The sequence below is a fragment of the Lysinibacillus sp. NPDC093190 genome, from assembly GCF_050280425.1.
Lineage (GTDB): Bacteria > Bacillota > Bacilli > Bacillales_A > Planococcaceae > Lysinibacillus.
Genome location: NZ_JBNNVG010000009.1, coordinates 1 through 57,671, shown reverse-complemented (window position 1 = coordinate 57,671; position 57,671 = coordinate 1). Strand labels below are relative to the sequence as shown.

At 35.9% G+C, this 57,671-nt stretch carries 55 protein-coding genes and 3 pseudogenes; 29 read left to right on the top strand and 29 right to left on the bottom strand.

What is annotated here, in order from left to right; genetic code table 11:
* Positions 1–248 precede the first annotated feature (248 nt).
* From ACQKOF_RS09505 to ACQKOF_RS09475, 7 genes are all read left to right on the top strand, one after another.
* A complete protein-coding gene (locus tag ACQKOF_RS09505; RefSeq protein ID WP_427555905.1) occupies positions 249–632 on the top strand; it encodes a sodium:proton antiporter in 384 nt (127 codons plus the stop codon).
* A 567-nt stretch (positions 633–1,199) separates the two neighbouring features.
* A complete protein-coding gene (gene proB, locus ACQKOF_RS09500) occupies positions 1,200–2,294 on the top strand; it encodes a glutamate 5-kinase (RefSeq protein WP_427555902.1) in 1,095 nt (364 codons plus the stop codon).
* 12 nt (positions 2,295–2,306) lie between these two features.
* Positions 2,307–3,557, top strand: a complete 1,251-nt coding sequence (locus ACQKOF_RS09495; RefSeq protein WP_427555899.1) for a glutamate-5-semialdehyde dehydrogenase — start codon at positions 2,307–2,309, stop codon at positions 3,555–3,557.
* A gap of 271 nt (positions 3,558–3,828) precedes the next feature.
* Complete coding sequence (locus tag ACQKOF_RS09490; RefSeq protein ID WP_427555896.1) at positions 3,829–4,707, top strand: DMT family transporter; 879 nt, start codon at positions 3,829–3,831, stop codon at positions 4,705–4,707.
* 512 nt (positions 4,708–5,219) lie between these two features.
* Complete coding sequence (locus ACQKOF_RS09485) at positions 5,220–6,194, top strand: carbohydrate kinase family protein (RefSeq protein ID WP_427555893.1); 975 nt, start codon at positions 5,220–5,222, stop codon at positions 6,192–6,194.
* A 20-nt stretch (positions 6,195–6,214) separates the two neighbouring features.
* Positions 6,215–6,604, top strand: a complete 390-nt coding sequence (locus ACQKOF_RS09480) for an RDD family protein (protein WP_427555890.1) — start codon at positions 6,215–6,217, stop codon at positions 6,602–6,604.
* 62 nt (positions 6,605–6,666) lie between these two features.
* On the top strand, positions 6,667–7,431 hold the full coding sequence (locus tag ACQKOF_RS09475) for a nucleotidyltransferase domain-containing protein (RefSeq protein ID WP_427555887.1): 765 nt from the start codon (positions 6,667–6,669) through the stop codon (positions 7,429–7,431).
* Positions 7,432–7,466: 35 nt separating this feature from the next.
* Here the strand turns inward: ACQKOF_RS09475 and ACQKOF_RS09470 are convergent, their stop codons facing one another.
* Positions 7,467–8,171 (bottom strand): hypothetical protein, encoded by a 705-nt coding sequence (locus ACQKOF_RS09470; RefSeq protein ID WP_427555884.1) that lies wholly within the window; start codon positions 8,169–8,171, stop codon positions 7,467–7,469.
* 158 nt (positions 8,172–8,329) lie between these two features.
* Entirely contained in the window at positions 8,330–8,755 is a 426-nt protein-coding gene (locus tag ACQKOF_RS09465) for a GNAT family N-acetyltransferase (RefSeq protein WP_427555881.1), read from the bottom strand.
* 215 nt (positions 8,756–8,970) lie between these two features.
* Between ACQKOF_RS09465 and ACQKOF_RS09460 the strand changes: the two genes are divergently transcribed.
* Together ACQKOF_RS09460 and ACQKOF_RS09455 are read left to right on the top strand one after the other, a co-directional pair.
* Complete coding sequence (locus tag ACQKOF_RS09460) at positions 8,971–9,423, top strand: MarR family winged helix-turn-helix transcriptional regulator (protein ID WP_427555878.1); 453 nt, start codon at positions 8,971–8,973, stop codon at positions 9,421–9,423.
* Positions 9,424–9,728: 305 nt separating this feature from the next.
* Positions 9,729–11,366 carry a PucR family transcriptional regulator gene (locus ACQKOF_RS09455; RefSeq protein ID WP_427555875.1) on the top strand — a complete coding sequence of 546 codons (1,638 nt, stop codon included), beginning with the start codon at positions 9,729–9,731 and terminating at the stop codon, positions 11,364–11,366.
* On the opposite strand, the gene ACQKOF_RS09450 is transcribed toward ACQKOF_RS09455, so the two are convergent.
* The 4 genes and pseudogenes from ACQKOF_RS09450 to ACQKOF_RS09435 form a co-directional block, all read right to left on the bottom strand.
* Positions 11,355–12,182 carry an ABC transporter permease gene (locus tag ACQKOF_RS09450; protein ID WP_427555872.1) on the bottom strand — a complete coding sequence of 276 codons (828 nt, stop codon included), beginning with the start codon at positions 12,180–12,182 and terminating at the stop codon, positions 11,355–11,357. The genes ACQKOF_RS09455 and ACQKOF_RS09450 overlap by 12 nt on opposite strands.
* 14 nt (positions 12,183–12,196) lie before the next feature.
* Positions 12,197–12,586, bottom strand: a pseudogene (locus tag ACQKOF_RS09445) (ABC transporter permease); the annotation flags it as partial.
* Between the two features lie 604 nt (positions 12,587–13,190).
* Complete coding sequence (locus tag ACQKOF_RS09440) at positions 13,191–14,315, bottom strand: conserved virulence factor C family protein (RefSeq protein ID WP_427555869.1); 1,125 nt, start codon at positions 14,313–14,315, stop codon at positions 13,191–13,193.
* 12 nt (positions 14,316–14,327) lie between these two features.
* Entirely contained in the window at positions 14,328–16,214 is a 1,887-nt protein-coding gene (locus tag ACQKOF_RS09435) for an ABC-F family ATP-binding cassette domain-containing protein (RefSeq protein ID WP_427555865.1), read from the bottom strand.
* Between the two features lie 488 nt (positions 16,215–16,702).
* On the opposite strand from ACQKOF_RS09435, the gene ACQKOF_RS09430 reads away from it, so the two are divergent.
* Together ACQKOF_RS09430 and ACQKOF_RS09425 are read left to right on the top strand one after the other, a co-directional pair.
* Positions 16,703–16,825 carry a hypothetical protein gene (locus tag ACQKOF_RS09430; RefSeq protein ID WP_427555862.1) on the top strand — a complete coding sequence of 41 codons (123 nt, stop codon included), beginning with the start codon at positions 16,703–16,705 and terminating at the stop codon, positions 16,823–16,825.
* Between the two features lie 159 nt (positions 16,826–16,984).
* A pseudogene (locus ACQKOF_RS09425) lies at positions 16,985–17,086 on the top strand (IS3 family transposase); the annotation flags it as partial.
* Between the two features lie 86 nt (positions 17,087–17,172).
* On the opposite strand, the gene ACQKOF_RS09420 reads toward ACQKOF_RS09425, so the two are convergent.
* Complete coding sequence (locus tag ACQKOF_RS09420; RefSeq protein WP_427555859.1) at positions 17,173–18,597, bottom strand: anion permease; 1,425 nt, start codon at positions 18,595–18,597, stop codon at positions 17,173–17,175.
* A gap of 830 nt (positions 18,598–19,427) precedes the next feature.
* On the opposite strand from ACQKOF_RS09420, the gene ACQKOF_RS09415 reads away from it, so the two are divergent.
* Positions 19,428–19,763 (top strand): 2Fe-2S iron-sulfur cluster-binding protein, encoded by a 336-nt coding sequence (locus ACQKOF_RS09415; protein WP_427555856.1) that lies wholly within the window; start codon positions 19,428–19,430, stop codon positions 19,761–19,763.
* A 632-nt stretch (positions 19,764–20,395) separates the two neighbouring features.
* On the opposite strand, the gene ACQKOF_RS09410 is transcribed toward ACQKOF_RS09415, so the two are convergent.
* From ACQKOF_RS09410 to ACQKOF_RS09385, 6 genes are all read right to left on the bottom strand, one after another.
* The gene (locus ACQKOF_RS09410; protein WP_427555853.1) at positions 20,396–21,034 is read right to left on the bottom strand and encodes an HD domain-containing protein; all 639 of its coding nucleotides are present in this window, start codon (positions 21,032–21,034) and stop codon (positions 20,396–20,398) included.
* Positions 21,035–21,812: 778 nt separating this feature from the next.
* A complete protein-coding gene (locus ACQKOF_RS09405) occupies positions 21,813–22,856 on the bottom strand; it encodes a DUF917 family protein (RefSeq protein WP_427555850.1) in 1,044 nt (347 codons plus the stop codon).
* A gap of 16 nt (positions 22,857–22,872) precedes the next feature.
* A complete protein-coding gene (locus ACQKOF_RS09400; RefSeq protein ID WP_427555848.1) occupies positions 22,873–24,447 on the bottom strand; it encodes an OPT/YSL family transporter in 1,575 nt (524 codons plus the stop codon).
* A gap of 91 nt (positions 24,448–24,538) precedes the next feature.
* A complete protein-coding gene (locus ACQKOF_RS09395; protein WP_427555845.1) occupies positions 24,539–26,218 on the bottom strand; it encodes a hydantoinase B/oxoprolinase family protein in 1,680 nt (559 codons plus the stop codon).
* Between the two features lie 3 nt (positions 26,219–26,221).
* Positions 26,222–28,258 (bottom strand): hydantoinase/oxoprolinase family protein, encoded by a 2,037-nt coding sequence (locus ACQKOF_RS09390; protein ID WP_427555842.1) that lies wholly within the window; start codon positions 28,256–28,258, stop codon positions 26,222–26,224.
* Between the two features lie 518 nt (positions 28,259–28,776).
* Positions 28,777–30,456 carry a formate--tetrahydrofolate ligase gene (locus tag ACQKOF_RS09385; protein WP_427555840.1) on the bottom strand — a complete coding sequence of 560 codons (1,680 nt, stop codon included), beginning with the start codon at positions 30,454–30,456 and terminating at the stop codon, positions 28,777–28,779.
* A 213-nt stretch (positions 30,457–30,669) separates the two neighbouring features.
* Here ACQKOF_RS09385 and ACQKOF_RS09380 point away from each other — a divergent pair, with 213 nt between their 5' ends.
* Complete coding sequence (locus tag ACQKOF_RS09380; protein WP_079560081.1) at positions 30,670–30,870, top strand: cold-shock protein; 201 nt, start codon at positions 30,670–30,672, stop codon at positions 30,868–30,870.
* A 92-nt stretch (positions 30,871–30,962) separates the two neighbouring features.
* Here the strand turns inward: ACQKOF_RS09380 and ACQKOF_RS09375 are convergent, their stop codons facing one another.
* A complete protein-coding gene (locus ACQKOF_RS09375; protein ID WP_427555837.1) occupies positions 30,963–31,748 on the bottom strand; it encodes a VOC family protein in 786 nt (261 codons plus the stop codon).
* Positions 31,749–31,953: 205 nt separating this feature from the next.
* Between ACQKOF_RS09375 and ACQKOF_RS09370 the strand changes: the two genes are divergently transcribed.
* Positions 31,954–32,442: a flavin reductase family protein gene (locus ACQKOF_RS09370; protein WP_427555834.1), complete on the top strand. Its 489-nt coding sequence runs from the start codon at positions 31,954–31,956 to the stop codon at positions 32,440–32,442.
* Positions 32,443–32,695: 253 nt separating this feature from the next.
* On the opposite strand, the gene ACQKOF_RS09365 is transcribed toward ACQKOF_RS09370, so the two are convergent.
* From ACQKOF_RS09365 to ACQKOF_RS09355, 3 genes are all read right to left on the bottom strand, one after another.
* Positions 32,696–32,851 (bottom strand): YezD family protein, encoded by a 156-nt coding sequence (locus ACQKOF_RS09365; protein WP_370077414.1) that lies wholly within the window; start codon positions 32,849–32,851, stop codon positions 32,696–32,698.
* A gap of 366 nt (positions 32,852–33,217) precedes the next feature.
* Positions 33,218–33,892, bottom strand: a complete 675-nt coding sequence (locus ACQKOF_RS09360) for a phosphopantothenoylcysteine decarboxylase (RefSeq protein ID WP_427555831.1) — start codon at positions 33,890–33,892, stop codon at positions 33,218–33,220.
* A 202-nt stretch (positions 33,893–34,094) separates the two neighbouring features.
* A complete protein-coding gene (locus ACQKOF_RS09355; protein WP_427555828.1) occupies positions 34,095–34,970 on the bottom strand; it encodes a LysR family transcriptional regulator in 876 nt (291 codons plus the stop codon).
* A 134-nt stretch (positions 34,971–35,104) separates the two neighbouring features.
* Between ACQKOF_RS09355 and ACQKOF_RS09350 the strand changes: the two genes are divergently transcribed.
* Positions 35,105–36,004, top strand: a complete 900-nt coding sequence (locus ACQKOF_RS09350; protein WP_427555825.1) for a DMT family transporter — start codon at positions 35,105–35,107, stop codon at positions 36,002–36,004.
* A gap of 141 nt (positions 36,005–36,145) precedes the next feature.
* On the opposite strand, the gene ACQKOF_RS09345 is transcribed toward ACQKOF_RS09350, so the two are convergent.
* The 5 genes from ACQKOF_RS09345 to ACQKOF_RS09325 all read right to left on the bottom strand — a co-directional run bounded on the left by ACQKOF_RS09345 (position 36,146) and on the right by ACQKOF_RS09325 (position 38,703).
* On the bottom strand, positions 36,146–36,493 hold the full coding sequence (locus tag ACQKOF_RS09345; protein WP_427555822.1) for a general stress protein: 348 nt from the start codon (positions 36,491–36,493) through the stop codon (positions 36,146–36,148).
* A 218-nt stretch (positions 36,494–36,711) separates the two neighbouring features.
* Positions 36,712–37,155, bottom strand: coding sequence for a Dps family protein (locus tag ACQKOF_RS09340; RefSeq protein WP_427555819.1), 444 nt, complete (start codon positions 37,153–37,155; stop codon positions 36,712–36,714).
* Between the two features lie 321 nt (positions 37,156–37,476).
* Positions 37,477–37,644 carry a hypothetical protein gene (locus tag ACQKOF_RS09335; RefSeq protein WP_427555817.1) on the bottom strand — a complete coding sequence of 56 codons (168 nt, stop codon included), beginning with the start codon at positions 37,642–37,644 and terminating at the stop codon, positions 37,477–37,479.
* A 104-nt stretch (positions 37,645–37,748) separates the two neighbouring features.
* Entirely contained in the window at positions 37,749–38,144 is a 396-nt protein-coding gene (locus ACQKOF_RS09330; protein WP_427555814.1) for a hypothetical protein, read from the bottom strand.
* Positions 38,145–38,175: 31 nt separating this feature from the next.
* Entirely contained in the window at positions 38,176–38,703 is a 528-nt protein-coding gene (locus ACQKOF_RS09325; RefSeq protein ID WP_427555812.1) for a hypothetical protein, read from the bottom strand.
* 169 nt (positions 38,704–38,872) lie between these two features.
* On the opposite strand from ACQKOF_RS09325, the gene pepF reads away from it, so the two are divergent.
* Both pepF and ACQKOF_RS09315 read left to right on the top strand, forming a co-directional pair.
* Positions 38,873–40,687 (top strand): oligoendopeptidase F, encoded by a 1,815-nt coding sequence (pepF, locus tag ACQKOF_RS09320; protein WP_427555809.1) that lies wholly within the window; start codon positions 38,873–38,875, stop codon positions 40,685–40,687.
* 228 nt (positions 40,688–40,915) lie between these two features.
* Complete coding sequence (locus ACQKOF_RS09315; RefSeq protein ID WP_427555807.1) at positions 40,916–41,899, top strand: SEC-C domain-containing protein; 984 nt, start codon at positions 40,916–40,918, stop codon at positions 41,897–41,899.
* A 299-nt stretch (positions 41,900–42,198) separates the two neighbouring features.
* On the opposite strand, the gene ACQKOF_RS09310 is transcribed toward ACQKOF_RS09315, so the two are convergent.
* Positions 42,199–42,390, bottom strand: a complete 192-nt coding sequence (locus ACQKOF_RS09310; RefSeq protein WP_427555804.1) for a zinc-finger domain-containing protein — start codon at positions 42,388–42,390, stop codon at positions 42,199–42,201.
* 168 nt (positions 42,391–42,558) lie between these two features.
* Between ACQKOF_RS09310 and ACQKOF_RS09305 the strand changes: the two genes are divergently transcribed.
* Positions 42,559–42,951: a ribonuclease HI family protein gene (locus ACQKOF_RS09305; RefSeq protein WP_400719597.1), complete on the top strand. Its 393-nt coding sequence runs from the start codon at positions 42,559–42,561 to the stop codon at positions 42,949–42,951.
* Between the two features lie 90 nt (positions 42,952–43,041).
* Positions 43,042–43,149 carry a YjcZ family sporulation protein gene (locus ACQKOF_RS09300; RefSeq protein ID WP_427556117.1) on the top strand — a complete coding sequence of 36 codons (108 nt, stop codon included), beginning with the start codon at positions 43,042–43,044 and terminating at the stop codon, positions 43,147–43,149.
* Between the two features lie 445 nt (positions 43,150–43,594).
* Here ACQKOF_RS09300 and ACQKOF_RS09295 read toward each other — a convergent pair whose 3' ends face one another.
* Both ACQKOF_RS09295 and ACQKOF_RS09290 read right to left on the bottom strand, forming a co-directional pair.
* The gene (locus tag ACQKOF_RS09295) at positions 43,595–43,861 is read right to left on the bottom strand and encodes a hypothetical protein (protein WP_427108198.1); all 267 of its coding nucleotides are present in this window, start codon (positions 43,859–43,861) and stop codon (positions 43,595–43,597) included.
* A gap of 572 nt (positions 43,862–44,433) precedes the next feature.
* Positions 44,434–44,712 (bottom strand): hypothetical protein, encoded by a 279-nt coding sequence (locus ACQKOF_RS09290; RefSeq protein WP_427555800.1) that lies wholly within the window; start codon positions 44,710–44,712, stop codon positions 44,434–44,436.
* A gap of 288 nt (positions 44,713–45,000) precedes the next feature.
* Here ACQKOF_RS09290 and ACQKOF_RS09285 point away from each other — a divergent pair.
* Positions 45,001–46,136, top strand: a protein-coding gene (locus ACQKOF_RS09285; protein ID WP_427555799.1) for an IS3 family transposase whose coding sequence is annotated in 2 segments (ribosomal slippage) — positions 45,001–45,226 and positions 45,226–46,136 — 1,137 coding nt in all. Because the reading frame shifts where the segments join, the coding sequence is not laid out codon by codon here.
* Positions 46,137–46,671: 535 nt separating this feature from the next.
* Positions 46,672–46,887, top strand: coding sequence for a hypothetical protein (locus ACQKOF_RS09280; protein ID WP_427555796.1), 216 nt, complete (start codon positions 46,672–46,674; stop codon positions 46,885–46,887).
* 910 nt (positions 46,888–47,797) lie between these two features.
* Here ACQKOF_RS09280 and ACQKOF_RS09275 read toward each other — a convergent pair.
* Entirely contained in the window at positions 47,798–48,529 is a 732-nt protein-coding gene (locus ACQKOF_RS09275) for an HAD-IIB family hydrolase (protein WP_427555793.1), read from the bottom strand.
* An 87-nt stretch (positions 48,530–48,616) separates the two neighbouring features.
* On the opposite strand from ACQKOF_RS09275, the gene ACQKOF_RS09270 reads away from it, so the two are divergent.
* The 3 genes from ACQKOF_RS09270 (at position 48,617) to ACQKOF_RS09260 (ending at position 51,311) form a co-directional block, all read left to right on the top strand.
* Positions 48,617–49,279, top strand: coding sequence for a Crp/Fnr family transcriptional regulator (locus tag ACQKOF_RS09270; RefSeq protein ID WP_427555790.1), 663 nt, complete (start codon positions 48,617–48,619; stop codon positions 49,277–49,279).
* 347 nt (positions 49,280–49,626) lie between these two features.
* Positions 49,627–50,061 carry a MarR family winged helix-turn-helix transcriptional regulator gene (locus tag ACQKOF_RS09265; RefSeq protein WP_402932016.1) on the top strand — a complete coding sequence of 145 codons (435 nt, stop codon included), beginning with the start codon at positions 49,627–49,629 and terminating at the stop codon, positions 50,059–50,061.
* Between the two features lie 53 nt (positions 50,062–50,114).
* Positions 50,115–51,311: a serine hydrolase domain-containing protein gene (locus ACQKOF_RS09260; RefSeq protein ID WP_427555788.1), complete on the top strand. Its 1,197-nt coding sequence runs from the start codon at positions 50,115–50,117 to the stop codon at positions 51,309–51,311.
* A 1,052-nt stretch (positions 51,312–52,363) separates the two neighbouring features.
* Here the strand turns inward: ACQKOF_RS09260 and ACQKOF_RS09255 are convergent.
* Positions 52,364–52,834: a DinB family protein gene (locus ACQKOF_RS09255; RefSeq protein WP_427555785.1), complete on the bottom strand. Its 471-nt coding sequence runs from the start codon at positions 52,832–52,834 to the stop codon at positions 52,364–52,366.
* A 221-nt stretch (positions 52,835–53,055) separates the two neighbouring features.
* On the opposite strand from ACQKOF_RS09255, the pseudogene ACQKOF_RS09250 reads away from it, so the two are divergent.
* Positions 53,056–53,502: pseudogene (locus ACQKOF_RS09250) on the top strand (tyrosine-type recombinase/integrase); the annotation flags it as partial.
* 87 nt (positions 53,503–53,589) lie between these two features.
* Here the strand turns inward: ACQKOF_RS09250 and ACQKOF_RS09245 are convergent.
* On the bottom strand, positions 53,590–54,042 hold the full coding sequence (locus ACQKOF_RS09245) for a GNAT family N-acetyltransferase (RefSeq protein ID WP_427555782.1): 453 nt from the start codon (positions 54,040–54,042) through the stop codon (positions 53,590–53,592).
* Between the two features lie 954 nt (positions 54,043–54,996).
* Between ACQKOF_RS09245 and ACQKOF_RS09240 the strand changes: the two genes are divergently transcribed.
* The 3 genes from ACQKOF_RS09240 (at position 54,997) to ACQKOF_RS09230 (ending at position 55,980) form a co-directional block, all read left to right on the top strand.
* Entirely contained in the window at positions 54,997–55,128 is a 132-nt protein-coding gene (locus ACQKOF_RS09240; protein WP_427556114.1) for a YjcZ family sporulation protein, read from the top strand.
* 300 nt (positions 55,129–55,428) lie between these two features.
* Positions 55,429–55,542, top strand: coding sequence for a YjcZ family sporulation protein (locus tag ACQKOF_RS09235; RefSeq protein ID WP_370079063.1), 114 nt, complete (start codon positions 55,429–55,431; stop codon positions 55,540–55,542).
* Positions 55,543–55,860: 318 nt separating this feature from the next.
* Positions 55,861–55,980 (top strand): YjcZ family sporulation protein, encoded by a 120-nt coding sequence (locus ACQKOF_RS09230; protein WP_370041794.1) that lies wholly within the window; start codon positions 55,861–55,863, stop codon positions 55,978–55,980.
* Between the two features lie 311 nt (positions 55,981–56,291).
* Here the strand turns inward: ACQKOF_RS09230 and ACQKOF_RS09225 are convergent, their stop codons facing one another.
* Complete coding sequence (locus ACQKOF_RS09225; protein ID WP_427555780.1) at positions 56,292–56,636, bottom strand: hypothetical protein; 345 nt, start codon at positions 56,634–56,636, stop codon at positions 56,292–56,294.
* Positions 56,637–57,415: 779 nt separating this feature from the next.
* Between ACQKOF_RS09225 and ACQKOF_RS09220 the strand changes: the two genes are divergently transcribed.
* The coding region (locus tag ACQKOF_RS09220) for a spore coat protein (RefSeq protein ID WP_427555777.1) at positions 57,416–57,671 on the top strand (256 nt) is incomplete at its 3' end.

Below are 57,671 nucleotides of genomic sequence, written 5' to 3'. Positions count from 1 at the left end.
ACATGACATACGTTTTAACAAAATATCATACCCTGATTTCGGTAATGAACAATTACTTTTAGAAAAGAACCATTATAAAATATTTTTTCCATTATACTACACGACGACGCACTCTTCTAAATTTTCACAAGAAAAATTATTCATTTCAATTATGCTCGTTTAAACAACACTTTTCTCCTTTAATACCTTATAATGAATAATATCATAACGTAAAAGTCGTATTGTTTTGGAGAAAGAGGTGTTTGTCGGTGGCAGTAAGTGATATTGTAAAGCAATATGAAGACGAGCAAGGACATGTCTATTATAAAATGAAAACACATGATATCGAGGTACAGGCTGCACAAAATTCAGGGTTAGCGCCAGTTATTACTTATTTTATGGGTGAAAAAGAGATTACTGATGATATTCGAAGTTTGCGTTTTAGCCCTCGCCCTCCCTCAAGTTATATTCAAGATTACGATGAATTTCAAACAATGCTTTATGCAAAAGAACAACGTGCCATCAACGAACTATATGAACAAATGAGTATAAAACCGAAAAATATGTCTTCAGGAAAACAAATATTATGGAGCTTTTTTGTGATTGTTATGGCAATGCTCCCACTATTAGTCGCAATCTGGTGGTACAAGTAAACAAAGTTTTGTTAATTTCCCACTCATACTATACCCTCGATTGTTCAGTATTACATCTTTCTATTAACATTCCTAATCTGCTTGACATACTTGCTAAAGTAGTGCATTCTTTATTCAATTACTTTTTGAGAAATGGAACATCAACTAAAATGGGCCATTCAAAAAAGATGCTGAATTATATAATAAAAGCGAACGAAGACTAATACCTAGAAACTGCTTGATCAGAGAGCGATGCCCATCGGCTGTAAGGCATTGTACAAGAAAGACTAAAGAACCTACTTCGTAAAAACGTCCTAGCTAAACTAGGCGCAGTCTCAAGCGTTATGAGCAAAGTGGAATGTCAATGACGTTCAATGTAGGTGGTACCACGGAAAGCAAATCTTTTCGTCCTAATTTATTAGGATGAAAAGGTTTTTTTATTTTTAACTTTCAGCAATCAAACATCCGCTGAAATAGAGGAACTCAGTCTAAGAACGCCACGTCCTGTGGCAATTTATCTGTGCGAAAGCCAATTATGCCGAGGCATAATTGATTATGGAAGTGTAATGACGAATTGGAGGTATTGCTATGGAAAGAAAAAGAATCGTCGTCAAAATTGGAAGTAGCTCCTTAACAAATGCAAAAGGTGAAATTGATAAAATGCGTTTAATGGACCATGTTCAAGCGATAGCTGAATTAAAAAAATACGGTCATGAAGTATTGCTTGTTTCATCAGGTGCAGTTGCAGCAGGCTTTAAGCAGCTAGGGTACCCTTCTCGACCCGTTACAGTAAAAGGTAAACAGGCTGCAGCGGCGGTTGGGCAAAGTTTACTTATTCAAACCTACAATGCTTTGTTTAGCATTTATGATATTGTACCTGCACAAATTTTACTAACACGCACTGATTTTTCAAAAAAAGAACGCTATAAAAATGCTTATGCCACATTTGAGGAATTATTAGAGCGCTCGATACTGCCAATCATTAACGAAAATGATACGGTATCTGTCAGCGAATTAACCTTTGGAGATAACGACATGTTATCGGCACTAGTAAGTGGTCTTGTTCATGCCGATCAGCTCATTATCTTAACTGACATCAATGGCTTGTATAGCGCCAATCCAAATAAAAACCCATATGCCAAACGTATTGATCGTTTAACAGAGGTATCTGATGAGATGCTTGGCTTCGCAGATGGTGTAGGTTCGAAGGTCGGTACAGGTGGTATGGAATCCAAATTATTGGCAGCTCGAGCAGCTTTAAATGCAGGTGTTAAGGTGTTTATCGGAACTGGTCACGGTGCGAATAAGCTTGTCGACATCGTAGAAGGACGTGGTGATGGTACGTATGTTGAGCATGACGCGCTTGCTATTTTAACAAATAATAAACAGTGGATTGCACTCACGGAAGTATCTGGTAAAATTTTTATAGATAGCGGTGCTGAACATGCATTATTAGCAAATGGGAAAAGCTTGTTGCCTGCTGGTGTATATCGTGTCGAAGGCGACTTCGCAAATGGCGACGTTGTCGAGGTCTATAGTGACAATGGACTGCTGGGCCGCGGTGAAGTCTTATATTCTTCCCTCGAGTTAGCACATGCGATGGGAAAACGTACAGATGAGTTAGCGAACTATCCAATCGAGGTCATTCACCGTGATAAATGGCTAAAAATCCAAACAAATTAAGGAGGAAATTACATGACAAGTGAAGTGCAAGAAAAGGGAAAGTTAGCAAAGGCCGCAAGTTATATTTTAAATATTAAAACAACTTGCGAAAAAAATGAGGCTCTCACAAAAATTGCCGAACAATTAATAATCGACCAAGATACTATCATTACTGAAAATGCAAAGGATTTAGCTCATGGCGAGAAACAAGGTATGCCCGCTTCTACACTTGATCGCATCATGCTAAACAAAGAACGAGTAGAAGCTATGTCAAGTGCCATTCAGTTACTTGTTGAATTAAATGATCCAGTAGGCAGTCTCTTAGAGCGAATAGAAAAAGATAATGGATTGCTGATTGAAAAGCGTCTAGTGCCAATTGGCGTTATCGGTATGATTTACGAGGCGCGACCTAATGTAACAGTGGATGCGGCAACATTATCATTGAAAACAGGCAATGCAGTCATTTTACGTGGTAGCTCTTCTGCCAAATTTTCTAATGTAGCTCTTGTGGCGAGTATTCATCGTGCCCTTAGCAAAACGTCTATCCCTGTGAACGCTGTACAATTAATCGAGGATATAAATCGTGAAACTGTTAAAGAATTGTTCCATTTAAAAAAATACTTAGATGTATTGATTCCTCGTGGCGGAAAGGCACTTATTGACTTAGTAGTGAGTGAAGCCACTGTACCAGTACTAGAAACAGGTGCTGGTAACTGTCATATTTATGTGGACCAAACGGCCGATTACATAAAAACAGAAAAAGTTTGTATCAATGCGAAAACACAACGTCCTTCGGTTTGTAATGCAGCAGAAAGCTTACTTATCCACCCTGATTGGTTTAGTAAGCACGGCAAACAGCTACTAAGTGCTATGCATCAAGCAGGTGTGACAATTATCGGTGATGATACCGTTTGTCAAGCTCTTGATTTCGCTCAACTAGCGACAGCAGAAGACTATGCAACTGAATATTTAGATTTAAAAATAAGCGTTAAAATTGTGGAAAACGTTTATGAAGCAATCGAACATATTAATCAATACGGCACGAACCACTCTGAAGCCATCATGACAGAGGATCAGTTAGTAGCAGATACTTTCTTAAATAGCGTGGATGCTGCAGCTGTTTATCACAATGCCTCCACTCGCTTCACTGACGGCTTTGAATTTGGTTACGGTGCAGAAATCGGTATTAGTACGCAAAAATTACACGCTCGCGGACCAATGGGCTTACCAGCGTTAACATCTACAAAGTATTACATTCACGGCAACGGCCAAATCCGAGAATAATTGTAGACTATGAATGAAAAGCCGACAGCGTATGTCAACTGTCGGCTTTCTTTCCTTATTTTTTTGCAGAGACGGGGGCGGCTTCTATCTGAGTAGATTCTACTGTTAGCTGAGCAGATTCAGATTCTACCTGAGCAGATTCTTCTCTTAACTGAGGGTTCCACACTCTACCTGAGCGAAAAACTTTGAGAACGAAGCGAAATAGCGTTAAGTCTCCCCTACTTTCACAAGCGACAAGAATGATAATAATTTTATAGAAAGAAGGTTTTGGATGAACATATCAGCGATTATCAAACTAACTGTTTCAATGGCCCTTTTTGGCTCTATTGGATTTTTTACCGTTCATACTGGCGTACCTGCTACCGAGCTAGTATTTATTAGATGTATTTGCGCTACCCTCTTTCTAGGAGGAATGTGGCTTATCACAGGTGGTCATAAAACAGAGATATGGGATAAAAAAGAAATATTACGTACTCTTCTATGCGGTGTCTTTATTGTCTTAAACTGGGTATTTTTATTTAAAGCCTTTGAAGAAATGTCAATTTCCATTGCCATTTCTATCTATAATTTAGCACCGATATTCGTATTAATATTTGGCGCATTGTTTTTAAAAGAAAAAATGACTATTCAAGCATTGCTAGCAACAGTAACTTGCTTTATTGGCAGTATGCTCATTATTGGCTTAAATAATTTTATGTCACTCTCTGAATTTATGAAATCAGGCTTTATTTGGGCATTACTGTCTGCATTGTTTTACGCGTTTACGATGCTTACAAGTAAAACAATCACAAAGCTCAGCTCCTATGCACTAACATATATCCAAACTGCAGTCGGAATTATCATACTATTGCCATTTGTTAATTTTTCGCTTTTTGAAGGCTTAACGACAATAAACTGGCTATATATTTTAGGAACAGGCTTTATTCATACAGGATTTGTTTACTATTTATTTTTTGATAGTATTCGGAGCCTCACTACTATTCTAGTTTCAGTATTAGTATTTGTAGATCCAGTTGTGGCTATATTGCTTGATATGCTGTTACTTGATTTTATGCCGAGCTTCATGCAAACAATTGGTATTGTATTAATTTTTGGTGGCATTTTTTACACAATTTACGTACCAAAGAAAAAGCGTGTGTCTCAGACTTAGTTCTTATTTATCTTCATCAGCGAAAGCATAGCGACAGGTACAGAAGACTCCCACTTTTAAAGGTGAAGAGATGAATGCGGGTGTGCTTCCTTTTCAGTGGATATCCAAACATATACTGAAATAGAGGAACTCAGTCTAAGAACACAAAGGACAAGGTGTCGAACAGAGCGACGGAACGGACTGGCAGAGCGACGGATACAAAGCGCTTAGTGACGGAAAGGTCGGGCAGCGCGACGGATAGACATGACGGCGGCGGAACGGACTAGCAGAACGACGGATGCAAGGCGCTTAGTGACGGAAAGGTCGGGCAGCGCGACGGATAAACATGAAGGCGGCGGAACGGACTAGCAGAACGACGGATGCAAAGCGCTTAGTGACGGAAAGGTCAGACAAAGCGACGGAAAGCCCACACCCTGTGGCAATTTTTCTGTGCAAAAGCGAAGCGACAGCAACAAATGTTTTCTGTGCGAAAGCGAAGCGACAGCAACATTTTATTTAAAGGAGGTTTTTCCGTGAGTAAACTTTATGCAATTGGTGAATTATTAATTGATTTTACACCTACTGAACAAAATGCCTCCCTTGCTACAATAGAGCAATTTACTAAAAATGCTGGTGGGGCTCCTGCTAATGTTGCAGCTGTTTGTGCAAAACTTGAGCAACAAGCAGCCCTCATTACACAGGTAGGTCATGATGCTTTTGGAGATTTTCTAGTAGAAACATTAAAAAAAGCCGATGTCGATACGAACTATATTGTTCAAACTGCTAATGGTGAAACAAGTCTAGCCTTTGTTTCACTGACGGATGATGGAGGCCGTGATTTCTTATTTTATCGACGCCACGCCGCAGATTTGCTATACAACAAAATGCAACTCCCAACTAATCTATTAACAGATAAAGATATTCTTCATTTTTGTTCAGTTAATTTAGTAGAAAGCCCGATGAAACATGCACATGTAGCCTTGATTGAACAGGCACATCAGGCAGGTAGTCTCGTTTCTTTTGATCCAAATGTTCGCTTGCCACTATGGAATGATGCGAAGGCATGTCGTCAAACCATTTTAGAATTTTTACCAAAGGCTCATATCGTTAAATTGTCCGAGGAAGAACTTTTATTTTTAACAGCGATTGAGGAGGAGGAAACAGCGGTCCACTCATTATTTCAAGGGAAAGTACAAGTACTCATAGTTACTCGTGGAGCAGAAGGTGCAAGTCTTTATACTAAAAAGCTTCATGTCAAAGTACCGGCTGACAAGGTCCATGCGATTGATACAACCGGAGCGGGCGATGCCTTTATTGGAGCCTTGTTAGCCATTCTTCTTAACAAGCAGATTACAGCGATCAATCTAATCGATTTTTGTAAACAGCATGCTGTCTCCCTTCTTACATTCGCGAATAGCTATGCAGGAGCTTCGACAACAAAACATGGTGCCATTGCATCTTACCTTTCCAAGCAAGAATTTGCATTTAAAAATAATATGTTCTTTTAAATATTTGAGGAGGCGCTTCGATGAAATCTATTACAAAAAAACGAACTAAAGCATTTCTAATTGATTTGGCTATTTCTACGGCTGTCACAGCTGGAGTGGAATATGTCCTGCGAAAAAAAGTAAAAAAAGAGGCAATTCATGCCATCGTCACACCGACAATCGTTATGTGGTCACTTGAGTTTGCACAATTCCGTAAAAAGGGGCAAACAGTTGGTTACAAAAAAATGGGGCTAGTTCTTGAAAATGAAAATAAGTCTAAGCTGACTTCCTCTCAACTTTTGAAACGAATGGCTTATCGTGACTCAATTAGCACTTTCGATTACTTGAAAAATCCAAAAGCATTCGAACAACAAAATGGACAACTTCTTCCTCACGATAGCTTCTCATGTACTGTTGTTAAGGAGGTCTAGCAAAATAGGGCTGCTCAAAAAACAACTTGGGTAGCCTGTTTTTATTGAAGGAGAGGATATTCTTGAAATTAGATCTTGTAGTTTGGGTTTTACTTGATAATTTAAAAGATGATCACTATATTGAAGCTGTATTTTTAAGAGGATCGATGGCTAGAGAGGAGCATGATGAATTTTCAGATATCGATATTTATTGCGTTGTGAATGAAGAAAATGTCGAAGCATTTTTGCCCAACCGCAACAAACATATTGAAGCTTATAAGAAAACATTATTCGTTGATGATATCTATATTATAGCCCCTCAACTATTAGTCGTATATGAAGATTTGATTCATATCGATTTATTTACAGTAACTCCCTCTGAAATAAGTGATAACGATGCGATTAAAATATTATTTGATCCAAATGAAATTCTCACAGCTAAACAAAAAAATACTACTTTGTCATTAACTTCACTCGAATTTCAAGATGCTGTAGATGATACTGTATGGTATTTGTATCAATATTATTGGAGTGCTAAACGTGGAAATGAGATTTGGAGTGTTCATTTACTGCGGAATAGTTTAGAACACTTCGCAAAAGTTCTACTGCATAAATATTGTCCTGAGCGGGCTTTACTTGGACTTAAAGCGTTATCTAATTCATTACCCACTGACCCATTAGATGAGGTAGTTGATATCATGAATTGTATGAGCCTTGTAACACATGAGATGGCAGTAAAGAAATTAGTGAACACCTTCGAAAACGAATCAGATTGGATATTTGAACATGTGCCGAATAAAGAAAAAATTAAGCCATTATGGGAAAAAATAAAAGAGCTATTGCACTAAAAGAAAAATAGCAAACTAATATTATATCTAGTTTGCTATTTTTCAAGAATAAAACGTTGAATGTCACCTGACAAAATCGCTGTATCTGACGGGTACCAAAAATATGTATTTCCGTCATATTGTAAACTGTATTTATAAGCAATAGGTTCATCCGTGTATAAGATAATAGCGTAGCTAATTGGATCTCTAGTACTTGTATCTGGTTCAAATGTTAGAGCCTTCTTACTGTTTGAAAGGATTTCCAGAAAGTCGTCTATTTCAGTTTTATCCACAAAAGTAGCAATTTGCTTTTTTCCCTCTGGTGTAAAAAATTTATATAGTTCAATCTTTTTTACTTGATCTAAAGGTACATGATCAAAGTACCATTTATACTCTGTACTTTCTCTAGTGAAATAAATTCGATAACCATTAATAGCTGATTGATCCCTTACTGCTATAACATCATCTTCTCCTTTAACAGAGTAAAGTTTAGTTCCTTTTTCTTGAAACGCAGCATCTCCATCTTTTAGCTTATAAGATGAATTAGAAACATTATCTGCTACTTTAAATTGAACTTCTCCTATTTCTTTTTCTATTAATGATTTATCTGCTAATATACCATTGTTAATACCATCATATTCAATACCGTTCCATTTGATAAAATCTACCCAGTCAATTACTATTTGACTGCCTCCAAACGGTATTGATTGACAGCCCATAAGGAAAATTAAGAAAAAGCTAAGCGTTACCCATTTCTTCAATTTATCACCCCTTTTAGAATATTAGACTTTCCATATCCTAAAAAGTTACAATTCTAACTAGAATGATGATAATTTGATGTAGCCTTTCTTCTAATATTTTCTCAATACTCGGCATAAAACCGGACTTCCTAAACTCATACATCTAACTCCCTATTCAATTACTTTTTCATTAAAATATGTGGGATGCCACAATCCATAAATTCTTCACCTTCACGCTTGTAGCCTAATTTTTCATAAAAACCCTCTGCATAAGATTGTGCGTTTAATTTAGATTTTGTTAAACCTTTTTCAAGTGCTATTTCCTCTAAACTTTGGATAATCACTTTACCTAGACCAAATTTGCGGAATTCTATTAGTATACATATACGCTCTAGTTTGCCGTAGCCATCAACAACTCGCAGTCTGCCAGTGCCAACAGGTTGTTCGTTATAGTACAGAAGAATATGATCACATGCTGCATCTAGTGTGTCGAATTCATCAAATTCTTCTTCCTTAGGCACCTTCTGTTCCTCTATAAAAACTTTTTGGCGAATGGCAAATGCTGTTTGTAAATCCTGTTCATCTGTAATTTTTTTCGTGTTCATCTTTATATTCCTCCTCGTTTTTTGCTGTTAGGAGCGTACTCGCCGTTGATAGAACTTTGTTTTCCGCCGCTAAAGCCGTCCACTCCGCAACTAGAACAGCTTTACAAAAGAACCCCACTGTATATATGAAGTGAAATTTCCTTGCATGGATGATAATATATAGTATAGAGCATTTTTTGTTGCAAATACAATAATAATTTTTTCGGAGGCAATCAATGAAGGAAATTTTGCGAGATATTGGTGCGATTGCGCGGGCACTTGATTCCATTAGTAATATTGAGTTTAAAGAACTCGATTTAACAAAGGGACAATATTTGTATGTCACCCGCATCTGTGAAAACCCTGGTATTATTCAGGAAAAGGTTGCGGAACTATTGAAGGTAGATCGCACAACTGCCTCTCGAGCGATTCGAAAGTTAGAAACAAAAGGTTTTGTTGAAAAGCGTAATGAAATTGGTAACAAAAAAAACAAACAGCTTTTCCCAACAGAAAAAAGTCTAAAGATTTATCCATTGTTAAAGCGAGAAGGAGACTATTCGAATGCTAGAGCATTAGATGGTTTTTCTCCTGAAGAAATTGACAGTATTCACGACTTATTAATTCGTATTCGTCAAAACATTGAAACTGATTGGGAATATGTAAAAAAAGGACATAAACGAAATTATTAAAGGCGATTCCTTGCGCTTCTGAGCATTTGGAATCGCCTTTCTTTGTGAAGAATACCTTTTTAAATACAGCGACCATAAAAATTGTCAAAGTGAGCTCCTTCCGTTCACCATTTTAATGATGATATAGCAAGCCTACGTTCATTGCCTTTAAGTGTAATATTATCGCTCCACGCCATACATCCGTCCGCCTCTATCCCCGGGAACCCTTATTCAACGAATTTACTCTATTATTCTAGTTAATGTTGAAAATTTCTGATTAATCTAACATAATTATTAAAGTACATTCGAAGGGTAGGTGCTTATTTATGTCGAAACATCCTCTACTTGTACGTGATGTATTAAAGCGAAAGCATTTTGAATCTGCCAAGCTAATCGCAGGACAACAAGGCCTAAATCGACAAGTACTATGGACACATATTTTAGAAATAAAAGATTTTGATACTTTAATAAATGGCGGTGAGCTCATATTAACAACCGGTGTAGGTTTACAGTTAGAGCGTGAAACACAAATTGCTTACTTGCAAAACCTTATTCGTAACGGGGCTGCAACTCTTTGTATTGAGATTGGTGATTATTTTAATTATGTCCCTGCAGAACTGGTTGCAATGGCTAATGCTCATGATTTTCCTATCATCATTTTTGAAGAGGTTGTAAGATTTATCGATATTACGCAGGATCTACATACTTACATTATTAATCAGCATCAGCAAGCATTAACACAGCTTGATACGATATCAAGGACCTTTATGGAATTGTCGTTAATGCCAAATGGGATTTTAAAAATTTTACAGGTGCTTCATCAAGATACAGATGCATTATTTTTATTTGTCTCTGAAGATACAAAAAGCTATTATTATCCAATAGAAGCCAAAATGTATTTACAACTTATGGAGGACCACTGTCAGCAACTAGAATTACATGAACCCATTCAACTACTGTCCATTGATAAAGATCATTTCGTCATCATTCCAGTCAACGGACTTGGACAAGTATGGGGCTATTTATGTATGCATTCTGCACTGCCGAAGCCAAGTGATTATACATTGTTAAACCTTGAACGTGCAACGATGTCTATTGCCCAAATATTAATGCGTAATCGAATGCTACAGGAACGGCAGCAAAGTCGTGAAGATGAATTTATCCTCGCCTTAATACAAGGAGAACCCATTGATCTTCAGTATTATCAAAGTTATTTGCCGATGGAAAGTCGCAACTTATTTTATCGCGTAGTCGTGTTTAATATGCTTGATTATGCCAATACCTTTTCAGAGGAAGACTGGCAAGAAATACAGCTACAAAATGTCATGTTTGTTCGTTCCATTATAAAAAAACTTGGCTTTTTCCCTACCGTGTCGGTTCGACAGCATGAAATTATTATTCTTGCATTTTACATCGCAGCTGATGATATGGAAGAAAATCGTGACCCTTTTAATCAAGCTATACAGCAGATTATTGCTCGAAAAACACCACAGCTTTTCGAGCAAATAACCCTTACCTTTGGCATTAGCAATGTTTATCAATCCATTAACAGTGTACAGCAAGGCTATAAAGAGGCAAAAACAACCATTCAAATGCAACACAATGAACTTGCTTCTTCTATTTACTACAAGGATTTAGGTGTTTACAGATTGTTATTACATCAGGATCATGCTGCCCTTTTGCAATACGTTAAAGATTATTTACAAGAAATACTGTTGATTGATCAAAAGAATGGTAATGACCTTTATCAAACGCTTTGTGTTTATTTAGCATGCAATGGTGCCAAAAATGATACAGCTGAACAATTATTTATTGTCCGTCAAACACTCTATAAACGAATTGAACGACTAGAAAATATTTTAGGAACTGATTTTTTACAGGCCCCTCACCGTCTCAATATAGAAATAGCGGTGAAGGCCTATGAATTATTGAAAAAAACAGCACCTGATATGTTACGCTTTTGAACGTGGATCCATAAAATCGCGTAACGCATTGCTAAGCATATACAAACCTAATACAAGTACTGTAATGGCTCCACCTGGCGCATAAGTGTACCAAGGGGCTCCAACTAAATAAGCTTGTGAATCTTTTAACATTCGTCCCCAACTAGGGTTTGGTGGCTGCACGCCAAGCCCTAAATAACTCAGTGCCGCCTCCGCAAGCATCGCAGTTGCAAAGGTTACAGTTGCGGCGACGATAATCTGCGATGAAATATTGGGTAAAATATGGCGAAACATAATGCTATAAGGTTTTACGCCGATTAGCTTTGCTGCTAAGACATATTCAGTGTCACGATGTTGGACGAATCCACTACGCGCAATTCTAGCTATGGCTGGTATGGCAATAATGCCTAATGCAATAGCAGTATTAACAATCCCTGGTCCAAATACCGCAACGAGCATTAAAGCTAATATAATTCCTGGAAAGGCCATTAATGCATCCATCATGCGCATAAAAATTTCATCGATCCAGCCTCCTACATACCCCGCTATACCCCCAATTAAAATACCAAAAATTGTTCCGATAAATACCGTCAGTAGACCGACTGTAAAGGCCGTTTGTGTTCCTTTCATAATACGGCTAAAAATATCACGACCAAATTCATCTGTACCAAAAAGATAATCACTACTTGGGCTACGTAATTTTTGAGGTATATTCATCGAGTTCACATCATGCGGTGTATAAAAAAAGCTGATAATCATTACGATTAGAAAACCGACAATGACTAGTAGACCAATGATTAAATTGATATTTTTCATGTACCTTTGTATATTTTTCATCGTATCCACCTCGCTCATCGTAATCGGATTCTAGGATCTAACACAGAATATAAAATATCAACCATAAAATTGATCATGACCACTGCAACAGTAATATACATTACGATTCCCTGTACTAATGGAAAATCACGATTACTAATAGCCGTGATAAGGAGTTGACCAACACCTGGGAGTGAAAATACTTGCTCCACAATAATCGTTCCAGCAACAACTTCAGCCATGATTAATCCAAATACCGTTAATATTGGAATCATCGAATTTTTTAAGACATGCTTATACATAACATTTTGCTCAGACATCCCTTTACTTCGAACCGTACGCACATAATCGAGCTGAACTTGCTCTAAAATAGCTGTACGAACATAGCGGAAATTGACCGCAATTTGTGGAATCGCAATTGTTGGACGTGATGCTCTTAGACTTCGTTCCTCTATTGGCTCGCTCCATGGTCTCGTCTGTAACGCTAATCCCCAAGGAGTCGCCCAATCTCCACTCCAATCAGCTTATTCGCATGACATAGGTTTAATTAAAATGTCATCTCATCTTTCGGTGATAAAAAAATAAATAGCTTTTAGTTATGAAAGGACCAAATTAAAGGTGTATTGACGGAGAAGTTTATATAGCATCAAGTTTTTAAACTTTGTGCTATGACATTTGAAGATTTAAGACAAATTGAAACTTCCTAAAGAAATGCAGTCATGCAAGCAGACTTCCCTATCGTCAATTTGCAGCAGGAAAAGAGGAAAAGAGGGCAAGATAGAATTAGGATTAATACTTGCACAAGGGGAACAGTATATCTTTATTCATTAAATAAAAATGTATACATATTCGAAACCAAGTACATTTTATCATTTACCAAAGGTTGATATTTTTATTGAAACATTAGTAGAGAACTTTTCACCAAAAGCAACAATAAAAGAAAACCAGCGTCTCTGTTGAACTACATTCAGCAGAGAGCTGGTTTATTTCTTTTATCCCCATTAACGGGTCACTGATTAAAGTTTCAATTTATTGCTGGCGAGATTCTGTCATTTGCTTCCAAACAGAACCTTTTGCTTCCTCACCCTGTTCGATGCGGGCAATCGCCATTTTTACTTGTAGCTTCACTTCAAACTCTTTATCTTCTGCAGCAGCCTTTAATGCCGCTAATGATTTCTCGGTACCGACTTCATATAAGTACATGGCTGCACGCCAACGAACAAGTTTGTTTTTATCCTGTAATGCTTGCTGCATCGCGTCTTCAAATTCCACGAAGCCAAGATCACTCATACAATCTCCTGCAGTTCGACGTACTGCTGCACTTTTGTCCTGTAATGCCTTTTCTAAATATGGAACAACTGCCACATCTTCAATCATACCTAAATAAACGGTTGCAAGTCGACGAATTGACATCTGCTCATCTTGTAACGCCAAATCTAATAACGGTAAATCATCTAGCTCTGGATCTGCCATTTGGTCAAGCAATTGGAAACGTTTTTCCCATTCTGGTTGCTTAAACTGTTCAACAGTAATTTTTAGCTTAACTGGCTTCTCAATAGTTTTCTCAGAATCATTAATCATTGCGACAATCTCCGCTAAACGTTCTTCAGAATATGTGACATCGATTTCTTCTTTTACTGCTTCCGCAATTTCCTCAAGCTCTCCATAACGTACGCCATAGTCAATCCATTTACGTTGGAAAATATAATTTTCATCAACTGCTGTCTCAATAATTTTATTGAAAGCTTCTACAAAGCGCTCACCACAGCTTGCACGGTGCTCACGTTGATTATCAAATACCTTTACTTGAAGTGGTACTTGCTTATAAAACTGCACATGAACGTACACTTCACCATAAAATTCATTGGCTACTTGTTCTGTGTTTACTTCATGTACATCTTCACCTAACACTTGACGAATGCTTGCTAAAATACCTTCCCATGCATACTTTGCGTTACGTTCAACAGCGAAGAAATCTGCTACATGATAAACACCTTTAACACCTTCGATTGCTAAAATCGCTGCTGCTTCACCAGTAGCTTCATCTTTATTATCCTTTGTAAAATTATAGCTTTTACCAAAAGGTAACTCTGTATCAACGACAATCTTCATAGAATTAGGGCTTGGTGTCGGTTCAATTGTAATAATCTTCATGTCTATCGCTCCTTATCCATTTACGATTTCATCTAAATATGACCATCTTTCAATAAGGTGTTCATATTGTGCATTTAGCTCATCTAGCTTCGATGTTAATTCCTGTAGCTTTGTAAAATCAGCACCAGCGTTGGCAATACCTTCTTCTGTCTCCATAATTGCTGTTTCCGTCTTTTCTATTTCATCAGCAATCGTTTCCCATTCTTTTTGCTCTTTAAAGGATAATTTTTTCTTGTCCGATTTAGGCTTTTCGGTCTTAGGTTTCTCGACTTTTGGCGCTTCTACCTTTACAGCGGCTTCATGTTCACGCTTTTGTAAATATTCACTGTAAATATCAAGCGTCTCATCAACATGCCCAAGACCATCTAAAATCCATAGCTTTTTCGCAATTCGATCTAAGAAAAAGCGATCGTGGGATATAGTTATAACGACTCCAGGGAAATGCTCAATGAAATCCTCAAGCACACCTAATGTTTCAATATCCAAATCATTTGTAGGCTCATCTAGTAACAGGACGTTTGGTTGCTCCATTAATAATCGTAATAAATGCAGACGTTTACGCTCACCACCCGATAATTTACCGATAGGTGTACCGTGCGCATGAAGTGGGAATAAGAAACGCTCGAGCATTTGAGCAGCTGAATAACGTACACCTTCTGCATCTGTTATATCATTTGAAGCTTCACGGATATATTCAATCATGCGCTCATTTTCATTCATTTTTGGTAGAGTTTGTTTAAAATGCGCTAACTTCACTGTCGAACCAACAAGAATTTCACCAGCATCAGGTGTCAGTTCTCCTGCTAGCATGTTCAATAATGTTGATTTTCCTACACCATTCGCTCCGATAATACCGATACGATCGCCCTGCTGTAGTAAAAATGAAAAGTGATCAAGGATTTTTTGATGACCAAAAGCCTTTGAAATATTTTCAGCCTCTAAAACCTTCCGACCGAGACGTGTTGTTGCAAGGCCAATTTCAAGAGAAACATCCTCAGATTTACGCTCCATGTTATCTTCTAAATGCTCGAAGCGCTGGATACGTGCCTTTTGCTTCGTAGAACGCGCTTTCGCTCCACGACGAATCCATTTTAATTCTGAACGATAGCGGTTACGGTCTTTTTGTGCGGAGGCTGCTTTCATTTCCTCACGAATAGCACGTGCTTCTATATAATCCCCATAATTCCCAGTATGTCGGTATAATGTTTGATCAGCTAGCTCGTAAATATGAGTAGACAGCTCATCTAAGAAATAACGATCATGGGTAATAAATATAACTGCTCCCTTTAATCGCAACACCATTTCCTGCAGCCACTCCGTTGACTGCACATCCAAATGGTTGGTAGGCTCGTCCAATAAATAAAGATCTGCCGGCTCAATTAATACTTTAGCTAAAGCAACGCGCTTTTGCTGACCACCTGACAGTGTTAATACTTCTTTATCAAACATTTCAATTCCAAACTTCGTAAGTGCTGTCTTAGCGAGTGCATTGACATCCCATGCCTGCTCCTCATCCATACGATGTTGCAAGCTAAATAACGTTTTTTGTAAACTTTCTGAAGTCGGATTTAATGCAAGTGCAGCAACCGTTTCCTCATATTCACGATTAAGTTTTAAAATAGGTGAATCCCCTGCAAACACTGCTTGTAACACAGTTTCTCCGCTTTCAAAAGTAGGCTCCTGTGGTAGATAAGCTACACGGTATTTATTTGGGCGATCAACATTCATTGAATCCGCTTCGATGTCACCAGCTAAAATAGAAAGCAATGTGGATTTACCAGTACCATTAATACCAATTAGCCCAGCTCGCTCCCCCTCATAAATCGTAAATTCAATATTTTGAAAGAGCGTTTTATCGCCCACTGTTTTCGTTAAATTTTGTACAATTAAATGACTCATTACACTTGTCCATCTCTTTCATTAGGTGTTGTTTTGTGTCCATACTACTTTTAATATGTAGTTTATTATTGATATCCATTTTTATCATAACACCAAATGACAGGTAAACAAAGGACAACAAACTCAGCTTAGCTTTCTAAAAAACACGCCTCCTCCATTAACCGTAAAATGATTAGAAGTGGATTACAGATCGATTGACATTACATTCGATTATCGATTGAATAATATCGATATCACGGCTTCGAAGGAATTATTCACCTTCATGGATGTACAAATTATGATGACTCGTTTTAAATAAAAGGAATTGTTGGAGACATAACACTCCCCTCCTTCAGACCGCTGCGAAGTTTAATATTACTTCCCGTGAAACATTCGAAGACTGAAAAAGCAATAGACGTTAAAGACTGAGAGATGTTCTATCTAGTAGAAAGGGAGGACCGAACGATGCAAAAAAACATACACCTTCGAACGATTTAAATGAGAAAACGATGGAAGAGCTAAAAGAGGAAATTGAATATTTACGTATGGAAAATGCCTATTTAAAAAAGTTGAAAGCCTTAGTTCAAGAAAAGGATGCATTCAATCACAGAAAAAGTAAGAGCTGTGTATGAGCTAAGGCTGGACTTTCCTCTTCAAGCTCTATTTAAAATTGCAAAAGTAAAGAAAAGCACGTATTATTATAACCTTTAAAAATCGACAAAACCCGATAAATATGAGGAAATAAAAGAAAAAATTCAGACGCTTTTTCATCACCATAAGGGCGTTATGACTATCGTCGTATTTGTCTAGAACTTCGAAATGAAGGAATTTTAATCAACCATAAAACGATACAACGCTTGATGAAAGAATTGGGTTTAAAAGCTACGCCCTAAATAATACTGTACAGTTACCGCTTCTTCAAAAAATAAAAAATATCCGGATAGAAAATATTTCTATCCGGATACAGAAGCTAATTATTTCACCAATAACCAAGAAGCTTCCACCATAGTCCTCCTACTATAACAAAAATCAGGATAGTAACAATGGAAACTACAAATCCAACTGTCCACCATTTTTTTTGATCAATATAACCTGCACCAAAGAAGACCGGTGCTGGACCAGAACCATAATGAGTAGTGGCGCCAAATAAATTACTAAATGCCGCTAATAATACAGCTGCCAGCATAGCAGGTGCTCCTGCTTGCAGCATAACAGATAAAAATGCCGCATACATCGCACTAATATGGGCAGTGGAACTCGCAAAGAAATAATGAGAATAGAAATAGACTAATGCTAATATTAAAACAGCCCATATCCAGCTATACCCGGATACAAGTCCACCAACTTCATTACTAAACCATGGAATCAGCCCTAGTTTGTTCATAAAAGATGCCATCATAAATAGCGTTGCAAACCAGACTAACGTATCCCATGCTCCTTCTTCCTTTTTGATATCTGCCCACGTTAACACATTTAACAATAACAGCAATGAAAGACCTATGAGAGCTGCTGTAGTGGCACTAATGCCTAAGTAGTCTCCGCCAATCCATAACGACAATACAGCTACAAATACTACAATCATTCGTTTTTCAGAACTTTTCAGTGGACCAAATTCATCCAGTTTCTTTTTAGCGATAGCTGCTGCCTCTGGTGTTTCCTTGATTTGAGGCGGATAGATTTTATAAATAACATAAGGAACAACGATTAAAGCTGTTAATCCAGGGACTATCATGGCTACTGCCCAACCAAACCAAGTAATAGTTACTCCTGCTGAATCACTTGCTAACTTAACAATTAGAGGATTTGCTGCCATGGCTGTCATAAACATAGCAGACGTTATTAAATTCCCTTGAAAACCTACCTTCAAAAGAAAGGCACCCATCTTACGCTCTGTCCCGTCTTCTGGTCTAGATCCGAAAGTATGAGATAGTGACTGGATGATTGGAAATATTACACCACCAGCACGAGCTGTATTACTAGGAATAGCTGGCGCTAATATTAGGTCACTAGCTAGTAAAGAGTAAGACAGACTCAAAGTTTTTTTCCCAAAAAGACGAACAAATACATAAGCAATTCGTTCTCCTAGTCCCGTTTTAATAAATCCACGAGAAATAAAGAAGGCAATAACAATTAGCCAAATCGTTGAATTGCCAAAACCGCTTAATGTCTCTTCAATGGTTAATGTATTCGTTATGGCAATCATAGCCATAGCAATAAAGGATATAGCTCCCATTGGCAATGGTTTCGTTATAAACCCTATAATTGTCGCAACAAAAATAGCAAACAGATGCCACGCTTTTTCCTCTACTCCTGAAGGTACTGGACAAAACCAGATAGCTACGCCAACAGCAAGGGTAATGAAGAAAGGAACCCATTTGACTGCGCTTTTTGCTTCTTCTTTCATGATGTTAAAACTCCTTTGACGGTTACCCCAATGTATTTAAAAGGAGATTTCTCCCACGATCTAATATGTGAATGAAAAATAGACCTAATTCATGATCCCCATTGTCGAAAAAACATAAGTAATTATATATGCTTTATGTAATGGATGAAAAGAGTTTTAGCTTATTTCTAAGAAAAAAATGATCTCTATTCAGAAATATTTCCCTTTTTGTTAATATTAATGGAAAAAAGATACTTTTTTATAGCATTTTTAACTATATCAAATACATTAAGGTTAGCATTTGCACCTTCCACGGAAAAGATACTCATATCATTTAAATTAGCTTATATGCGAGAATCAATAATCAATCCTTCTACATTCAGACAGTAAAAAAAGTAAAATCACCTCACTTTCTGTCCTGCAAATACAATGTAATAATCTTACAACTACTTATTCAAGCTCTTGATGATCTGGAAAGGAATAACTAATTCTCATATGATTATATTGAGGTTCTCCCGGATAACATGCAGAGCCTGGTAAAAAGGAAATGTTGGATTGCTGTGCTTTGAAAAGTACTTCATCTGTATTTCCGTCTCTAAGATAAAGATATCCAAATATTTAAACCTCCTTTAGGTTTTACCCAAGACACTCCTTCATGTGTGCTTTGGAACCCTTCCTATGGCTATCCACCATATGGATATGGATATCCTTCAAACCATTTCCCTTCATACAAACTTCCTCGCTAGGTAAAATTTTTTAAGTTGATTTCTAAGTATGAGAATAGCTGGATCAATACAAACTGATAATTATAATCCCATTAATCAGGAAAATTACGAGAGGAGTATTCATAGATGCCATTTGTCACCGTATTTGGAGGAAAAACCTTTGAAGTAGAAGAAGGAAAAAAATTAGTATTAGCTCTTGAAGATAATAATATAAATATTTTGCATCAGTGTGGCGGAATAGCAAAATGTACAACTTGTAGAGTGGAGGTTTTAGCTGGTGAATATAAGGATATTTCAAAAATAGAAAAACACGCCTTCGCTATTAAAAATATTGATGAGAATTTATATGAAGACTGTTTACGGCTATCTTGCCAAATTCGTGTAATAGGAGACATTACAGTTCGGCCTATTCTAACCTTGGAAAATACACAGGGTAATAGAGGTCCAAGACCAATAGATTAGCCAAGTATTGATTAATAATTCAAACTTAAAAGATGTGATTACAAGATGAGGTAATTTATTATCTATACAGCTATAGAGTGTAATGATGACGGCTTTTTTATGTATAGGTAACCTAATTTTGCACACATTAATATTGAGTGTATCGCTCGCACTTATTAGGTTGTGGCTTTGGTTGACAGTCACATCCCCCCTCATTTGTTTTGTTATTAGTGTCACTTTCAACTAAGTGACACTTTTATATTGGTATTTACCTGTCGACATCTGCGGAGGCTTTAACTTTTTTTAGCGGATATTTGTACACCCACTGAAAAGTAACTTAAACCAGAGGTGAGAGACTTCGGTAACTGCCGTTTCACTTACGGTACATAAAACATTTGCTGAAAGAAGTTAAAAATAAAACATTTCAAGATTGGATGAAGGAAGAAATCCTTCTAATTTACCGAAGTTATCAAAATACATAAATAAAAAGACGCTAAAACATATCGAACGAAACCAACTATACGCTATGGTAACAGTAGCGTAGCCCTATCTGCTATATAGGGAGGGGTAATGGGATACCCCAACCTTGAGAGCTTTTCAAAACAGAAATGGACTGCGAACGCTTAGTTACTCAGGAATCCCACTGACATCGGTCAGCTTGTCCCTTTAGGGGTAGCAGTCTCAACTATTTCATTTTGTAATTGCTCTAAAAACTGTACCATAAATTGATGGCGCTCATTAGCCATTTGCTTGCCCTTCTCTGTAATCATTAAATCCTTCAGCAATAATAACTTCTCATAAAAATGTGTAACTGAGGATGTATTTTTATTGCGATACTCCTCCTCTGTCATATCCGTACGTGCGTCCTCTTCCTTATCATAAAGCTTTCGACCTTTAGCTCCACCAAAAGCAAATGTGCGTGCAATACCGATTGCTCCAATCGCATCTAAGCGATCTGCATCTCGCACTATTTTGGCTTCGATAGAAGTTGCTTCTTGCTCATTGCCACCATTAAACGATACTTGTGCAATGCAATCTCGAATATGTTGCTTTTTTTCCTCACTTAAAGGCAAATCGGCAATTAGTTTATTTTCTTGCTCTTTGCTATCGGTATACTTTTTATCACTTACATCATGCAAAAGCACAGCAATTTTCACGACTTCTGCATCGGCTTCTGGCTCTGTAAATAATATCATTAATGCATTTTGATAAACACGTTCAATGTGTTGAAAATCATGACTAGCATCAAATTGCTCATAAATATCTCGTACTTTGTTCATTAAATTGTTCATATTATTTATTCAGTCCCTTCATACTTTTATTATACTGTATTGCTTAGAATAGTTAGTAGTTATCTAATCTCTTGGCTCAACAAAAAAACCACACGCAAAGTTGTTTTCAATTGACTAATTTTTCAGAATATTGTAAGATGAATATACAGAACAACTAGCTTTGTTCTGTAAGCTCACTATTTCAGTGATGTATAAGAACTATGTTTTGACAAATTTGCAACTTCAGCGGGATTACAATTGAATATTGTGTTGAAAGATGACGTGCTTATAGAGTAAAGCAATCATCTAAAAAAACAAATAAAAGTGAACACTTTCCCTTAGAAATTCTTTGTTTTAACCCGCATAGTGAATGTACATGACGAAATAAGTGAACAAACAGTTAGCCTGTTTTCACGACCAAGAAGGCTTTGACCAAATGTCGCAAACGTGTGATATCTTTATCATTAATTGATGTTACCTTCTTCTATTCATTATCTTGAATATGTGTGAACGTAACTCCTCCCATTAGTGGCAAATAGTACACCAATTTCTTGCCAACATATGCGAAAAGCTGAATCATCAGAGTCGTGCTAACAAAACTAGAGAATTCTTTTTTAGGCAACATTTTTTCCGAATTTTATTTATGCCGTAATGAAGTATTAAGTTATGAAGGAAGTAGGAACGATAGTTATGTTATGTAATACCAACCCGCTGAAGAAACAGTAAAAGCTGCCCATCTTACTTATTGTAGATGATGGCAGCTTTTATTAATTCATATGCGTAGTACATCAGCTACTTTTTATAGAACAGTTCCAATAACCTCCTCCACTTCCTGTAACAATGCTTTATTTTTCATTGTCGTGCTTAAGTTTAAATTACGCTGGTCAACTTGAATAACGGCAACACGCATACCTTCTTTAATGCTTGCGCTAGGGACAGGAATCATTTTGTCCACATCGAAAGTCATGATAAGATCCGGAAATTTGGATTGTATATTACCCTCTTTCGATAAAGTCATATACTCGTTCCAGAATGTTAAATGAAAATCCTCAACAGTTAATTTGCCTACATCAAAGCCGTTTTCCTTTATTAATTTATAATCTGTCACTAGGCCAGATACGATGTGAATCCCATTTAACTGACGCATGACATTTTCCAATTTTTCTTCGCTTGTTTGTCCATTTTGGAAGCAATAGCCGAGCTCGATTGCCTCTGAAATTGCATTCGGGGCTCCATGTTCTTTTAAATAACCAATTGTAACAGGGTTTCGAGTTACCCCTACCAACCCGCCTGCTAATATAGAAGCATTACGAGCTGTCTTTGCTGTGTTTTGTAAATCACCTTCAACAAAGCCACAAATCGCAAAATCATTTTTTCCACCTGCATAAAATTGAGCAGATTTATAATCTTTTAGCTCATGTAAATTTAAGGAGCCCATAATTCCAGTTGGATGTGCTCGCCCATTACAAGGAGCATCAACGACCGGTACGTTCAATAAAACCGATTGTAGCCAGCCGTTAATGGTCGTAATAGCTCCATTTTCGTTCGTAATAATTCCTTTTAATCGATTATCAGTATACGCATTCATATTTCTATAGCTCCAGCAAAGCTGTTCATTAGAAATATATTGATTGGCCTCTGAAGGTGCTCCAACCATCGCCACACAAGCGACCAAATCTTCATGATTTAATTCCTCTATATCGAGTAACTGAGGTACACCAGCAGCAAATATTTCATCAACCAGTTTTAAACCTTCCTCTAGAAGGCCTCCTCCACCGCCTCCAAGTATTGCACCCCCATAGACAGCAGCAATACCATCCTCATAAGATAGAACTTTCACCATCATCCATTACTCCTTTCTATTTTCCTATTTTTAAAATAGAAGAGAAGAAACTATATAAAGCATCTCCAGCAATCACCCCAGCTGCAAATACAGTCATTTCAGATTCTCTCTTACCTTTCGTTACATAAGTGAAAATAACGCGAAGTAAAATACCTAGTAAAACAGCCCATCCAGCAATAGGATTGATCAGTAATAAACCCGTCGCAAACAGGATACCCATTTGTCTCTTTGAACCACCGATCAGTTGAATTAATGCGCCTGGTATCGCCCAAATTAATAACTGTTGAGCCACATCACCTGTCACACCAGATTGAATCGTAGCAGCATACACATGATTTACAGGTGCCACTAAGCCTTGTGCAAAATAAGATTGATAAGAAAGTAAAACAACAATGGCAGAAACAGAGAAGGCTATAATACCAGCGATCATTTGTTGCTTACGACCTTCTTTTTCTAATGCGGGGTCACTACCATGACCACGTAAAATAAAACCCGTTTTCAAATCATAGCCCATATCCGCAAAGGCAACTCCTGTTGCTGCACTATATCCAGCTAATAAAGCAAGTGCTGAAGGCGGAAAACCAATCAAAATTCCGACAATAAGCGTTATAAACGCTACTGCAAATGCTGGGAACCATCCTGCATGCATGGCTGCAATCCCAACAATCAATTCATGTACAAATGCAGCAATTGTTGCGAAAACAACGAAGCCTATCAACATGCCGAAAGACATATGTGATATCAATCCACCCAAAAGTGCGATTAATACAGCAATCAATAAATAAGCAATAAACCCTGCGCCAAAGCCCTGTCTAATTTCCTTTGAATCTTTAGAATATACAAACTCTTCCATCTTTTCAGCAGATTTCTTATTTAATAAAGTAAAGCCTACTTGGAATAGCGCCACAATTCCGGCACCAATCATTACACCATGTGGAATATAATATTCGTTTAAATCTACATTAAATAGTTGAACAGAATAGCCTCTAAGTAAAAGACCAATCCCAAACATTGTAAGCGCCCAAATATTCCCGATAAACGCTACCCCAAAAGCTGACATTGGAATTTTAAGTACAGCTCCCACAATACCAACTAAAACACCACCGATTAGAACCTTTGCATTATTACCGCCTTTATCTCCAGCTTTAATCGCTTCTGCAGTTGCAATCCCTGGCGGCCAAGTACCTGTGGCTGGGAAAATCTTCGTATCGAAAAATTTATATAATAATAAAGCATCAACAAACATCGCTAAAATAACACCAATAAACAATGGTAATACTAAGTTTTCATAACCTAAAACATACGGAATACCAATTGGCAACATTAAACTACTCGCTGCACTAAAGGTTGCAGATGATATCGCCGTTTGAATAATATTTTGTCTATGAACGGATTTGAACTCGATCAGCTTCCCAATAGGAATCCTTCCTAAAATCATCGCAAATATAGCACCCACAATCGATGTATTAGCAGAAATCCCCAAAGTAGTAATCAGTTGTATCCCAATTATTGCACCAATCACAGATGTTAAAACTACCATTAATAGAGTCACAGGTTCTAAAGTTCTAGGATGTAATACTTTATTATTCATTGAGTCAACTCCTATATATTTATAGTTTTGAGATATGGGATTGAAATTGATGAGTAATTTTTATTAACTCTTCAGACAAATATTTCTCCTTTTAAGCATTTTTATAGCCATAGTGCATTTCTGCTACTTCTAAAGAAATATATTCATTTAACAAATCTTTTTCTATTGCTTGAATACTGCGCTCCTGTGGATTGCCATACCCTCCACCTGTGGCTGTAACAAGTTCTATTTTGTCTCCTTTTTGCAACTCATAGTTAGCTAGTACACCAACTGGTCCAAGCTTTGTACCATCTTTTTTATGAATCATTAAATAGTTATGTGAGCCTTCCTTTCCATCATTTAAGCCAAATGGTGAAAATTGATGTCTGCCTAAGTTGACAGAGACCTTTTGTCCATCATGATTCACAGTATACACACGACGTACACCTAAACCGCCTCTAAATTTTCCAGCTCCTGATCCATCGGAATTTAAGCTATATTCATCAATATGAATACCGTATTTTGTCTCCGCAATCTCAACAGGGAGGTTATACGTTTCTCCATCTCCCATACAATATTGTCCACTTTGTCCATCTTCATCATTTGAGGCTCCCCAACCACCAACAGATGGCTCTACAATTAAGAATGACTCGTTGTTGTCTGGGTTTTTACCTGTTAAAATAAATGTACAAACAGACTGTAAATGTCCCGCTGAAAGTCTTTCTGGTAAGTGAGGTGCAAGTGCTTTCCAGATTAAATCTGCTGCTCCAATGCGTGCCTCAAAATTCATCGAGACTGGGTGTGGTCGTTTGGCAGAAACAATTGAATTCTCATCTGTAATAATTGTTAACCGTTTAAATATACCTTCATTAATCACATCAATATCATCAAGTAACGCTAAAAACATAACTCTCACACTAGCCATTAATCCAAACTCTGAACAATTTACTGGTACATGAACTGCAGGATGTGAGCCTCTAAAGTCACAAATGAATTTTTCATCATTTATCGTCACCTTTACTTTGATAGGGTAAGGTCCGCCTTTTAATGGATCTCCTTCAATAAAGTCTTCTGCATAAAACTCTCCTTTGGGTAATTGTTGTAGCTCATGCTCGACAATATTTTCTCCCTTGTCCAATAATTTTTCAATCGACAACTTAACAGATTCAGCACCGAATTTCTGACAAAGTTCAATGATTCGTTTTTCACCAGTTTTTAAGGCAGCAACTTGTGCGAACATATCTCCGATTGACAGCTCTGGTAAACGAACATTCGTAGATATAATTTCATAGATTGCTTCGTTCAACTCCCCTTTCTGATATAGTTTCACTCCTGGCAACTGTAAGCCTTCTTGATAAATTTCATTGGAATTGCTCGTAAACGAACCTGCATCCATTCCACCAACTTCTGTCCAATGAGCTTTATTGGCGGAATAAGCGATAATTTCCCCCTCATGGAAGATAGGTAATACTAAACCAACATCTGATAAATGCGATCCTCCTCCAACATATGGATCATTAATAATGATGACATCGCCTTCGTGTAAATTTTCTCCCCACTTAAACTTTTCAATAACATGCTGAACCATTGGACTTAGCATTCCGATAAAGCTTGTCACACCGTTTCCTTGGCTAATTAAATTACCCTGTGCATCTGTTAAACCACAAGCATAATCTAATACCTCATATATCACTGGACTCATTGATGAACAAGCTAATGCGACAAACATTTCATCTCCAATGGCTAGCAATGAATCCTGAATAATTTCTACAGCAAAAATGTCTTTTTTCATCACTTACTTCCCCTCCATCTCCACAATCATATTTCCATAAGTATCTATTTCAATAGATTGTTTTTCACTTATAACGACCGTAGATGTAGGATTTTCGACAATTGCAGGCCCAGAAATCACATATCCAGGTACTAACTTTTGCTGATCATAAACATTTACTTCTATCCATCCAGTCCCCTTGACATATAATTGACGTTTCGATTTTATACATGTAGTTACGTCAACGTTAGAGAAATCTAGCTCCTTAAATTGAACTGCTTCATCTTTCCCATAAATAGTGAGATGCAAATTTACTAACTCAATTGGAGTATCTGGTAAATCAAACGAAAACTCCTGTTTATGTTTAAAATGGAATGCTTCCGCTAAATGACTAAGCTCCGCTTCAGTGATTGTGATATTGGATGCGTTCAATTTTACAGCGTGTTCTTGGCCTTTATAGCGTAAATCGTAATTAATCTCAAAATGATAATGATCTTTTGATAAAGGAGCATCTGAATAGGCACTTTCAATAGCTATATCGATATTTTTTTGAATATCAGCTATACGATCGTTATCAAAGTCCATTAAATTTGTTTGAATATAATCTTGTCGGTATTCCGTCATCATCATACCTAATGCTGAAAAAACGGATGATCCGTATGGAATAATCACTTTTTTCATGTTCAATTCTTCCGCTAAATTAATAGCATGTAGTGGACCACCACCACCAAAGGCAACCATTGTAAAATCCTCTGGATCATATCCTTTACGAATAGAAATTAATTTTAGGGCATTTAACATATTAGAATTTGCTATATCTAGAATTCCTTGTGCTGCCTCTTCAGCTGTAACATGAAATGGTTTAGCAATTGATGCAATAAGTGCCTCTTCAATTTTGTTAATAGAAGCTGGATTATCAAAGTTTTCTAATGACAATCTTCCTAAATAGACATTAGCATCCGTTATGGTCGGTTGCGTGTTCCCTAAGTCATAGGCGACAGGTCCTGGATTAGCTCCGGCAGAATCTGGGCCGACTTTTAGTGAGCCAAATTGATCTACCCTAGCGATGGAACCACCACCATTACCAATTTCCACAATATCTACGACAGGTGTTTTAATAGGATAGCCTGCAAATTTTTCATTTCTTTCAATATAGTAATCTGTTGTTACATTTACTTTTCCATTTGTTATGAGGGAACATTTCGCAGTCGTTCCACCAACATCAAAAGCGATAATATTGGATTCATTTAAAAGCTCTCCTAGCTTAGCCGCTCCGAACATCCCTGCAACAGGACCAGATTCCACTAGGTTGATTGGCAGCTCCATTGCTTTTTCAAAACTTGTCGTTCCTCCATTCGATTGCATAATATTTAAATGCTCTGTAATGCCGATCGTACTTAATTTTTCTTTTAAGCTTTTTAAATAAGCGTGAGCAATCGGTTTTACATACGAATTTAAGACAGTAGTATTGGTTCTTTCATATTCTCTATATTCTTTAATCGTTTCGCTTGAAAGTGTTATATACACCTCTGGCCAAATTTTTAGAATCTCTTCTTTTAGTTGTGTTTCATGTATAGGGTTTTTGTAGCCGTGAATGAATGAAATGGCGATCGCTTCTACACCTATTCCCTTAAATTTATTTACTATTTGACTTACTTCTTCAATGTTTAACGCTTTCAAAACATTTCCTTTATAATCGATTCGCTCATCGATCTCTTGTCTTAAATAGCGCTCCACAAATGGTGTCGGCTTTTTATATTTAAAATTGTATAAATCTGGTCTATTCCCACGAGCAATTTCTAAAACATCACGGAAACCTTTCGTCGTAATTAAACCGACTTTGCCTCCTTTTCTTTCTGTTAACGTGTTAATAATGACCGTAGAACCATGAGTAAAAGATTCGACCAATGAATCTTCCGTTACATGCCCTTCTAATACATTCAGTATGCCATCCTCAAAATGACCTGGAGTCGTATGCCCTTTGTCAAAATGAAGATCTCCTTTTTCATCTGTATACACTAAATCGGTAAAAGTACCGCCAATATCTGTTGCTATTTTCAAGTCTCCACCCTCTTTGTTTCTATTATAGGAACAGTGTATCTTTTAAAATTAAATAAATTATATTCAAAGCAGAAAGAAAATTCAATATATTTTAAAAATAAATATTCTTTTGATAATGGCATACGTAGTAAAAATCCACTCTCATCTTCCAAAATCAGTGGATTATATACCATATAAGAGTATGAAAAAGACTCTATATTAACCAGAGTCCTAACTATCACAATTTAAATTAACTAAATAGCCTATTCAATGTTTTCAACCTACTATTCGGCTTAGGATTAGCATACTAAAACAAGACAGTCCATATATTCTAGAATGAGAGGATGATCATGTTGAAAGGCCTGTTAGAAAATGTAAACCTTTTAGAAAACATATATCAAATATCTATAGCATTCCTTCTCCTATGTACAATTTTTTCTGTGAGACTTATCAATTATGCCTCGGCATAATTGCGAAAAAAAAACTGCCCTTTATAACTTAAAGGAGCAGCTTTGTATGCTGTATTTATTTTTTCTTTTCTAGAACAATCCTACCGCATGTCCTTCATTATCAACACCCATACGCAAAGCAGCAGGTGCTTTTGGTAAACCTGGCATTGTCATAATATCCCCAGTTAAGCAAACTAGGAAGCCTGCACCAAGCTTAGGAATGACTTCGCGAATAGTGATTGTAAAGCCTTCTGGACGTCCTAACAGTTTCGGTTGGTCCGATAATGAGTATTGCGTTTTGGCCATACAAATCGGTAGTACAGCCCAGCCGAATTTTTCGATTTGAGCAATTTGCTTTTTCGCTTGATCAGTAAATTGCACATCTTTCCCACCATAAACTTTTTGCACAATTGTACGTACTTTTTCCTCAATAGATTCAGTTACATCATATAAAGGTGAGAAATTGTTTTCTTCATTAAGAACAGCTAGCACTTGTTCAGCTAAGCCTAGACCACCTTTTCCGCCTTCCTCCCAGACGTTCGTACGAGCAATGCGTACATGCTTTTCTTGACACCAATTTAGTACGGCCGCAAGTTCAGCCTCAGTATCTGTAATAAAGCGATTAAGCGCAATAATTGGCTCCACACCAAATGTACGAATCGTCTCGACATGCTTCTCTAGGTTTTCAATACCTTGTAAAAGTGCCTCTACATTTTCGCCAACTAATTCTGTTTTCTCTACACCGCCATGCATTTTTAATGCACGAATCGTCGCTACAATGACAACCGCACTTGGTTTAAAGCCAGCTTTACGCGCTTTAATGTTCATGAATTTTTCAGCGCCTAAATCTGAACCAAAGCCCGCTTCAGTGACAACAATATCAGCTAATTTACGTGCAGTTTGTGTCGCCATAATCGAATTACAACCATGTGCGATATTGGCAAATGGCCCACCATGAATAATGGCCGGTGTCCCCTCAAGTGTTTGCACTAAGTTTGGTTTGAAAGCATCTTTTAATAATAATGTCAAGGCTCCTTCCACTTGAAGATCACGCACAAATACAGGCTCACGATCAAATGTATAACCGATCACGATACTTGCTAAACGTTCATGCAAATCTTCAATACTTGTAGCTAAACAGAAAACTGCCATAATTTCTGATGCAACAGTAATGTCAAAGCTGTCCTCACGTGGCATCCCTTGAACAGGACCACCGAGACCCACAACAACTTTACGAAGGGCGCGATCATTTAAATCCATTACACGCTTCCAAATAATACGGCGAGGGTCAATGTTTAAAGCATTTCCTTGGTGGATATGATTATCAATAAAGGCTGATAATGCATTATTCGCAGTCGTAATCGCGTGAAGGTCACCAGTAAAATGCAAGTTAATATCCTCCATCGGTACAACCTGTGCGTATCCACCACCTGTTGCTCCACCTTTCACACCCATCACAGGGCCGAGTGATGGCTCACGTAAAGCAACAACAACATTTTTATTCAATTGATGAAGTGCATCAGCAAGGCCAACTGTTACAGTTGATTTCCCTTCACCTGCTGGAGTTGGACTAATGGCTGTAACTAATACAACTTTTGCGTCCTCACCATGTGCTGTTATTTTTAATGGATCAATTTTTGCTTTGTAGCGACCATACTGCTCAAGAGCATCCTCTGGAATACCTGCAGCTTTCGCTATTTCTGTAATAGGCTTCATAACCGCTTGACTAGCAATTTCTAGATCTGTTAAAGGTTGATTTTTCGTTGTCATTTGGCATCCTACTTTCAATATTAATAAGTCCATTATAGACTTTATTGTGAAATAAATCTTAGTTAGTTATACAAGCATTTCGACAATCAATTGACAACTTTGCTCAATTCATGTATGTTCTTAATGGAAATGCATTTTTTCACATTTTCACAGGTTATGTCACGACTTAATTGATTTAATTCTACATTTCAAGCGCATGGGAGGCGAATGCTTATGCAACAGGGAATCGTAAAGTGGTTCAATAATGAAAAAGGTTATGGCTTTATTGAATGTGATGATGGAGAAGATGTATTTGTACATTTTACGGGAATCCAAGAGGAAGGCTTCCGTACACTTGAAGAAGGTCAAAAGGTATCATTTGATGTAGTGGAAGGTAATCGAGGACCACAGGCGTCAAATGTTGTGAAATTTTAATAACAAGGGAGCGGTTCGTTGGATGAACGGCTCCTTTTTTTCAAATGCTCTTAATTGTATTAGCGTTGCTTTATCTTCTAAATACGATAATTTCAGCGATTGATCCAATAAAATGCTCCTGGAAAAACTAGCGTTTCCTTCGTTCTGTCAGTATCCGTAAGTGTAACCCCAAACGGTCCTTCATTTAAATGGCCAAGCGTCATAGTAGCTGCCGCGACTTCGTCATAAAAATCTAGGCGTATATTTGGCAACTGTAAGGAAATAAACTGTTCTTGTTGTTCAGGCTCTGGTAGTTGTAATACTTCCCTCCACAAATTCACAGTAGCTTGCACATTGTTTACATAAAATTGTACAGATTCCATCGCTATTGATTGATTCGTATCAATAGCTCCATTCGCTTTTAATTGTGCAACACGTTCCTCATCTGTATCAGCCCACTCAATCAAAAATGGAAAATCAATTGCCTGCTCTGGCTTCCCAAAATGCAATAGCTTCCATTCGACTACGGAGCCATCTGGTCTAGTACGACTACAAGCATCAGGTCCATTTACATCAAAGCCAAGTGCACGTAAACGTTGTGCCTCTTCCTCAATTTTTTTTGTACGTAATGCAATTCTTGAAAAACCATAGCGCTCGTTATCACGTTTAAACGTATAATGTAGGGAATAAGGCAACTTCACTGCATTTTCAAACAAATTACGATCATAAATTGCTATTTGCTCAATATAGTTTAATCCAAAATAGCTTAACGTATTGTATGTCCCCCACATTGTATGTTGACCACCGTTAACTGTATGGATATTACGTTTATTTAAGAAAACCTTTGTATTCTCTGGCGATTGAACTTGATGAACTAGATGGTCAAAATATAAAGTCATGACTAAACCTCCTTTTTCCCTCTATTATATACTTTACCTGTTAGTTTTGTTGGTTTAAAATAAGATTGAGAATATTGTAATTATTGAGAAATTTAAATATTTTATGATATCTCTTTTACAATACTCGGCAACGAAATGATTTCGATGCTGATGGTTCAACAAAAAAGATTTTTCATTTCCGTAAATCAATGAAGAGGTGATTAGAATGACAGACAAAGTAGCTGCTTTTAAACTTGCATTAGGTAATTATCCAACAGGCGTTACAGTTGTCACTGCTTGTAATGACGTAAATGAACCTATTGGCTTAACTGTCAATTCCTTTACATCAGTTTCCATAGATCCACTCCTTATTTTATGGTCGCTCGATAAAAAATCACAGCTGCATCCATATTTTACAGCAGCTCAAAAGTTTGCTGTTAATATTTTAGCGAGCAATCAAGAGCACTTATGTACGCTATTTTCAAGGAAAATTCCAGATCGTTTCGCCCAGGCTAAATGGTCAACCTCTGCTTTAGGTCTACCAGTTTTGCATGATACTGCAGCCATTTTGCAATGCAAAATATCTCAGCAAATTGATGCTGGAGATCATACGATATTTATTGGGCAGGTCCTAGAAATTGATGATTCACAGAAGGAACCCTTACTGTATCATCGCAGACATATTGGTGAAATCCCAAAAAGTTTTTATGAGTAGGCTATTGCAAGGAAAATATACGCAAAAACAGGGTGATTCATCGTAATCATCCTGTTTTTTGTCGTATTTTCCAGCCCTTTATCGAAATACTAAATTTTGTTGATGAAAAAATAATTCTAGGAGTTATCTAATGAAAAGCCCCTTCAAATTCAGTATATAGGATAACCCGCTCAGCAGTACCTAAACAAAAAAATGTCCACAAGGAAATAATTTCTGTGTCCTCCAAACATCCGTTCAACTATCGTCATATCGGTTACTTTTTTTGTGGAAATCTTTGCTTTTCAAGTCTGTTAATTTGCACAATGACACCATCTTGAATCGTAATGTGTACTTCTCCAAATTCCAAATTTTGAATTGCCTTTGCAATTGCCTCTAGTTTTTTGTCATCTACCTTTACCTGTTGAGTCATCCGATACACACCTTCTTTTACCATATTTTTTGTACAAAAGAGACCAACACGTAATCATAGCTCCCTTATCTCTTAGGTAGCTCTGTTGGACTTGACCTACACTATTTGTTATCGAAGCTTCATTTTGGACCAAGTCCTGCACCTCTTTAGATAAGTGTATTACGTTTCTTGGAAATAATTCTATAATTCTGAAAACCTATTGTCAATATAAATATTACAAAACCTAGCTGAATACTATGCAATTAAGAAAAAGGAAGTATTTTTTCGTTTAATATTTTTGTTATAGCAATATGTATCAATATCGTCTTCATGGTACAAAAAAACAAAAACTGCGTAGATAATATTTACCTCTACACAGTTTTTGTTTTAATCATTTTGCAAAACATCCATCAATGCTTTCGCTGTCTTTTGCTTGCCCATAATCTTTATCGGTTCGCCTTGAGCCGGTACAATCCAATGTGGTTCTTCCCCACTATATAAAGACTGTGAGCTATTAGCTACCATAAACTGAGCATTGGCCGATTCCATTCGTAGACGTGCACGGGACAGTAAAAATTCCTCATCATCTGTTGCCTCAAGTTTAAAGCCCACTAAAGTAACTTTCGGCTGCCACCCTTTTATTTGACCTAAAACTTTAGGTGCCTTTTTAAAGTGAATGATAGGTGGCTCGTCAGATGGCATTTTACCTGTTTCCTCCATTAAGTTCCCCGATTGGTCATATACTTTGTCAATGAGCCAATCAGAACCTGCAGCTGCCATAATAACGATATCCACTTGTTCTTCCTGAACAGCGTGTCGAACTTTCTCGCCTAAATCTTCAATGCCTTCAAATCGAATGGTACGCATTTTATCTTTATTCGTCGGAAGCTGCGCGAAATAACCATGCATATACAATACGTTTGCCCCAGCCGCTAGTGCCGCTTCAGCTAAATAACAGCCCATCGACCCTTTCGATAAATTCGTATGCCCACGCACACGATCCCATTTTTCAAGTGTTCCCCCACTTGTAATGAGTACGGTCTTACCTCGCAATGTCCCCATACACTCACCTTTTTTCTAATCAATTTCGCCTTAGCGTAATTTCTCACCATCTTTATAGGTGGGAATCTTCTGTAGCTGCCGCTTTGCTTTCACTACAAAAAACATTTGCTGAATGAAGATAAATATACAAATACTATTTTAACGTAATGCTATGTGATGCTTCAATGTTGTTTTTATAGAGCTTGTTGCTCACCACTAAAAATTATTTCATATTTTGCTCTTTTAACCAGGAACTTAATATCTCCGCAAATTTCTTCGTTACTGGTGATGCTTGGTGTTTCATAGCTAATCCAATTGTGCGATAGCCACCTTGTTTTAAAGGTATGGCTTTTATCGTAGGTGGCAAGTTATTTATCACTAATTTCGGTAAAATACTAATTCCAAGCTGGTGAGAAATCATCGAAATAATCCCTACCTCTTCCGATAATTCAAAGCGAATATTTGGCTTCACGTGATATTGCTCTAACAGTACTTTCACATCATTTGTCCCTTTATATGAAGTCATGATAAATGGCAAATCTTCTAGTTCAACAATATCAATTTCTGTTTTATCATAAAGCGGACTTTTATCGGAGACAATACACAGCAATGGATCCTGCTGTAGTTCAGTATACAGAAATTGCTTAGACTTTTGACCATTTAAAAATCCTGCATCAACCTCTCCACTTAATAGCCATTGTTCAATTTCATAATAATCTCCCTCACGCAATTCAACTTGAATACCAGGAAATTGATTGTCCATAATACGAACAATTTCAGGCATCCAGTTTGAAGAAATACTTGAAATTACACCGATTCGCACTTTCCCACGAGTAACACCAAGTATATGTGCTGCTTCTTGCTCTAACAGTTCCTCTGCATCGAGGACATGTCTCATTGCCCTTAGCATTGTATCTCCTTCACTCGTTAACGTGACACCTGCTCGACTTCTGTGAATGAGTGCAAAGCCGAACTCCTTTTCTAAGCTTGAAACAGCATGACTTACAGCAGATTGAGTTAATCCTAAAGCATCTGCTGCTTTTGTAAAGCTAGCTACCTCAGCCACTTTATTCAAAATTTCATATTTGACTAAACTCATTGGCTTGTCCTCTATATACATGAATTTTTTTAATACTAATTATTATAAACATTCGTTTTACTAATCACAATACAAGATATATAGTAAATTTTAGTATGAAAACTGTTTTAGTACACAGAATGTAGGTGAGCATAATGAGCGTCCAAAGAAAAGCAAATTTATTAATGGTTATAGTGACAATGTTTTGGGGATTATCTTATACCTTTATGGTCATGGGGCTTGAAACATTGGCGGTTTATAATGTGGTGGCATTGCGTTGTATCATCGCATTTTTCGCAGCAGGTATTATCTTTTATAAACGCATGATTAAGGTCAATGCTAAAACTTTAAAATATGCAGCTATTCAAGGGTTTCTACTATTCATTGTGTTCGTTTTAAGCTTATTTGGACTAGAAACAACATCTGTATCAAATGCTGGATTTATTTTAAGTCTAACAGTTGTCTTAGTACCTATTTTCAGCAGTTTTATTGAAAAGAAACTACCTTCAAGAGCAGTTAGCTTTGCGATTGTTTGTACAATGATCGGGATTACAGTGTTAACTGCTCATGGCTCATTTACCTTTCAAAAAGGGGATATTCTAGTAGCCATCGCTGCACTATGTTATTCGATTTATTTACTGTTAAACAGTACATTTACACGGAGCGTTGAATCAATTTCCTATGGCATTTACCAGCTCGGTTTTGCTGGACTTTATGCACTCGTTTTAACATTAATTTTCGAAACACCAACACTTCCAAATTCAACGACTTCTTGGATTGCTATTATAGGACTCGGTGTCATTTGTAGTGCATTTTGCTTCGTAGGTCAAACTGTTGCACAACAGTTCACTTCTGCTACACATACAGGACTAATATTTTCCTTAGAACCAATTTTTGCAGCGATGTTTGCCATGATGTTTATCGGGGAAGGAATAACGGTAAAATTAATTATAGGTGGTAGCTTTATTCTAATGGGTAACCTTGTTGCTCAATTAGAGCATCTCCATGTATTACGCTTTATTAAAAAACATGAACATGAAAAAGCTATACATTAACTAGCTTTGAATCCTCCCTATGCAAAAAACAGAGTGATGCACGTGCACTCACTCTGTTTTATATAATTTCTGCGCTTAAATGATGTTCGAGAGGAAATTCTCCCTGTTACACGTGAATCAAGACGTCTAGCAATCATCTGATTATGTTGTAATGGATGCAGTTGACTGCTCAGCTAATAATACAATAACACCTTGTTCTACGAGATGAGCATAGTAAGCTGTTTGTCCTTCTGTAAGATCAAATCGCTTTATTCCTTCTGTTACTGCCGATTCACCGGTAAACCATGATTTAAATTGATCCATCCAATTTCCTACCTCGTGTGTTTTTACATTAGCATCCCATTTTACATCCTCAAAATGACTTGGATCCTTTGCAATAACGTGAATGTCCTCTATTTGATATGCTTCTAATCGCATACTTTCTAAAATATGAAGCATTTCTTCCCTTGTATGGGCCACTTCAATTTGTGGATTTTGTTCATTTATCATGCTCAATTCCTCCTAATCTGTATGGCTTACTAGGTATCTACCCTTCCTATTTAAAAATAAAACTCATTTTGCTCATTCTTTATAGAACTGTAATATATGTTATCTCTTCGTGATATATGTTCACGTTTTGAAACAATGGTTATGTACTTTTGTGAAACGTCAAAAATAGACAATGGGAGCGCACTAAAGAGTTCCCATTGCCTATCATTTACTTGCGGTTATTTGTGCCCAAGGAAGGCCTTCAACATCCATGTATGCTTTTCAAGGGACTGATACATAGCATTTAGTATATCCTCTGTTCGATCGTCCCCTTCTTCTGCCGCAAGCTCCATTGTTGAATTTAAAGCTTTCATAAGTTTTTGGAAATCGGCAATGGTTGTAGCTACCATTTCCTCTGTCGTCTCATTCCCTGTCGCTTCCTCTATACAGGATAGCTCAAGATGCTCTTTTAATGTAGCAACTGGTTTTCCATCTTTCGAAAGAATGCGCTCTGCAATTTCATCTAAATTTAACGTTGTTTCATTATATAATTCTTCAAATTTTGCATGTAGTGTAAAGAAGGCATTTCCCGTAACATACCAATGATAATTGTGCAATTTCGTATAAAGTACTGACCATGTAGCGACAAGCTTATTCAATTGTTTGTTTAAGTTTTGTGTCATTATTACTCCTCCAATGTGCCAATTGTTCTAGCCATTAGTATGCGTTGCAAAGTGTACTGACTATACACACATTTTTCCCATTGACTCAAATAAATTTTAAGGTTATCTGTAGATACAAAAAACATTTCTACTATAAAGCCAGTCCTAAAAAACAGATGGATTACATCAATTGGACGTTAAAAACTTTCAACAAACCTAATCAGGGATTGTCATTTTTATCTTTCTACACAATTAGTTTATTTCAGTTTCTTACGAATTTCCTTTATATTATTCACTGGAAGATTTGAAACCTCGGCAATCCATTCGTCCTCAGCACCCTTTTCAATCAAACCAGTGATTATTTTGTTTAATGCCTTTCTCGAACCTTGCTTTGAAACCTTGCTCAAGTCCTTCCTGTCTTTCTAAATCCAAAACTGTAACGAGTGTCGGTGGTAAATCTTCTTTATTTAGATGCAAAATTTCTTCCTCCTCTCTAATTTTATCTTTCATTTCTCTTACAAGCTGTCCAGACATAGTACTTGATAGTTTCAATAAGTAATCTATGATGTAAAGTAACGCACTTACTTCTGTTCGTTCAACATTCTAAATACTTTTTAATTATTTTTAAGTTCATTACGAATTTCCTTTATCTTTGTCACTGGAAGCTTTGAAACTTCAGCAATCCACTCATCGTCAGCACCCGTTTCAATCAAACCACTGATTATTTGTTTAATGGTTTGTTCAATTCCTTGCTCAAATCCTTCTTGCCTTTCTAATTCCAAAACTGCAGCAAGTGTCGGCGGTAGATCTCCTTTATATAGATGCAAAACTTCTTCCTCCTCTCTAATTTCCTCTTTTACATCTCTTACAAGCTTTTCAGACATAGCTCTTGGTAATTTCAATAAATAATCAATAAAATAAAGCAACGCACTTACTTCCGTTCGTTTATCATTATTTAATGACCACACTTCTCTTAACAAAGCTCTTTTGTAAGTACTACGATGGCTCATTCGTTTTTTGTTCTATTCAAATAAATAGATGCTAGTAACGCTTTACTAAGTAGCTTCGGTGATTTTTCAATTCTTCTTCATCAAAATCTGAAACAACAAATTTATTAAAAGTATACATAATTTCTGTACCATAAAACTTTTCATGATACTGATTTGTGCTTTTGGTACTCTTACCTGTAAAAATAGCAATTGCTACAATCTTCTTACCATAGCGATCACTGATACGATAAAAGTATTCAAACATACGCTTCGCAAAATGCACTTCATCAATAGTTTGGACTTCTGTGTGGACGAGAATCCATTGTTCTTTCCCATTTTTCAGATGAACCTTCGCAATTTGATCAGCTACCTTGCGCCCTTGACGATGCTCAATAATTTCTTTGAAAAGCACCTGCTGTAAAAACTCAACTTGCTTTGAAAAATCTACTTCTTCATGTAAGTCTGGCAAAAAGAACAACAAAAAATCTTCAAACAAATCCGCAATTAACTTCTTCCATAAATTATCTTGATTTACGTGACTAAGCTTATACACATCTGGGTTCTCCCAAACTAACTGCATTATAATTACATCCCCCCTTTACCTTAAATCCATTATAGCTAACACGAACATAAGTTTCTATATTATTATTATATTTTTATGAACATTAAAACTATTCTCTATAATTATTTCACTTTCCGAAATAGTTTCGTTATAATGGAATCACATACACGAAAAGGGGTGTTAATTGATGGAGGTATTGCCATTACGAAAAGATGTACCAGTGGAACAAACATGGGATTTAACAAATTTACTTGAAAATGACGCGGATTTTGAGCCTGCTTTAGCGCAGCTTGTGGAAGATGCAAGAAATTTTGAACGTACGTATCAAGGTACAATTACGGATGCCCAAAAGGTAATCGATGTTTTAACAAACTATGAAGCACTATATGAAAGCATAGTTCCTATTGGTACTTATGCAAGCTTAAATAATCAAGCTGATCATACAGATAACGAAGCCCAAATGCGTGCTGCAAAATATGGTGCTGCAGTCGGTAAAATAAGTAGTACATTTTCTTTCGTACGCAGTGAATTACTAGCACTAGATGAGTCTATTTTAGAGGAAGCTGCTACATTAAGCCCTAATTATAAAGTCTATTTAGAGGAATTATTAAAACAAAAGCCTCATCAGCTGCATCCAGAGGTAGAAAAAGCACTAGCTGCATTTAGCTCTACTTTTGATGCACCATATGAAACGTATAATACGACAAAGCTTGTAGATATGCATTTTGGAGAGTTTGAGGCCAATGGCGAAAAACATCCGCTTAGTTTTGTATTATACGAAAATGACTGGGAGTTTGACGCTGATACAAAAGTACGCCATGCTGCATTCCAAGCATTTTCGAATAAATTACGCGATTATCAGCACACAACTGCGAAAATCTATAACACACACATTCAACAGGAAAAAACAATGGCTGATTTACGAGGTTTTGATTCTGTCGTGGACTATTTATTATTTGATCAAGATGTCGATCGTACGCTTTATAATCGTCAAATAGATCTGATTACGAAAGAGCTTGCACCTCATATGCGCCGTTACGCAAAGCTTATTCAACAAGTAAATGGCATTGAAAAAATGACATTTGCTGATTTAAAGATCGCCCTTGATCCAGACTATGATCCGAAATTAACAATGGCTGAAGCAAAAGAATATGTTGAAAAAGCATTAGACGTTATGGGTGAGGATTACAAAGAGATGATCGAAAAGGCGTTTAACGAACGCTGGATTGATTATGCACCAAATAAAGGAAAATCGACTGGGGCATTCTGTTCAAGTCCATATGGTAGTCATCCGTATATTTTAATGTCTTGGAATGAACGTATGAATGAGGTATTCACTTTAATTCATGAGCTTGGGCACTCAGGTCATTTTGTGAATGCACATGCCCATCAATCTTATTTTAACAGTCGTCCTTCGTTATACTTCATCGAGGCACCATCGACAATGAATGAAATGCTACTAGCCAATTATTTATTAACCCATAACGATGATCTTCGCTTCAAACGTTGGGTTATTTCAAACATTGTGTCTAAAACGTATTATCATAACTTCGTCACACACTTACTAGAGGCAGCTTATCAACGAAAAGTGTATGAATTAATCGACGCTGGAGAAGCTGTAAATGCTACCGTTTTAAATCAATTAAAACGCTCAGTATTAGAAGATTTCTGGGGTGACACTGTTGATATTAATGAGGGAGCCGAGCTTACTTGGATGCGTCAACCACACTATTATATGGGCCTATATCCATACACATATAGCGCTGGCTTAACAATTTCTACACAAGTATCCAAGCGGATTTTAAAAGAAGGTAAGACGGCTGTAGATGAATGGTTAGCAGTCCTGCAAGCTGGAGGTACGAAATCACCTGTAGAGCTAGCTCAAATGGCGGGTGTCGATGTTACAACAGACCAGCCGCTTCGAGATACGATTGCTTACATTGGTCACCTTATAGAAGAACTTGAACGATTAACGACAGAAATGGAAGCTATCAAAGGCTAAACATTGCGATAACCATCTATGCTATTTCTAAAGCGTAGATGGTTTTCTTTTTTTAGTTCTAAGCTGGTAATTTCGTACATATACTAGAATCAGGGCGTCCATCCACATTTTTTGATATTTCTAAATAGACTATCATTTTCCTTCGTACAAATGTACCGTTATTATTAAATGTATGCAATTTATTTAGCAATATTCGACTAACAATTTTCAAAGGAAGTGTTTCTAATTATGGTAAAACGTAATGATCCATGCCCATGCGGTAGCGGCAAAAAATATAAAAAATGTTGTGAAGGTAAACAACAGGTTACAATAGAAGCTGTAGCAATCGAAGAATTAGAGCGTGTACTACAAACATTTTACTTAGAATATCCAGAACGCAAAGATGTTCGTGCCTATATCGAACATGTAGGTACATGGCAGCCTAAATTAGAGAGCGTACTACAAAGAGAGCTAATTGAGGCGATCGCGTTAGACGACTTCTTCTTCCATCAAGAGCCATCTATTTGGAAAGGTTACTTAAAGAAAACAAAGAAAAAAACGGTAAGACCTTCTACAATAAAAGTGTTAGAAGAATGGTCACAACCTCATTTATTTATTGGTTCCGTGTCAGTTGTAGAAGAAAAATATTTCAAAGCTACACATGTGTTAACAAATGAAGAAATTTATATTCGTCGTGAAAATGACAAACCAATTCCTGAAGGTATGCATGTTTTTGCATTCATCTTACCAGATGGTACAAAAAAATCAGAGTATTATTTAGCTGTTTCAACGCTTATCTTCTTCCCGGAAGATCATGCAAAGGTATTTGAGCAATTTAAGAAAAATTTTGAGGCTTCTGAGAAGAAGGTTGGTGCATTCTTAAAAGAAGAGCATTTATCCTTCTGGGAGTTACTTGTGTCGAACGGTTATAAAGGCGAGGAATTCACGAACTTTGAGAGCAATGTAATCACACAAGTTAAAGATTTCCTTGAGCAAAATGAGCGAGAAACAGCTCCTATGTTAGAGCTTTTAGAGGACTATTTAATTGAAGGACAACCATCTGCACGCAAAGAGGCTGCCATTGCTGCTGGCGCGATTCGATATGGTCAAGAAAAAGAGCTATTCGAGTCGCTATCAATGACAGTAAAAGAAATTGCAGCGACGTTCGATATTTCAGCTTCCTCTCTCACAAAATACTACCAAGATTTAAGTAACTATGCTTCAGCTAAATAATGTTTAAAATAGCGCCACACGCTCTAAGCAATCTTAGATTGTGCGGCGCATTTTAGTCTACATAGAAAAAAGCTACAGTTGTTATCGGCAGTGAGCCGACAACAAAGTAGCTTTTTCTATGGTAACCAACCAATACAATTTTTTCCGAACATATTGTTATTTATGCATCGAATTTAGTAAATATGATTATTTATTGATCAAAAATGAAACTTTTATCATTAAGCTTTACTTTATTTAAACATAGTCCGTTTAGTACCTATGATTGCTTTGCCACAGTTGAAAAGACATTTCTGTTAACATTATTTACTATATACCTTCAGGAGCTCTTCTCCGAGAAATTGGAGTCGCTCTCCTACTGAACAGGCTTCAATGCAGAAACGATGAGCTCCAGGTTTCCCACGCTCTTTTCGTAATTGCTTTATCACTAAGCAATCAGCACAATACGTATCATGCAGTTCATCAATATCTTGCATAACTGTCACTTTATCCATATTGAACTCTCGCTCCTTTCACGTCCAAATTTCGCTTCTTACTATTATGAAGTGAACATTTTGAACAAGCAACTATTTTGTTTAACCATTTAACATCTACTTAGATATTGTGAAAAAGCGCTATTGATGTACAATAAAGTAAAATCTAAATTAAAAAGTAGGGATTTTATGTTAGAAGTATATATAGATGCTGCTAGTGCAGGAAATCCTGGCCCCAGTGGTATTGGCATATTTATTAAAGGCGAAGGCCATCATATACAAATCAGTGAGTATATAGGGCAAGCCAATAATCATATTGCTGAGTTTACTGCATTAGTACGTGGCCTTGAAGAAGCTCTAAAGCTAAGTTCAAACCTAGTCTCAGTGCGCTCTGATTCAAAAATTGTTGTTGCCTCTATGGAAAAAGAATATGTGAAAAATGAGGAATTTAAACCTTATCTTGAACAGGCACTTACACTTGCGAGTAGCTTCGATTTATTTTTCATCAAATGGGTTCCAGATACGCAAAATAAAGCTGCAGATGCACTTGCACGTAAAGCAATTCAAAAAGAAAAAAATTAAACTATGGGGACTGTCCCCTGCCTTACCAAACGCCAACAAAGGAATCTTTTGATTACATAATACAAATGCTATATTCATAACTTTTCTTTCATTGAAAACCTCCAAAAAAGCTTAGGAATTTATGGTAGTGGTTATGGATCTGGTTCATCATTTGCTCTAATTGTTGTTCTATTCATTCTTCTAATTATTGGGTGCTAGTTTCATTTCAAAATATTATTAATACCCAATACCGCCTCTAATGCTCATAATTATTAGGGTAATACTAACTTTCCCTTGCACCTTCATATCTATCTTTACTAAGGGTAACTTTCCTCTTATGATGACCTTGTTTATTTTTCCTTACTCAAAGTATTCATCCCTTCACAATTTTCATATTTGGAATAAAATTTACCCTCATCACACAGAATAATTAAATAAAAAGGTGGTGATAAAAATGAATTTAAAGTTGGTAATAAAACCATCCTTTAACCAGCTAATAATTCTTTTGCTTTTAGTAAAAATTCTCTTCTTCTAATAAAAAATTAAGAAGATGACGACACTTGAAATGAGTGTTGTCACACGTTAAATAAAAAAATACATAATGAATGTTTTGCTTTATGCATAATAAAAAGCCACACCTATTTGATATGACTTGAACTATATTTTATTCAGATGCTGATGTCTCGATTGTTTCACCGTTATTACAAATAAGACACTTAGCTTTAAATTCTATACTCGTTGAGAGCTTCTGCAACATATTTAATTCATTAGCCAACTTTTCTATTTCAACCAATCCTTCACTTTGCAATTTAGTAGTGACCATCTCAAGTTGTTTTAATTTCTGTTGAATTAATTCTATATTATCCCTATATTTCCCTAAAATATTTTCAGTATCCAATATCTCACCTTGATTATTTATGTTTTTTAGCATTTGGTTGACTCTTCCTCTCTATCTTAAAGTCATCTTTACAGTGTGGTTTTTGACACACGAGATATTGATAAACGTCTTAGAACATGAAACCATATCCTAAATTTTAATTAGGACTATTATAAATTTATTTAACTTATTTAACAAATTTATTTGTTATTTTTATTCATAATATAATAATAAGCCACACCTTGTTAGATGTGACTTTAGTGGTAATAATATTTAAATCAATCGTATATTCCTAATCTGCTTTCTTCCATCATCATCTCTGCACGCCATTCAGCTTCATCTTGCATTCTTTCCTCTACGGTGTATTCAAATCTAGAGCTATCAATAAGATCGTTTATATCCTCTATATGCTCTTCAAAGAAAACTGTTGATGATTATAATCAATTCTTTATTTTCGCTATTAAGACATCTGTTTCTTCTTCAGTAAATACGATTTCATAATGCATTAACTGATTCCTAATTTTTATTAAATCCAATATGATGTACGTTAGATACTATAATTAATTTTGAAAAGCTTAGGAAATATTACTAAGCCTTTATTCATAGCAATTGTTCATTTGTATACATTATTGTTGTGATGAACTACCAGTTGATCGATTAATGGCTGTATTTTGTAATGATTGATTCATTTGTTGTGAGGGTTGGTTTGTTTGTTGTTGAGGTTGCTTAGATTGTTGTGAAGATTGGTTCATCTGTTGTAAAAGCTGAGACATTTGCTGCAATGGCTGTGCCATTTGTTGTATTGGCTGCATCATTTGTTGAGCATTCTGGAGATTTAATTTATTCGAAATATTTTTTGTGAACTGTTGAAGAGTACCATTTTGCATTCCTCTAGCTACACTCAAAATAACAGCTCCAATTACACCCCATGTAAGAAATCTCACTAATAAAAACATCTTTCCTTAAATACAGTATTTAAAACATATTTAGTATTGGAAAATTAGGCTAATACTACACTGAACATTTTTTGGGTTATGTTCGGATACTCTTAACAATTGTAGAAAGACACTAGAACATTATCCCTACATAAAGAGTAGTTACTCCATATATTCAAAATGTGGATGTATTATAGATAAGTGGACATACCTCGGTTAAATCAATAGAATTGAACATAAGAGAGGACGTGTCCGACCATGAGTCAAAAAAAGTACAATAAAGAATTTAAACAAACAGTAGTCGAACTTTATCGTTCGGGTACACCGGTCAATCAACTAGCTAGCGAATATGGTGTGTCAGAAGTCACAATTTATAAATGGATTAAACTCCATTCTCCAATTGAAGGAACTGGGGAGTTAACTGCAGCTGAAGTAGCTGCTATCCAGAAGGAAAACCTTCGCTTAAAACAAGAGGTAGATATCCTAAAAAAGGCTATGACCATATTCGCGCAAAAATAGAAGACCAAGAACTGATCGACCACATTACAAAAGAAAGCGAGCATCAACCCGTTCAATTGATGTGTCGCATTTTAAAAATGCCTAAAAGTACGTATTATCAATCATTTCACAAAAAGCCGAACAGCTATCATGTCGCCAATGAAAAGCTACTCGCTCGTATTCGCGTTATTCATAAGGAAAGTGACGGCCGTTATGGTGCACCGAAAATATTTCAAATCCTTAAACAAGAGGGCTATACAGGCAGTATTGATCGCGTTCAACGAATTATGAGAAAAGCAGGCATTCGTTCAAACATTACAAAAAAGTACCGTCCGACGCCAACGCAGAAACCAGTTGAAGAGCGTGAAAACGTGTTGGGACAAGACTTTACAACCGAAAACATCAATGAAAAATGGGTGGCAGATATTACGTATATCCACACAGTAAATGATGGCTGGTGTTATTTGGCGTCGGTATTAGATTGTCATACAAAGAAAATTGTTGGATATAAATTTGGTCGTAAAATGACGGTTGACCTAGTCTTAGAAGCACTTGATAACGCAGTAGCCGCGCAAAATCCAGCGCCAGGACTCATTATACACACGGATTTAGGTTCTCAATATACAAGTGAAGCTTTTGGCGAGCGCTTACAGAAATACGAAATGATCCCATCATTCAGTCGAAAAGGTTGCCCATATGACAATGCGTGCATCGAATCATTTCACGCAACACTCAAAAAAGAAGAAGTATACCGAACGCGCTACAGCCACTATGAAACCGCACGTGTAGCTTTATTTAAGTACATCGAAGGCTGGTACAATCGCAAGCGAATCCATGGTAGCATTGGTTATTTCACACCTGATGCATATGAGATAATGTGCCGAGCAGCAGCGTAAAAAGGGGACAAAGAAATCTACCCCTCCACATTTTCGGGCGCAACCTCCATGCATTTTCCGCTCTACATCCCGAGTAGGCGGTCAAAGGCTCTTTTCACTTTGACGGTCTACTCGGGATGTGGAACACTCCAAAAATGGACGTTGCGACACAAAAAATTAACTTGAGTGTGTCTACAATCTTGACGTAGATCCAATGAGACAATTATATTTCCTCCTTACGTATAATTAAATTTGATATAAACTTACTTAAACTGTAAGAACCTTCAACCGCTTGCTCTTGACTAAACTAGATCCACAGAGCATTTATAGCGGCTACTCCTACCATTCCAACAAGTAATAAATCAGTACTGAACTCTTCAAAAGTTGTCTTCTGCTATACAATTGAGGAAATTAAAGCAGCTTTTGAGGAAGTAATTAATACAGATAAACAACCCAGAACAGATAGCAAAACAGATAACTAATTGCATTTTTTGTCTTTTTTATCTGTATATCTAATGTTAAATACACCCAAATGATATTACGAGGAGGTTATATAATGAAGAAAATATTTTATATAGGAGTATTGTCTATATTAATACTAACTGCATGTAGTGAGGATGAAGCTGCATCTAAAGAAGAAGCTCCAGCTAGTGAGCAAAAAGAAGCTAAAGAAAAAACTGTAAATGCTTATACTGAAGAAATTTCTGAGAAGAATCCTATCGATGAAGCAGCTAAGGAGCTTCATACAAAATATAGACCGTATGATGAATAAACTGAATAAACACAAAGCTCAGGTACTCACCTTGATATGCTCCTTATTAGGTAGACAGATTAGAAAATAAAATCTGTTTATCTAATTGGGAGCATATGAGACGAGCGCCACAGTTTTTTTATTACATTTATAATTGTAAAATCCCTAAATGCTTCTGTTTATGAAGCGTATAATACAAGTGTCATCAGTAAATTTCATCTTTCGCAACTTTTTCAACCTCAAAACATAAAATTTTTTCAGGGCAACTATTGGTCACTTCCGAATTAGGAAATGACCTTTTTTTATTTCATTGTAATGTTTTCAATTCAAATTACATATAATTATTTCGGGATAGCAACCTCTTGCATTGCCCCAAACTGTTATCGCACGTGCTATCCCTTTAACATCTTCATAATGTTTAGAAAAAATAAACTGTAAAACCTCACCGTTACGGTTCTTAAAATTCAATTTTCTAGGTCATCCACTATACAAAACCTGTTATAACAACATATTTATAGTAATGTTAAGCAAATTAGCTTAGCTCCGCACTGCACCTTAAAAATTTATTTGCTTCGGTCACTGTCCCTAGTGACCTTTGAATTAATTAAATCTCAAAATACCCCGTATTTTTCCAATCCTTTAATTTGCTATTTTGCCATTTCTCTAAAACAAAAAATATCTTCTTGAATACATAAAAACCAATGCTATTTTCATAAATTTTTCTTTCATTAGAATACCTCAAAAAGGCTTAGGAATATTTCCAAAGCCCTTCAATATTTCTATTATTAGTAACGCTGATTCTAAAATGTATAAAAATGGTAAAATATTTATTAATCCACATCATCACACGCAGTAGCTTATTATTTTTCTTAAATCTTTACATTCTAAATAGGAATCAGAAAATATTTCTTTACCTAAAGGCATATTTGTATTATTTTAAATCATATTTACTCATTAGTTCACGAATCTTCTTCGCTACATCTACTCGTTCAATAATTTCATTCGCATAACTTTTCACATCATTACTCCCCACGCATACACTATGCACAGCGTGTTCAAACAAACATTTGTCGTTGCTATCGTTCCCAAAAGCAATAAACTGTTGAATGTTCAACATATGAAGTCCACTTACTTTATTAATACCTAGAGGGCTAATGTCGATAGCGTCCTCAGTTTTGTACTGTGTAACTATGACTGAGATTGATTGAAGCTCTTTTAACACTCCCTCATTTGCTTGGAATAAAACTAATTTACAGACTGGTAGTAATTGTTTCAACGGAATATTTGTTGAATTATTTTTATTGATATTGCGATAAATAGGATGCGTAATATCACCTGTATAGGAGTAATCCCACTGACCATCTGCTAAATATTTCAACTGATGTCGATGAATAAGTGTTATGAGTTTATCTAGAAGTTGTTGTTCAAAATGTTTCACTTGAATTCGTCCATTATCATATGTAAATGTACCATTTCCACCAACCAATAGACCTTCATGAAAACTCTTTGGTATGACAGGTACTAAGTCACGAATCGGTCTAGCTGAGGCAAAAATCACTTGATGCCCTGCTAACTTTAATTCTTGAAGTGCTTCAATAATTTCTCTATCAATACTTTTACCATCAAAACAAAGTGTTCCATCTAAATCGAATACAAAGTTCATTTGAATAATCCCTACCTCTTTATAATTTATCTAAAACTATATTAAAATTAATAATATTAATACAGGACAGATGTCTCGGAGGAAAAAATGAATCAAAGTCTATTTCAATCTATTTATCACTATACTTTTACACAAGAACTAACTTCGTCCCTTCTTGTATGTTCTTTTCAACCTAATGAATACATTCTAAAAGCGGGAGACAAGATAGATGGCATTTATTTTTTACTTTCAGGAAGGTATATGGTGTCTAGTTTAGAAGTGACTGGAAAAGAGTTACTATTAAGGTATTGCCAACAACCCGCGATTATGGGCGATATTGAAATATTTACAGATTGTTTAATTGTATCAAACTGTATCGCAGTAGAACCATGTGAAGTTTTAATTATTCCATTAGAAGTGTACGAAGCTCATTTAAAAATTGATAGTAAATTCAATCAATTATTATTGAAAGAGTTAGCATATAAGCTCCTAACTTGCACAATTTCATCTAGAGTAAATGCGCTTTCATCAGTAAATGTACGTTTAGCAGCTTATTTATGTAGTGTTGAATCCCCAACACATGTAAATCAATACATAAAAACAAATTCTTTAGATGACGTTGCCTCATTAATTGGTACTACAAAAAGACATTTAAATCGTATCCTAAAGGACTGGACAGAAAAAGGTATTATCAGTCGAGAAGATAATGAGATACAAATTTTGCATTGGGATAAGATAAAAGGAATTTCTGAAAATGTACGCTTTGAATAAACATTAAAACTTCATAAACCAAATTCTGAGCGTTCTTATAAATATCTTTTATTTCTTTTCCTTTAATCCGCTCCATTAAAATACAACTTTCATTCTTGGTCACTTCGATGTAGAAGTGATCATTTTCATGTTTTCGTTTACAAAATTGATTACAGCCAGCGATTTGTACCACCAACGACATACTTTGTACCAATGAGTGACAAGATATTTACCACTGAATGACAGACCTTTTACCTCCTGTTTAATTAGTGAACATACCTAATGTTATGACATTTTTTATATAAGATTGACGTTTGACAAATCAATTGTTAATATATTAGACATCTAACACATTAGTAGGTGATTTTTTGTCCTTATATGAACAGGTTAAGCGCATTAATGAAGCAGAATATACGATAAACCGTTTGATATATAAACATTATAAGCAATATTTAAATAGCGGCATTACAACACAACAAGCGGTTGTATTAGATATTGTGTATTTAGCAAAACGTATTACGGTGGGTGAAATTGCGATTGAAATGAATATTAGCTCTAGCGCAGTTAGCCAATTAATAGCGAAGTTGGAAAAGAATAAATATATCAAACGAGAAATTAATCTACAAAATCGCCGTGAAGTATTTATAACGTTAGCTGAAAACGGATTGGAGTATTTTTCGAAGCAAGATTATGTAGAACAGCAAATTGCAGATAAAATTTACAGCAAAATTTCATCAAATGAGTTAAACGAATTAGAACGCATTGTTGAAAAATTAAGGGAGATCGCAATGAAGGAATTATAAAATTTCTTCATGTCTAATATGTTAGGTATCTAATTTATTCAGGAGGTTAACAAGTGGAGGGTTTACTTAAAAATATCTCGTTTAATGGTGCAATGTATTATGAAAAACATGAACAAATCAAGCAGTATTATCATGGTTATCAGGATATCTCAGAGCAACATCTTATTACTGAAAATACACAATTTAATCTTGCGTCGTTAAGTAAAATGTATACAGCAGTAATGACATTTCAACTAATTGAAAAAGGACTGCTACAGTTAGATGATAAAATTACAAATTGGTTTAACGCACCTCATTTTACAAATGTGACAGTTGCACACTTACTTACACACACATCTGGTATTCCAGAGTATATTGCAGGAGATTTTACAAAAAGTGTTGAAACATTTGTCGAGACGGCACTGCCACAACATATGCCGAATGCGCATTGGTTCTATAGCAATACGAATTATGTTTTACTTGCAAAAATTATTGAAGAAGTGAGTAGCTTATCGTATGAAATATATTTACAACAATATATTGCAAGACCATTAAATCTCACTAGTACAACAACACAGCCTACAAAACAATACGAAGCGCAAAATCATACGTATGATTACGAGGAGCAACGATATAAAAAGGTAAATAATGACCCATATTTTTGCAAAATTGAAAAATATAATAATATATTTGGTGACGGTGGTATTTATGCAACGGTGGCAGAGGTAGCAAAGTTTTTAAAAGCATTTTTGCAAGGACGGTATATTAGCAAAGAGATTGTGCAATCCATGTTAACACCAATAGAAGTCGCTGAGCATTATAGTTATGGTTTTATCGTACAAGATGACTGGGTTGGTCATACAGGTGGATGGATCGGTTGTTCAGCACAAGCTTTTATTAATACTTCCACAAAGGATATGATTGTATTAGCAACGAATCAAGAAGTGTTTCCGCAATATGAACAAGAAATTGTGAATTACTTAATGGGAATACAATATTCTGTAGAAGCACCAAAACATGTAGAAATATTATCGCTTACTAATAAGGATGATATTACAGGTCAATATGAATTAGCAGATGAACTTAGCACAAGATTTACGATCATAAAGGATAGACAATTTATGATTTCATTTGAACATCAGTTGTCTGTGCCACTTTATAAAATAGATGAGTCGTATTATTGGGTACACAATACGATGAGTTATGTAGATGTTGAGAATCAATTATTTATCGATGAAGGTGTTGAAGTACCTTATCATAAAGTCAATTAATATAGTCATAAAAGTCGTACTTGTAATAAAGAGCATTTAATAGAGCTACGGCAAATAAAAGAAACTATTTTGAAAAATTGATCAAAATGGTTCTTTACATAAATGCAGATTATGTCGATATTTTTGTTCAAACCATATTTTATGCCAAAAATAGGAGGTGTTTTTTTATGATCCATTATCGAAAAATATTGGAATTACATGATAAAGGGATCAGTTTAACTTCCCTGTCAAATGTTTATATACCTTTATCCAGGTTAAAGGTATAGTTTATATCCTTTTTACTCATATTGCTATCCCTCTATTACATAAATAATTAGCCACCACCCTATATTTTTCCAATTTGTAGAGTATGATGATGCTGGGCTTCTTTTAATGTATAGGTAAAATTAATTTGCACAAATTAATTTTGAGTGTATCGCACGCACTTAACTCGGTTGTGGCGTTAGTTGACCGTCACAGCCTCCCTCATTAAGGTCACTTCACTCAGTGACCTTTTTTAAAGGTTGGGTTAGTGCCACCGCCATTACATGCAGATTATCTAGAAAAGTAAAAATGATTTACCTGACAAACCGTCTCCCCAGTATTACACTGGGGATTTTTTGTTTCCTTTTTAACTTCAAAATTATTGTCGAAACCTTCTCCTACAACTCAAAAAAGGTTCTTTTGATACATGTCTTGGGTGTACCGAACGCCAACAAAGGAATCTTTTTGACTACATAAAACCAATACTATTATTCATAAAATTTCTTTTATTTAAAACCTCAAAAAAGCTTAGGAACAACTCCTAAGCCTTTCTATTATTGAGTAACGCTTGATTAGAAATCAGATTTTTTAAATAGCTAATTTAAACAAACTCTATTCTGAAAAATATAAATCAAAATGTAATTTAACCTTTTTTATTTAGTATTAGATTTTAATAAAGTTTGATTATTTTTGTACTCCTTTTTTCACTAAAGCTACCCGTTAGCCATCTATGTAGCGCAAAAACCAGCGCTACACCACAGAGAATGAAAGATTATTTCGTTCTTTCATGGGAGTTCAATAGTAAAGTTCTATTCAAACAATGGAACTTTTGGGTCTATCCCATAACAATGAACAAGCATAGAGTGTAATTGCCCTCTGTGATGATAAACGTGAGCTAAAATCTCTAACAACCATTCATATCGTGAGTACGTAACACCCCAATAAGAAGTAATTTCCTCTTGAAGTTCGACTTCTGTAAAATTCATAAATTTATCTTCTAAAAATTGATGATTTTTTATCAATGCTTCTTTCATCTCATTTGGATTCTTATATGAAACACTTGAATAAAATTTATTCATCTTGTCTTGGGATGCCCCGTCCGAAATAAGCGAATCAGCTTCACAAATAATAGAAATATGTTCTAACAGCTCTCCTATGGAATGCTTATTAGGGGTAGGTCTTTTTTGCAAGTCATGTTCTGCTAACTTTTCTATCACCTCAACAATTGTCGTTACAGCGACTTTAATTTGATGTAATGCACTCTTACAATATATATTCATCTTATCCTCCTTTACTTCAATCCTCTATTCAACTAACCTGCACCGTTCGTATTATAAGGTCAGCCAGATATTTCTGGTTGACCATTTTTTATATAGTTTTATTATAGCAGTAGCCAGGGTAGAACGTATCTGCTCGTGGAGCTTGACCCCGTCAACTAAACCGTTCGCCCCCTACTTGCAGAAACATGATTGAGGCTGGTTGGGACTTAGATCTCGTATAATTGTTTTCAACAGGATGTAGAATTGGAGAAGTTGTTTCACTAGAGAAGAATAGTATTAATTGGTCAGAACGCTCTGCAATCGTTAGAGGTAAAGGAGATAAAGAAAGAGAGGTTTACTTTAATGTCCGCTGTGATATTTGGTTTAAACGATACATTGACAGTCGCCAAGATAGAGATCCAGCTATTTTTGTTACTGAAAGAAATCCACATCGTATGAGTATTGCGCAAATGAGGTATATCATTAAACGAATATCTAGTCGTGCTGGAATTAATAAAGATATACATCCCCATCAATTAAGACATAGTTACGCTACACATCTATTAAACAATAGCGCACCCATTGAAGTAATTCAAAGCTTAATGGGGCATGAAAAAAGTGAAACTACTCGGATTTATGCACAACTAAGCGGAAAGCTTAGGAAGGAATTTTATCAGAAGTACTTTTAGTTATTTAAAACAGAGAAACACCATAATAAATGTTTCTCTGTTCAATTAATGCCCCTGTTAGTTGAACAATATTCCCCCTTTTTTAACCTATAAATCTTGAGATAAACGAACCATATCCCTGCACTGAATACCGTTCTCAAAAATTTCTTCTGGGTAATGCTTAACAAAAAAGTCCATATCAACACCAATTATTCTAAAACCGCATTTTTGATAAAGAGCCAATTGCCCTATGCTCGAATTTCCAGTTCCAATTTCTATAGTTTTGTATCCTTTTGTCTTAACTACCTTAATTGCATCCATTACCAACTGTTTCCCTATACCTCTACCGTGTTGCTCCTCTAGGACTGCAACATTCACCAGCTCCACTGTTTCTGGTCTTGTTGGAAGTAATACATAAACTCCAATAATTTGCTGTTCGATTTCAGCTACAAAACATTCGCCTCTATTGACATATTCCTCAATAATCTCTCTTGAAGGGTCAGCCAATAGCAACAATTCCATTGGAAGTTTTTCATCTTTATTAAGTTTCCTAATATCCATTTAAATCTCCTTTTTTAACCTCTGATTTCTTTGATAATATATCATTGTTTCTTAAACTAATCTGCACCGTTAGCCATCCATGAAGCACAAAAATCAGCACTTCACCACAGAAAATGAAAGATGATTAAGTTCTTTCATGGGAGTTTAAGTACATTTCTTCACAATCTTTAAAGTAATATTAACATAAATATCCAATAAGAAATCCACTAACCCCTAAGAATCTAATGGATTTTAGGAATGGCTTTATATTTCACTTATAACCAAACTTTGTAACCCTATTGGTTACTTTGAAACTCTTCCAAGTGTTGTTGTTTAGTTACCATATTACAAATAGACAAAAATCTTCTGCTGTGGACTATTAGGTAGTCTCCTACCTGTTGAGTTACATATATGTCTGTCAACACTCGGTGTAACGAACGCCTACAAAAGAATCTCACATTTAACCTATTTACGTTTTATATCTTGATAATAGAAAGTGTTTCCATTGTATTTGAAGTACAAATTGCACTTATTTTTACCTTTTTAAATGAACGTTATTAATTTTTTGCACGCTTCTTTACTCATTGTTCAACCCACTACAATAAATACTTTGTAATATCTATTTGTTTATTTACATACAATGGATTCGGGATAGCAAACTCTCACCTCGCCCATCGTTTTTTATACATTGCTGTCCCATAATGCATAATAAAAAGTCATACCCTTTTGGATATGACTATAATTAGCGTCTTACTATACATAAGTAACCATCTTCTCATATTAATAAAGTAAGCTACTTGTCTTGTTACTAAGTGCCACTTTACAGAAGTATTTTTTTTAATCTTATATTCCATTACCTAAATTCAAAATTCTAATTCTAAAAGTTGTTTTGTAGGATACATACCTCCTCACTTTCTATAACTATACATATTATAGACATAGAAAGGAGGTATACACATGGGATACTTCGGAAATATGGGTAATTACAACAACAATTGTTGTTACGAAGGTTATAACGGCGGTGGCTATGGTGGCGGTTCCTCATTCGTCCTAATTGTTGTTCTATTCATTCTTTTAATTATTGTCGGCGCTACTTTCTTGTATTAATCTCAAAACCTCTTTTGTTCACAACATAGGAATAAATAATAGGATAAAGTTAATTAGCCATACACCTCCTTATTTTTTTAGGGTCACTTTTACCAGAGTGATCCTTTTCATTTTAACCTTCCTGATATTGATTAGAAATCAGGTGAAAGTCTATCAGTCTGTTCTTCGTTGTATTCTCAATGTCATAACATTTTTTTCAATTTATAAGACTTTATTTTTGTAAAATAGATAAATATCGCAATTCCTTTTGACAACTATTCATATTATAGGTTATAGATTATAGAAAGGAGGGAAATTATTATGTCTCAGGAATTTGGTGGGTATGGTGGTTGGGGTGGCGGTTCAGCATTTGCGCTACTTATTGTTCTATTCATTCTTCTGATTATTATCGGCGCTACGTTCATGCGTTATTAATACCCAATACTGCCTCTGATGCTCATAATTATTAGGGTACTCCTACACCTTCAAATCTTTACTAAGGGTCACTATCCTCCGTGTGACCCTTTTAAATATTTTTCCTCTTTCAATGTCATGCTCAACCATTATAGGCATAATAAAAAGCCATACCCGATTGGATATGACTTAGCTAACATCTATTATTTTTTCTTGATAGTGTATACCTATTTTTAACATATTTATTTTTATACATTTTTCTAACTCATCCTAAGATAAATATCGCAATCCCTTTTGAAAACTATACATATTATAGATTATAGAAAGGAGGGATATTTTATGGAATACTGCGGAGAATTTCGCGAAGAGCGTCGCGAACGAAACCCATTCGCTTTAGTCGTTGTTCTATTCATTCTTCTGATTATTGTCGGCGCTACTTTCATGCATAGAGGTTATTAATACCCAATATCACCTAAAATGCTCATAACTATTGTAAGGTAATACTAATTTAACCTTACACCACCAAATCTTTACTAAGGGTCACTATCCTCCGGGTGATCCTTTTAAATTTTCCTCTTTCAATTTCAACTCAACCTCCTAAAGCATAATAAAAAGCCACACCTTGTTAGATGTGACTCTGTAGTGTTGACGTTTCCTCAAACGTCTATTTAGTTGGAAGACTAATGAGTTGATGTAAAGCAAGTTCACTTACTCTACATATACACTATATAATATTTAAAAAACATAAAAAAGGACATGTTTTTGACATTTCATAACTGAATACGCAATCCATCTATGCCGAAAATTAACACAGAAAGTGCGTGTACTGCTTCTTTTAAATCTCTTCTTACCGTCCGTTCATTAACCACATGCAACTCTGCTATATCAGCATATGTCTTTTTGTCATCGTAAATATAAAAGTGCATCAATGTATCATACTTACGAATCCCTTCTTTCCCTTGTTGTTTGCAGTCATTTTTATAGAACTCTAGCATTTTATCAATAAAGTTTATCATATTCATTGTTCGCACACTGCTACGGGTAAGTGATTCAATAGATAAATATTCGCCACCAATTTCAACAAATGGATCTTCTTCTGTTTCCACTTTATTCATTTCTTTTAATTCTTCACAACGCGCTTTAAAACTATGATAATTTCTTAGCAGTAATCGAGTATTGAATAGCCGTCTATCCGCTCTTTTAGTTTGTTCTCTTGTTGCAATTCATTAAATTTAGTAATTGCTATCTCTGCTATTTGTTCTAACTCGATACTATTCATTAGTACACCCCGCTTCAAATTTCTTTGTACCTGGATTATTCAATATTGTTCAAATTCTTTTAAATCTGTATATTTCACAATATGACCACAAGGATTTTCCCAAATGTGAACAGAATAGAATTCTTCATCTTCACAAAATTGTCTAAGCTTAGGATTACCCATTTTTTTCACCACAAATAGGGCATTTCCATTCAACATTGATGGTTTTAGTGCCCTGTAACCATCCTTGTCTTTTACTGCACAAAATCCTCATATTGTTCATTAGTTTACTGTAGTGGGTGACGATGCTACGGCTTTTTTTATTTTTAAATTTATTTCACAGGCAATTCACTATACAAACAAAGCTATCACGACATATTAATAGTAGTGTAAAGCTAATTTAGCCTTACACCTCCGAATCTTGTTACTAAGGGTCACTTCTATCCCAAGTGACCCTCTTATAGTTACTTTACTCAAAAGTACCCTATAGGATAGACTTCGGTCTAGAAACAGAATGGCTAATTATAAGTATTGAAAAAATAATATTTACTATATCTTCACTCCACCTTCCTTTTTGTCCAAACAACTGTATTCGATATGAATACAATATTCTATAGAATAGGAGGTGAATATAAAATGGCATCATTTGTAATTGGAGCGAGAAGTCTTTTCAATTTTCGAAACGAACGCTTTTTCCTATTAGTTGAAGATGAAATTACGATTCCAGCTCAAGGTGTGGAGATTGATCCAGTTAATATCTATGAGATTGACCAACAAACTTTCAATTTTATCAGAGCTGAAGGAGATACACCTGTGATTGTACCTGTATTTAAACTTCCAACTGTACCACCTGGATTTAAATTAGAACGAAAATGTATTTTTTCAGTAGATA

What these genes read in the sequence shown, in the direction of transcription:
- ACQKOF_RS09345 (WP_427555822.1), bottom strand. Translation starts at nt 36,493, where the DNA reads ATGATAAATGAACAAAATCCACAAATTGAAGTGGCCCATACAAGGGAA.
- ACQKOF_RS09245 (WP_427555782.1), bottom strand. Translation starts at nt 54,042, where the DNA reads ATGGATATTAGGAAACTTAATAAAGATGAAAAACTTCCAATGGAATTG.
- ACQKOF_RS09370 (WP_427555834.1), top strand. Translation starts at nt 31,954, where the DNA reads ATGACAGACAAAGTAGCTGCTTTTAAACTTGCATTAGGTAATTATCCA.
- ACQKOF_RS09435 (WP_427555865.1), bottom strand. Translation starts at nt 16,214, where the DNA reads ATGAGTCATTTAATTGTACAAAATTTAACGAAAACAGTGGGCGATAAA.
- ACQKOF_RS09415 (WP_427555856.1), top strand. Translation starts at nt 19,428, where the DNA reads ATGCCATTTGTCACCGTATTTGGAGGAAAAACCTTTGAAGTAGAAGAA.
- ACQKOF_RS09465 (WP_427555881.1), bottom strand. Translation starts at nt 8,755, where the DNA reads ATGAACACGAAAAAAATTACAGATGAACAGGATTTACAAACAGCATTT.
- ACQKOF_RS09400 (WP_427555848.1), bottom strand. Translation starts at nt 24,447, where the DNA reads ATGAATAATAAAGTATTACATCCTAGAACTTTAGAACCTGTGACTCTA.
- ACQKOF_RS09270 (WP_427555790.1), top strand. Translation starts at nt 48,617, where the DNA reads ATGAATCAAAGTCTATTTCAATCTATTTATCACTATACTTTTACACAA.
- ACQKOF_RS09305 (WP_400719597.1), top strand. Translation starts at nt 42,559, where the DNA reads ATGTTAGAAGTATATATAGATGCTGCTAGTGCAGGAAATCCTGGCCCC.
- ACQKOF_RS09355 (WP_427555828.1), bottom strand. Translation starts at nt 34,970, where the DNA reads ATGAGTTTAGTCAAATATGAAATTTTGAATAAAGTGGCTGAGGTAGCT.
- ACQKOF_RS09365 (WP_370077414.1), bottom strand. Translation starts at nt 32,851, where the DNA reads ATGACTCAACAGGTAAAGGTAGATGACAAAAAACTAGAGGCAATTGCA.
- ACQKOF_RS09420 (WP_427555859.1), bottom strand. Translation starts at nt 18,597, where the DNA reads ATGAAAGAAGAAGCAAAAAGCGCAGTCAAATGGGTTCCTTTCTTCATT.
- ACQKOF_RS09330 (WP_427555814.1), bottom strand. Translation starts at nt 38,144, where the DNA reads ATGAGCCATCGTAGTACTTACAAAAGAGCTTTGTTAAGAGAAGTGTGG.
- ACQKOF_RS09360 (WP_427555831.1), bottom strand. Translation starts at nt 33,892, where the DNA reads ATGGGGACATTGCGAGGTAAGACCGTACTCATTACAAGTGGGGGAACA.
- ACQKOF_RS09240 (WP_427556114.1), top strand. Translation starts at nt 54,997, where the DNA reads ATGGGTAATTACAACAACAATTGTTGTTACGAAGGTTATAACGGCGGT.
- ACQKOF_RS09395 (WP_427555845.1), bottom strand. Translation starts at nt 26,218, where the DNA reads ATGAAAAAAGACATTTTTGCTGTAGAAATTATTCAGGATTCATTGCTA.
- ACQKOF_RS09405 (WP_427555850.1), bottom strand. Translation starts at nt 22,856, where the DNA reads ATGGTGAAAGTTCTATCTTATGAGGATGGTATTGCTGCTGTCTATGGG.
- proB (WP_427555902.1), top strand. Translation starts at nt 1,200, where the DNA reads ATGGAAAGAAAAAGAATCGTCGTCAAAATTGGAAGTAGCTCCTTAACA.
- ACQKOF_RS09275 (WP_427555793.1), bottom strand. Translation starts at nt 48,529, where the DNA reads ATGAACTTTGTATTCGATTTAGATGGAACACTTTGTTTTGATGGTAAA.
- ACQKOF_RS09455 (WP_427555875.1), top strand. Translation starts at nt 9,729, where the DNA reads ATGTCGAAACATCCTCTACTTGTACGTGATGTATTAAAGCGAAAGCAT.
- ACQKOF_RS09295 (WP_427108198.1), bottom strand. Translation starts at nt 43,861, where the DNA reads ATGCTAAAAAACATAAATAATCAAGGTGAGATATTGGATACTGAAAAT.
- ACQKOF_RS09495 (WP_427555899.1), top strand. Translation starts at nt 2,307, where the DNA reads ATGACAAGTGAAGTGCAAGAAAAGGGAAAGTTAGCAAAGGCCGCAAGT.
- pepF (WP_427555809.1), top strand. Translation starts at nt 38,873, where the DNA reads ATGGAGGTATTGCCATTACGAAAAGATGTACCAGTGGAACAAACATGG.
- ACQKOF_RS09335 (WP_427555817.1), bottom strand. Translation starts at nt 37,644, where the DNA reads ATGAAAGATAAAATTAGAGAGGAGGAAGAAATTTTGCATCTAAATAAA.
- ACQKOF_RS09430 (WP_427555862.1), top strand. Translation starts at nt 16,703, where the DNA reads ATGGAAGAGCTAAAAGAGGAAATTGAATATTTACGTATGGAAAATGCC.
- ACQKOF_RS09350 (WP_427555825.1), top strand. Translation starts at nt 35,105, where the DNA reads ATGAGCGTCCAAAGAAAAGCAAATTTATTAATGGTTATAGTGACAATG.
- ACQKOF_RS09230 (WP_370041794.1), top strand. Translation starts at nt 55,861, where the DNA reads ATGGAATACTGCGGAGAATTTCGCGAAGAGCGTCGCGAACGAAACCCA.
- ACQKOF_RS09340 (WP_427555819.1), bottom strand. Translation starts at nt 37,155, where the DNA reads ATGACACAAAACTTAAACAAACAATTGAATAAGCTTGTCGCTACATGG.
- ACQKOF_RS09380 (WP_079560081.1), top strand. Translation starts at nt 30,670, where the DNA reads ATGCAACAGGGAATCGTAAAGTGGTTCAATAATGAAAAAGGTTATGGC.
- ACQKOF_RS09440 (WP_427555869.1), bottom strand. Translation starts at nt 14,315, where the DNA reads ATGAAGATTATTACAATTGAACCGACACCAAGCCCTAATTCTATGAAG.
- ACQKOF_RS09490 (WP_427555896.1), top strand. Translation starts at nt 3,829, where the DNA reads ATGAACATATCAGCGATTATCAAACTAACTGTTTCAATGGCCCTTTTT.
- ACQKOF_RS09480 (WP_427555890.1), top strand. Translation starts at nt 6,215, where the DNA reads ATGAAATCTATTACAAAAAAACGAACTAAAGCATTTCTAATTGATTTG.
- ACQKOF_RS09225 (WP_427555780.1), bottom strand. Translation starts at nt 56,636, where the DNA reads ATGAATAAAGTGGAAACAGAAGAAGATCCATTTGTTGAAATTGGTGGC.
- ACQKOF_RS09450 (WP_427555872.1), bottom strand. Translation starts at nt 12,182, where the DNA reads ATGAAAAATATACAAAGGTACATGAAAAATATCAATTTAATCATTGGT.
- ACQKOF_RS09280 (WP_427555796.1), top strand. Translation starts at nt 46,672, where the DNA reads ATGAAGAAAATATTTTATATAGGAGTATTGTCTATATTAATACTAACT.
- ACQKOF_RS09410 (WP_427555853.1), bottom strand. Translation starts at nt 21,034, where the DNA reads ATGAACAATTTAATGAACAAAGTACGAGATATTTATGAGCAATTTGAT.
- ACQKOF_RS09315 (WP_427555807.1), top strand. Translation starts at nt 40,916, where the DNA reads ATGGTAAAACGTAATGATCCATGCCCATGCGGTAGCGGCAAAAAATAT.
- ACQKOF_RS09460 (WP_427555878.1), top strand. Translation starts at nt 8,971, where the DNA reads ATGAAGGAAATTTTGCGAGATATTGGTGCGATTGCGCGGGCACTTGAT.
- ACQKOF_RS09325 (WP_427555812.1), bottom strand. Translation starts at nt 38,703, where the DNA reads ATGCAGTTAGTTTGGGAGAACCCAGATGTGTATAAGCTTAGTCACGTA.
- ACQKOF_RS09385 (WP_427555840.1), bottom strand. Translation starts at nt 30,456, where the DNA reads ATGACAACGAAAAATCAACCTTTAACAGATCTAGAAATTGCTAGTCAA.
- ACQKOF_RS09235 (WP_370079063.1), top strand. Translation starts at nt 55,429, where the DNA reads ATGTCTCAGGAATTTGGTGGGTATGGTGGTTGGGGTGGCGGTTCAGCA.
- ACQKOF_RS09310 (WP_427555804.1), bottom strand. Translation starts at nt 42,390, where the DNA reads ATGGATAAAGTGACAGTTATGCAAGATATTGATGAACTGCATGATACG.
- ACQKOF_RS09255 (WP_427555785.1), bottom strand. Translation starts at nt 52,834, where the DNA reads ATGAATATATATTGTAAGAGTGCATTACATCAAATTAAAGTCGCTGTA.
- ACQKOF_RS09375 (WP_427555837.1), bottom strand. Translation starts at nt 31,748, where the DNA reads ATGACTTTATATTTTGACCATCTAGTTCATCAAGTTCAATCGCCAGAG.